This is a genomic window from Agarivorans albus (genome assembly GCF_019670105.1).
Lineage (GTDB): Bacteria > Pseudomonadota > Gammaproteobacteria > Enterobacterales > Celerinatantimonadaceae > Agarivorans > Agarivorans albus.
The window spans coordinates 3435810-3493480 of record NZ_AP023032.1 but is presented as its reverse complement, the minus strand read 5'-3'; the positions used below and the strand labels follow the sequence as shown (position 1 = coordinate 3493480).

Below are 57671 nucleotides of genomic sequence, written 5' to 3'. Positions count from 1 at the left end.
CCATGGCTAGTTTGAAGGCTAAGGTCGAGAATTTTCTCGGCTTCATCATGACGATTTATAGTTTTATAAAACGGCATAATAATTCTTACGTCTTGGCCATGTTCCTTCAGAGCCAGCGGTAAGGCTTTAGCAACGTCGGCTAAGCCACCTGTTTTAGCTAAGCTTTCTACTTCAGAAGCTACAAACAGAATCTTGACAGGATGGGCTGTCACAGAGCACTCCTTAACGATTAAGGCACCGAAGGGTGCCTTATGTGAAACAATATTAGAGTAATTGCTTATTTGTTTTCAAGGCAATTTGCAGCTTAAAAGCCTACCTTGGCGTTTTTCGGTATCACAACAATCCCTTCTGGGGATACCGTAAAGCGCTTGCGATCTTCCTCGAGGTTCTCACCAATAATGGTGCCCGGTGCAATTTCAGCGTTTTTATCGATGATAGTACGGCGGATCTGACAACCTTCACCAATTCTACAATTACCAATAAGCACCGATTCACTAACTACCGAACCTGGACGTACGTGGCTTCTAAATCCAAACACACTGCGGTTAACCTCTGAGCCCAAAATAAAGCTACCAGCAGAAATTAGTGATTGGCTAACGCTGACCTTTTTGTCGCCAACATCTTTAAATGTGGCCGGTGGTAGCGGTGGGTAGTGGGTATGTAGTGGAAACTTGGGGTTATATAGTGAGAATGGTGGTTCTTCATCTAACAAGTCCATGTGGGCTGCCCAATAAGCATCTAAGGTACCTACATCACGCCAGTAGCCACTTACCGTTTCGCCAGGAATGGTATTTTGGGTGAAGTCATAAGCAAATACTTTTCCTTTAGGGTAAAGCTTTGGAATGATGTCGTGGCCAAAATCGTGGGTTGAGCTGTCTTCTTTGGCATCGTCGTATAAGGCTTCTAATAGGGTTTTACGTTCAAATACGTAGTTACCCATAGAAGCAAGAACGTGGTCAGGGTCGCCAGGAATCGTTTTAGGGTTCACTTTAGGTTTTTCTTCAAAACCTATCATGCGGCCTTCTTCATCTACTTCAATAATGCCAAATTGATCGGCTTGTTCTTTAGGTACTTTAATCGCCGCTACAGTAAGTGCAGCCTCTTTGCGGCGGTGTTCATCTACCATTTGGCGTACGTCCATTTTGTAGATATGGTCGCTACCAAAAATACATACATGCTCAGGTTCGTTAATTTCAATGAAGCGGGCATTTTGGTAAATAGCATCCGCTGTGCCGTCGTACCAACGTTTGCCGACTCGCATCTGCGCAGGAACTGCATCAATAAAGCGATCGGTAATACCTGATAGGTGCCAAGCTTGGCGCAAGTGAATGTTTAACGATTGCGATTTAAACTGAGTTAGCACGTAGATTTTTAAGAAGTCAGAGTTAACAAAGTTATTTAAGGCAAAGTCGATCAGCCTGTAACTTCCTCCAAACGGAACCGCTGGCTTGGTGCGGCTATCGGTGAGTGGATAAAGGCGAGTACCTTCACCACCAGCGAGGATCATTGTAAGAATTCCTGCCATGAGACTTTGTACCTCTGTAATTGTGTCAGTTTCGTGAAATCGTTTTCAAAGTGGCTTGGCTTAGTTTCCAGATATTTACCTTAATGTAAATAGCAGAAACTGGGTTTTAGTAATTCCACATTAAAAAAAAGTTCTTTCTATACACAACAACGCAAAATCTTAAATTTTTTGTTGTCGAGTACACTTTCAAAGCGGGAGAAGTGCTGCTTTATTAGTGCTTCGTATTGTAAGAAACTATTGGCGACTAACCACAGTTCACCGTTGGCGTTTAAGTGCTGTTTTGCCTGAGCAAGAAACGTCTCGGTGGTTTCATATTGGGTATCAATCCCAGCATGAAAAGGCGGATTGCTTACAATAAAATCGAAGCGCTGTTTCACCTCGCTTAAACCATCCGAAGCAATTACCGTTCCAGTGAGTTGATTTTCTTGCAGAGTAGCCTTACTGCTTGCAATGGCATATGCACTCACATCGAGCAGGCTTATGTCTACATTGTGTAACAGGGCCTGGCTTGCACCAATAATGCCCGCACCACACCCAAAGTCGAGCACGCTGCCATGCAAAGTGGGCAGGTGTTCCAATAACAATTGGCTGCCTTCATCGAGTTTTCCATGATTAAATACCCCAGGAAGGGACTTTACTTTAAGTGAAGCATTAGGAAGTGCTACCTCAAAGCTGTTTTGCCATTGGCTAGCATCAAACTGTGGTGCAGCTTGATTGAGCACGCCAAAATAGAGCCCACAACGGCGTGCACTGTCGATTTTATTTACTTTAATACCAAATTCCGCCAGCAGCTTTTCGCAACTTTTTACGCCGCCGCGGTTTTCGCCCACTACAAATATCTCGGCGCCAACTTCAAGCTGCGGCAAAATGCAGGCAAATAAATAGGCAGCTTCTTGTTTGGCTTTAGGCATAAATAGCAGCAAAGCATTGCTGTTGCTGGCTAAGCTTGGCGCTGCGCTAAATTGACTGGAGAGCTTGCTGCTTGCTTGCTTCGCAAAATATTGATGGTGGCCAAAATGACTACAACATACCTGCAACGAAGCCACCTGTTCCAACAAGTTCAACGGGTAGTTATCTGCTAACTGGCCAGCCACTACAAGATGTTGTTGAGAGAACAAGTCATCATGGCGAGCAAGAACTTGGCTAGTGGCGTGTGGAGAGGTATTCATAATCTGGCTTGGTTGGGCGTGGTTGCCCGCAATAATAAAAAGTTTTAAGGGAAAAGGCTATCTCATGAGAACTTATGCGGATTTATTTTTCAGGTTACTTGACTTTTACCGCGTGCTAAGGAAACTAGCTAGCAAGAATTTTGATTGTTAAGGACAACACCTTGTTGCCATTTTCTTTAGAATTGAAGAAGTATAAACGGCCCGAATTAAAACGCGGGTGGTTAACGGCTGGGTGTAACTAAATCGAAAAAACGTTTTTGAACCCGGCCACTGTGACCGGGTTTTTTTATTTTTGAAGTAAGTGATGGAGCGGGCATGTTTAAAGGATCGATAGTAGCGTTGGTTACTCCCTTTATTGAAGGTGAAGTAGATTATGCAGCGATTCGCGAGTTAGTTGAGTGGCATATTGGCCAAGGTACTCACGGTATTGTGCCTGTAGGTACAACTGGTGAGAGCCCAACCTTAACTCACGATGAGCATATTGCTGTGGTTAAAGCAGTAGTAGAGCAGGCAAAAGGGCGAGTGCCTGTTATTGCTGGTGCTGGTTCAAACAACCCAATCGAAGCCATCGAATATACTAAGGCTGCTCAACAAGCTGGCGCCGATGCTACCTTGCATGTGGCGGGATATTACAATCGTCCAAATCAAGATGGCTTGTTCCAACACTTTAAAATGCTGCACGATGCCACCGACATCCCCATTGTTTTATACAATATTCCACCACGCGCAGTGGTAGATTTAAGCCCTAGCACTATTGCTAAGCTGGCGCAGTTACCACGCATTGTTGGTGTTAAAGATGCAACTGGTGATTTATCTCGCCCATTGTTTGAGCGCCAATTAATTGAGCAAGACTTTTGCTGGTTAAGTGGTGAAGATGCCACTGCAGTATCTTACAATGTGAGTGGTGGCCAAGGCTGTATTTCGGTTACTGCCAATGTAGCGCCAAAACTGTGTGCTCAAATGCAGCAAGCCACCCTAGACGGTGACTACGCTAAAGCCAGTGAGATTCAAGATAAGTTGATTCCTTTGCACCAAGCGATGTTTGCCGAGCCTAGCCCTGCAGGTGCTAAATACGCGATGTCTTTGTTGAGTAAATGCCAAGCAGAATGCCGTTTACCGGTGACTGAATTGTCAGAGTCAACCAAGACCCGTATCCGCAATGTGATGCAGAACTTAGAACTCATTTAGTAATAATATAATTATTGATAAGGCCGAGCTTGCTCGGCCTTTTTATTTACTTAGCGTTTATTCAACTACTGCTTTCCCTCGCTTAAGCTAAGCCCCTGATTTAACTCTGCTATACTGATAATCACGCAAACTTCAGGGACGTAGTAGTGGCAGAAATAGATCTGGTGAGTTTTTTTCATGGCATTGTAGAAGCCGATAGTGGGTATTGGTTACTGCAGCCTGATAACGGCCAAGTGTCGGTGCGCTACCCCTGGCAAGATGGTCGTTCTGAGCAGCTTAGCCTAGAGCAATGGCTGGAACGAATTGACGTACGTTGTCGAGCTGCCTTTCAACAAGCTTTACATACCAGTTTGCAAAGCCAGCAAGCCTTTTTTTGTCACTATTGCCACAGTGATGATGAGTGGTTACGGATTCACGGAATGCCGGTTGAAATTCAACAGCAGCAGTATTTATTGGCGAGTGTATTACCCTTAACCATGCCAGTGATAAACGACGAAGCTAAACTGCGTGATCCGCAAAGCGGTTTACTTTCTGCCTCGCTGTTTCGAGAACTGCTGATTCAAGCCATGCGCTTAAGCCAGCGTAATCACGAGCCCTTTGCCATTCTCACCTTGCATTACGCCAGCAATGATAGCTCTTTAGTCTGCGCTATTGTTGCTAAAGTTTTGCAAGAACAGTTACGTCGTTCAGACAGCATTGCCCAGTTTAAAGAAGGTGAATTAATCGCTTTGTTGTATGGCACCAGCAGGGGAGCGGTAAGTACCGTTGCCAGTAAGCTTAGTAGTGAGTTACAAAGACAGCTTGAGGGTGTGGCCTTAGACAGTTTAAAAATGGGCTGGGCTTATTACCCAGAGCACGGTGACAATGTTGACACGTTATTGGCCCATCGATTAGACGCAGTGGAAGCGCTGCGTCTTTCTTAGGCCAAGCTAACAATGCTCCTAGCTTTATCGCCAGTAGTAGGAGCACGTCTCTATGTTTTATTTAGCTTGCTGCACCACGGTGGTACTGCTTTTCAGCATATCTAAATAGAGGTCTTGGTAGTCATCGGGAGTGATAATGAAACCATTGGCATCACTAAAGGTGCCACCCTGACCTGTTTCTGCGATGCTTCTACTATCAAGGTATTTAGCCATAAAGTAATCTTGCTGAGTGCTTGCTAACTCGCTATCTATTAAGGCCAGTTCTAGGCCTTCAAGATCTTGAATAGATAGTTCAATAGCGCTGCTCTCTAAAAGCGGTTGCTGCGCTTTTGGCTGGGCATAAATACTTTGATAGAAGGCGCGGTTATTATTGGTTAGTACTTTTATGTGGCTGCGTTGCAGGGCAAAGTCCTCTTCAGAGAAGCTGCCAGCATTGTCGATACAGAACTTAGCGTTATCGAGTGCGGTAGGGCATTGCTGCTGAATATCTACACCGATTATTGGCGCTAACTCAGGTAAACTTACCTCTAGGTGACTATCTTGCTCGTCTATCGCCATTACGCTCTCAAATTGCCAAGAGCTATCATTGCTGATGCCTGAGAATAAACCTAACCAGTGGCTAACCTTGTTGTAGTTAGCGGCAATCGTAAACTCATCAACATCATGATAAAGGGTTTGCCATTGATAGCTTTGATTGTTGTGGATTGCCAAGATGGCGCTGCCTTCGTCAAGATCTAGGTTTGCTGCACTTTGCCAATACATTGGCATGAGATCTTGATTGCTCAAACTAGCGGCTACAATCTCATCGTAGTCTTCAGTGTCGTAAACAAAGCTAGGCTCAATAAAGCCATAATAGGCTAGGTCTGTATGTTGGTCGTTATTGCTGGTGTAAAAAGCGGTAACTAGGGTATCTCGGGCGGCGGGAAGCGGTGAGAGTACCGGAATGTGGGAGGCGATCTCTCTGCCCGACACCGCATCCGCAGAATAGCTAGTTTGGTAGTAACTTACGCCACTTTCTTGAAGTACTGTTAATGCGGCTGAATCGGCGGTATCACTGATTGAGCGGTAGTCTTTGCCCTTGTAGCACTCGCTGCCAGTTTGTGCTGAGCGTACATTTAACACCTTGTGGCTTAATAGGTCTTTTTCCACACTAAACATGTATACGTCAGGGTTACCGCTTAAATTGCTATCAACCTCTTCCAAAGATACATAGCCGTCATCTGGCACGAAGCCGCTATCTATGGTCACAATGCCGCTGCTAGGAACATCTATTGCTGGAATAGTGTGTTCTTCAATAATCGAACCATCTGCGTTGTGGAACAAAACATTGTATCCAGCATTAGCGACCGATGCGGTAATTACTCGGCTAGGATCGCTTTCTGAAGTGCCATAAATAATACAGCCGGATTTTACATCGCTCTCTTTTAGAGTATGCAATTGGATTATTTGCCAATTGTACTTAGGGGTACTCGGAGTAGAAGGTGAGCTGTCACCTCCTCCGCAGCCACTTAACACAAGGGTGGCAACCAAACTGGGTAACAAAGCTTTATTCACTTAAAAGTCCTCAAACTGCGAGTCAAAATATTGATATTGCTGTATACAAAGCAATTATCAAGCCTTTTTGTTCATCTGGTGGGTTTAAATACTGCTATTTATATATTTTTTAGAATTAGTTGCTGATTGATGGCTGCCATCTTTGGCACTTGGCTAAGCAAAAGTGTGTTGGATAAGGCATTTCTGCATGATGATTGTTTAGTGGTCCTCATGTTTATTTTATATTTACTTGATGGTTGTTTGGGGTGTGCTAGATGTTACAAACAAGGATGTATCTATGGAGCTTGGTAGTATTGTGCCCGCTGTTTACTAGTGCTAAGCAACTTATAGAGATTAAAGTTGGCGGTTACGATTATCCTCCCTATGTCATTCACGACATATCCACCAACCGTTATAGCGGCGTTACCTTAGATATATTAAGGGCGCTAAATCATCTTCAAGATGAGTATTCGTTTCGCTTTGTTTCTACCTCACGCCACCACCGCCATGCTGCGTTCTCACGGCAACGCTTTGAGCTGATCTTATTTGAAAATCTAGAGTGGGGCTGGCAGCAGCTCAATGTACAACAAAGCCTTCCTCTGGTTTTAGACAGAAATTTATTACTCACTCACCAGCAGCATGATTATGAGCAAGATGGCCTGTTTATGCCTGAGCATAATTACAGCGTGGTATTGTTTGATGAGTTACATCAGCGTGAGCATTTATCCGATGAAGGGTTCGCAGTTAGTACCTGTTCCCACGTGATGAACTGCATAAAAATGGTGTTAAAGCGCCGGGTAGATTTTGCCATGGTTAACGAAAGCTATTACCTGCCACTTACTCGCCAAAGACCTAGTTTATTAAGCTCACTTAAGTTGGTCGATAATTTTAGCCCAGTATATAGCTTGCATGCTCTCGTGCGTGATGAGTCATCGCTAACCATTGAACAGTTAAATGTGTATTTGCAGCAGTTGAGCTTGTCGGGAGAATTGCAGAAAATAATGAGTAAGTATCAGTTGGCGCTTGCCAATTAGCGCTTAGGCTCGAGCCAGTAATTGTGGGCCTCGAGTGCCTTTTTCTTCCATATATTGAAAGTACAAACGAATGTGGGTTGCCGATTGGTCCACACTGCGGCCCATTGCTTCTCGAATTGCTTTACGGTTAGCTTGTTTGGCGTCGTCACTGTCACGTAGCTGAGTGGCGGTTAACCCGGGTTGAACATCGTTGTTACCAAATACCGCAGTACCTGGATTAGTCATTTGGCGCTGCGCCGTATACTCGGTAATGGTTTGACGTGGCGCAGTGCTCTCGATGCGTTGACGAGCTTGATAGGTAGATTCTAACGAGGCGGCTTGTAGATTGTAATTAACCTGCATAACTGAGCTCTAACCCAACAATATAAATGACCATTGGACTTATATCGGCTGAATCAATACAAACTTTACTGTCATGAAGGCTGAGTAGCTAAAAATCTAGCTACAGGCCAGGTAGTGAGCAATGTGTTGATTGGCCGGCGATTGTTGCAGTTCATCAACGGTGGCAAATTGCTGGGTTTTGCCTTGTTCAATAAATGCTACTCGTTGGGCAACTCTCAATGCGTCTTGCCATTGATGCGTGACCATCAACACCGCTAGCTGGTATTGCTCAGCGAGTTGTTTAACTAGTTCTAAACACTCTAAACGTAACATCGGATCAAGCGCACTAAAGGGTTCATCTAACAACAGAATAGGGCGATGACGAATTAAGCAGCGCGCTAGCGCGGCGCGTTGTTGTTGGCCACCAGAGACTTGGTCTGGACGTTTGTCTAAGATTGCTGAGATGCCAAGGTTTTTGGCGATTTCTGTAACTTGTTTCTGCTGGCTAGGGCTTAGCCTTAGCTGTTGGCTAATACCCAAAGCAATGTTCTGCTTGAGGCTTAAGTGATGAAATAAATTATGCTGCTGAAATAGCGACGTTACCGGCCGTTGATTGATCGGCAGTGTTAACAAGTCTTCATTTTGCCAGCTTAAACTGCCCGAGCTGGCCTGAACAAATCCGGAGATAAGCTCCAACAAAGTGCTTTTTCCGCTGCCGCTGGCACCCAACAAGGCCACCACTTCACCGGGCTTTACTTCTAAAGAGTAACTAAAGTGCTGGTTATGGCGTTGGCACTGTAGCTTAGATATGTTCAGCATTGTCTCGTCCAAGGCTAATATCGAGTAAGTAAAATATAACACCGCATAGTAGTAGCATGATTAGCCCTGTAGCACTGGCTAAGGCGTATTGATAGCTACTTAGCTGTTGAAATAGCAAGAGTGGCAGGGTGGTGACATCAACACTGCCGATTAGCGCAATAACTCCCATATCCCCCAAAGATAAAACCATGCACAAGCTAATCGCCACACTTAAGGGTTTGCGCATTAAAGGCCAATAAATAAAACGGACTTGGCTAAGCGCTGGCAGGTCTAAACTTTGATTAAGTTTGGCGTATTGCTTTACGCTGTCGTTGAGGGCCGGTTTTAGGCTGCGCATATAAAACGGTAAGCTCATTAAGGCGTTAATCAACGCAACTAAGGGCACTGTATAGCGGCTAATGTCGGTGCGGCTAAGCAGTAGAAAAAACAATCCGGTGGTAATCACCATGGCTGGTGCTAATAGCATCACAGACGCTAGTAACTCTTGGCCTTTGTGTCTTTTCGCGCCTTTGTTTCGGCTTAAGTTGCTGCTGTATTGCCACAAAAGAGCGCTGCCCAGTATTAATACCCAAACTACACTTTGCAGCGCAATGTTTAACGACCACAAGCTGCTTTCTATCCACTGCTGCCAAGGTAAGGCTTGCCAGCTAAGCGCTAACAGCGGGCTAAACATGCCTAGGACAACTGAACTTATAAACAGATAATAGCTGGTAATAATTAGTCGGTGCCAGGTAAGTGACAGGGTGGAATGTTGATGAATGCTAGTTAAGCTTTGTTGGTGGCGAATACTATCTTGTTGTTCTCGCCCCAGTAATAACCAGCCAAGGCTAGTTGCTATAAGCAGTTGCAATAAGGCGCACTGAAGTGCGAATAAGGGATCAAAATCGTAGCGAAGCGCCTGATAGATCGCCACCTCAAGAGTTGTACTTTGCGGCCCACCACCTAGTGCCAGCACAATCGTAAAGCTACCAAAACACAATAAAAACACTAAGCCAAACAAACCTGCCAAGCGAGAGCGCAACATTGGCCATTCAATTAAGCGCCAATAACTAAATTGGCTGAAACCAAGTTGCTTGCCTTGGCGCCAGTAGCTGGCAGGTATGGCTTGGTATTGTAAATAACAATAGCGCGCTATAAGCGGCATGTTTAGAAAGGTGTGTGCGATTAAAATGCCAGGTAGGCCGTATATCTTCCATGAAAAGGGCGCTAAATGTTGCCAAAAACCATTTAGGCCAAAGCTACCAACGCAGCCTAGCACCACCAAAATCACCGGGCATACAAAACATAAGTTTGCCAGGCGCAATTGCCAGTTAAGGCTTTTGGGTTGCAGATAAAACCAAGCGCGAGCGATCAATATACCGCCAACACAGGCAAGCAATGCAGACAGCAAAGCTTGCCAAAGGCTAAAGCGCAGTACTCGCCATAAATATGGGTCGTTAAACGCGCTCCAGCTTAACTCCTTGGTCTGTTCTGCAAGGCCCCAAAAGGCAGCGCAAATTACCAAGGCAAGAAATGCACTGGCGGTATAACCCGCAATGGCCGCCAGTTTCTTCATCATTTATTATTGGCTAACCGTGTTACGCCATTCTTTAGTCCACGCTTTGCGCTGTTGGCTAACAGTAGCTTGGTCAAGGCTTAAGGCTTTTGGTGTTACAAGTGTTGAGAAGGCTTCTGGCAGCTCAGCTTCTGGGTTTACTGGCAGCATCCAGTTGGTGGTGGCTATAACCTGTTGAGCAGGTGCGCTAACCAAGAAAGCCAAAAATTGCTGAGCCAGCTCTACCTGTTGGCTGGTTGCACTTATTGCAGCCACTTCCACTTGGCTCATGTGCCCCTCACTAAACCCTAGCGCTTGGTAGCGGTATTCTTGCTCGGCTACCATGTGGTAAGCCGGGGAGGTCGTGTAACTTAGCACTAAATCGGCTTCGCCTTTTAAGAACATGCCGTAAGCTTCGCTCCAGCCTTTGGTTACGGTAACCGTTTTATCTTTTAACTTGCTCCAAGCTTGCTCGGTATCATCACCATATAGCGCTTTTAGCCAGAGCATTAAGCCTTGGCCCACAGTGCTAGTTCGCGGATCTTGGTAAAGAATGGTGCCATCAAACTCATTAATCAGCTCTTCCATTGAGCTAGGTTTATTTTTTAATGACTCGGTATTGTAAATAAACGCGAAGTAACCGTAGTCATAAGGCACAAAGCTGTTGTCTTGCCAGTCAATAGCCAGTTTAGGAAGGGTTAATTGGTGGGCTTGCACTGCACCAATTGCTTCCGCTTCTGGGATAAGGTTAGTGTCTAAACCTAAAATAACATCAGCTTTATTGCGTTTTCCCTCTAGCTTTAAGCGGTTCAAAATGGCTACGCCATCGTCTAAACCTACCCAGTTAATGCTACAGTTACATTCTGCTTCAAAGGCTTTGCTTAAGGCTGGGCCTGGCCCCCAGTCAGAGACAAAGCTTTGGTAGGTATAAACCGTTAGCTCGCTGTTTGCTTGGGCATTTAAGCCAAATACACTAAGAGTACAGCAAGCTAGCCATAGCAATTTTTTCATCTTACACTCCTTGATAATAGATTTAAGACCACCGCCGGACGTCACCTTGCCTAACTCTCCACTGCCAGAATCGATAGCCACGTATTTACAACAGCATTTGGGCAACATTCTAACAGTAGACCGTTTTGCGGGGGGACATCAGCATTCTTGGTTATTAACAACCGAACACGAACGCTTAGTACTGCGACTCAATCAACAACAGCCTTGTTATGGCTTGGATTATCAACGCGAAAGAGAAGTATTACAACAGCTTAAAGGACAAGCGTGGATTATTGATTTGCACCCGCTAAGTTTTAAGGGGCAGTTTCTACTCTATCGTTACCAATCTGGTGAAGTACTTAGTGACTTAAGTAGTTTTTCTGACGCGCTTTGGCAACAGCTATTGTCGATAATCATTAGCTTGCCGCGTTTAGGCGAAGGCTTACCAAAATTTGATATGGTCCACTACCTAAGCCGTTATGTGGGAGATATTACCGCAGCTCAAGCGAAGCGTTTTCGGCAACTCGCTTTGGCATGGCTCAAGGAGCAGCTTTGGCCAAGTGGTCTCGCCTTTAATCATCATGATCTACATTTAGACAACCTGCTACTTAGCCCTAAGCAGCAATTGTTTGTATTGGATTGGGAATATGCTGCCAGCTCTATGCAAGGCTGGGATGCTGCCAGTGTTGCGGTACGTTGCCCAGTAAGCAGGCAGCAGCGCCAAGATTTAGTGCTCGCCTCTCAATTAAGCGAAGCTGAATTCACGTTGTTAGAAGCAGCTGTTGAGCTACTAGATCTGGCTTGGTACTGGCAATATCAACCCAGTTTAGCTGGGTTAAATCAGCGCTCAGAGCGCTGGTTACTCGCTCACGTTTAACGCTTTAACTTATTAAAATAATCTTGCCAGCTGATGTGTTCTCTACCTGCTGCTTGCGCATAATGACTAGGATTATCCGATTTTCCTTCGGCGATGCCTTGATAGATGCCTGCAATAACGGTTCCGATAAAATCGCCGAGTTCTTCAATGCGGTCTTTCCGGTAGTCTTCAACGTTCATTGGCTGATAGTTTAAATCGGTATCAAAGGCTTGGTTTAAATAATCGGCCAGCTGGTACTGCGTTAGCGATTGTCCGTGTAAATTGTAAGTTTGCCCACTATGTTTGTCTTCGCTTAGCATTTTTGCGTAGGCGTAACCTAGCTCGCCACGGCTTGTGTAACCACATTTTCCATCGCCTGCGCAGTTAGTTATTGTGCCAGCCTTTTTGTAATTCTCGATGTATTCAATATCTGGTTCTATGTAGATGCCGTTGCGCCCAATAACCCATGCTAAGCCACTGTCTTTTAGGTCTTGCTCGGTTTGGCGGTTGCTTTGAATTACAGGAGAAAACGCGGTGTTTTCTTCAGCGCCTTGCACACTGGTATAGACAATTTTTTGCACGCCCGCTTTTTTTGCAGCATTAATTACATTGCGGTGTTGGCCAATGCGTTTATCCGGGGCGTCCATGCCAGACACCAACAGTAATACGTCTACAGATTGCAGAGATTGCTCCAGTTGTTCAGGTTGATTGTAGTCTCCTGCGCGAACCTCTACGCCTAAATGCTCAGCTTTGCTTGGGGTGCGTGCCAGGGCAATCACATCTTGCTTGGATGTTAAAGCTACAGTGGCTTTTACAATGGCGGCTCCAAGTTGTCCGCTGGCTGCTGTTACGGCTATTTTCATGGTTTGTCTCTCTGTAGGCTATGGCTCGACGCTTAGAAAAATTCTAGATGAGAATTTAAAAGCTGCTGGTTTAACTCGCGCAACCAAAAGATATTTATAGTTTAACGAGATTTCCGCTAGGCAATGGCTAATGGCAACTAGTGAGCATTATTGGCTTGTTTTACCGTTGATTTAAGTTGCTGCATAAAGGTTTTAAAGTGTGGAAAAAACTCAGCGAATAGAGAGTGTTTTCGGTTTTGCATCAATAACGGACCTAATAAACGCAACGATACTGCCAGTCTTTTCGCATCATTATTTGCCAGCGAGCTACCTTTAGTTATTTGCTCTACCGCCTTGAATAAGTCTTCTCGGTCTAGGTAGTTAAACTGCAAGGTTCTAGCGGTTTGTTGATCGCTAGCTAATTCTTCAATAGTGATTTGGTAGTGTTTATCTTTTCTTAATGTAGACATCATATTGTTTCCTATTTTGTTAGTTTAGCTTGTTCAAATAGCGGTCTGCGGATGGCAACCGGAGTCTGGCTGTTAGCTTTTTAAAAAGCGTTCCACTCTTGGTTTTATGGTTAATGAAACGGTGATAATTAACACCAGTGCAAAGGGCAATGCTGTTAATAGTGTTTGTAACCAACTCGCTAAAAAGTCAGCGCCATTACTTACACCTAGGTTGTTTAGCGTGGTGCTAAAGGCCAGCCCTGACTCCATAATTACAGCCATTACCACACCCACCACAATATTGCGTTGCTGTATTTGCATCTTAGGTAAGCATTTCTCAGCAGCTTTGTTGCTTGCAGCCATCAGCAGGAAACCGATAGGCATAATCGTGCTAGCGGCTAACAGAAACGCTGATAGCCATTGGCCAAAAAATAACGGGCTATAACCTAGGTTTAGGTAAGTCATTACGCCAGTTAACGAGTCTCCCATCGCTGTCATCATTGCCATTACTAGCAATACCTTTTGAAACAAAGGAGGGCTTTTGGGTTGAAGTTCTGCAGTTAGCGCAGGATTCATATGTGCATTCAAGGCTTTTTCCAGAGTAAAGTTAGTTGAATATATCAACTATATTTAAAGTGGTTGATTTTGTCAACCATTGGTTGGGCTTAATTTGTATGGCTTAGCAACAAAGGGTCATTCAGCAGGAGGTATTGGCCCAGAGTGGGACTTAGAAGTTTAGGCGGTTTTAGAGGGTTATGGTTAACGGTAGCTGCACAAGAAGCGACAGGTTGAGCACTTAAGTCATAGCTTCATGCATAAATAAGTGTAAAGAGCACAGTGGCTTGGTTGTTTCACGAATTGAATAAACTATTTTAGGGTTTTAATCCTAATCGACGGTTCAGCTCTTTATATTCTTCTTGTTGCAATTCATCTCTTATGGTCGTGCGGACGATCCCTATCCACGAAATTCGAGTTTCACGTTTTAGGTGGTCGTAACTGAGCCACATATATATGCCTGTCATTAAGGAGCAGTCCAAAAGGCTAAAGTCGGGTTGTACAGTTTGAAATAAGGTGCCGCAGAAAAAAGCCGCAACATGATACGCTTGATATAAGAGCTTTGATTTTGATTTTCTCGCACACCATACAAGTAATAGGCTAAGTGTCAGAAGTGTGGCAGCTGAATAAGGTGAGAGTCCGAAGATCGACGAAAGCAACATGCCAAAAGTAGGAAGGCTAGCTTTAAGTCCCCAATACCTAAAAACTGCTTGAGTATTTCTTCTTCCAGCTTTTAAGGCCTGATCCTTAATGTCTCTTGATATATTCTTCAAAAATCAATTCCACGGCTTTATACAATTGCACTAGGTAAAAAGATAATTTAGGTTCAGAAAACTGTCGCAAAGTGCGCCAGTTGGATGTGTTAGCTTACTCTTCTACCAGTACTTCGGCGCGCCAATTACCTTCGCCTTCTTCGCCTAAGGTTTCTGCTAAATAGGGCAGTACTTCTTGCATTTCTTTCATCAAGGTCCACGGTGGGTTAATGACGATCATGCCGCTGGCGGTCATGCCAAACTCTTCACTGTCGTGGCGAATACCTAATTCAAACAATTGAATATTGCTAATGCCGCTGTTGATCAGCTGCTTTTCTAGTTTGTCGATGCGGTGGCGGTCTACCACTGGATACCAAAGTGCATAAGTACCAGAGGCAAAGCGTTTATGAGCCTCTTTTAAGGTTTTAACCACCGTTTGGTATTCGTCTTTAACTTCGTAAGATGGATCAATTAATACTAAGCCACGGCGCTCTTTGGGTGGCATTAATCCGATAAGGCTTTGATGACCATTTTCTTGTCTAATTTTGGCGCGGCGGTCACGCTGGAATAAACTGTTTAACGGCGCTTGTTCACTTGGGTGCAACTCGTGCAAAAATAAGCGATCTTCACGGCGTAGCATCATTTTGGCTATCCACGGTGAACCGGGGTAGTGCTGACGAGTTTTTTCTGGATGAATTTGATTAACTAGTTTTAGGTAGTTTTTAACTAACTCGGGCAAGTCTTCAGCATCCCAAAGTTTACCTACGCCGTTTTCGTACTCACTCTTTTTCTTAGCTTCTGGGCTATTAAGGCTATACGCCCCAGCGCCTGCGTGGGTGTCGATGTAACACAAGGGTTTATCTTTTTGAGTAAGGTAAGAAATGATGCGTTGCTGCACTAAGTGTTTAAGTACATCGGCAAAGTTGCCTGCATGATAAGAGTGGCGATAGCTTAACAAAGTGTTGTCTCGACATTGAAGAAATATGAGGGCTCAGCCAAGGCTGGCAATATTGCGCTAGTCTAGGTAGAGACTAGCGCAGATGCAAGTTTATCGGTGTTTAGTCGCTTAGAATAGTTGCCGTTTGGGCTCGGGTGTGGCTTTGAGCAGTTTAGCTAAAATTGCTAAGCCTTGATCGAGCTGTTGATTTGATTCTGCTTGTCCTAAAGATAAACGCACTGCGTTAGGGCTAGCTTGATTATCTACCACAAAATGCTCTGCAGAAGCGACCTCTACACCGTGTTGCTGTGCTGCAGCAACAAACTGGCTGCAGCGCCAGTTAGCGGGTAAGCGCAGCCAGCAATGTAAACCGCCTTCTTGGTAACTATAATCCATACCTGCCATATGGTGGTGAAGTAGCTGGGCCCGTTGGCCAATTAAGCGCCGTTGCTCTATTAGGGCTTTATCGGCAAAACCGGCTTGTATCCACTGAATTGCCACATCAACCAGTAAAGGACTAATATTCCAAACACTGCCCCTTATGGCGCTATTAAAGGCGGTTTGCAAGTGAGCCGGCGTGTGTAAGTAGGCAAACCTAAGCCCTTTAAAAGCACCTTTAGAGAAACTGTTTAAGTAAATAACTTGTTGCGGCGCCATTTCAACCATGGCTGGTGGCCGTTGGTCGGGCAGTAAGCCACATACATCATCTTCAATAATAATCACCTGATGCGCACGACAAATATCGATTATTTGCTGACGTCGGGCTTCAGACATTATTGCGGTAGTCGGATTTTGCAGGGTTGGCGTAAGGTATAAAGCTTTGGGATGATACTTTTCGATATGGCTTAGCAGGCTATCTGGGCAAATGCCTTGTTCATCTAAAGCAACACCTTTTAGCTCTATCTTTAATTGTTTAGCAAGGGTGATTAAGCCGGGATAACACAAGGCCTCGCAAATTACCCGTTCACCGACTAACTCAAGGGCGATTAAACATAGATTTAATCCATGCTGGGCACCATAACTAAAAAAAAGTTGTTCAGGTTTAAAGCAACTGCTGCTCTGATTAAGCCAAGCACACACCGATTCGCGCTGCGCCACTAAGTTTTGGCTGTGGTCATTGTCTAATAACTGATCGAGCTGCTCTCCAGCTTGAGCATAGCTTTGCAGCAAGGGCACCAACTGCTGCGCCCGCGCTTGGGTAAAGGCGGTGTTTTGCCAAAGCTCAATATGCTGATTATTGCCCTTTAAGCTTCCCCATTGCTGCTGATAATTGGTTGGGCTTTTTACATAACTGCCACTGCCGGTTTTCGATTCAATTAAACCTTGCAGTTCTGCTTGGGCGTAGGCGCGGCTAATTGTACCTACTGTAACAGCGAGGCGCTCTGCCAGTTGTCGCTGAGGCGGTAATTTCTCGCCAGGTTTAAGTTGCTGTTGCTCAATATGAAGGCGGATCTGTTCAACAATTTGAGTCGCTTTGTTATTGCTACTATCTAAGTCTTGCCAAATTGTCATCATGACAATAAACCTTTTGATCTCTTGTTACCGCTATATTAGCGTGACTAATGAGAGTTAACTACGATTTTTTAATCATTTAGGTTGATTGTATCGATACAATTTTGATTTGGGAGGACGGTATGGATATCGCGTTGTTTTCATCGATGGTGTTATTTGCTTTTGTAATGGCAGGTACTCCTGGGCCCAACAATATGCTGTTAACATTTTCGGGTGCTAATTTTGGCTATAAGCGCAGTGTGCCGCAAATGGCAGGTATACCCACTGGCATTGCCACGATGATCTTATTAATGGGTTTAGGGCTTAGCTGGGTATTTCAGCAGTATCCAAGCTTGCAATGGACCTTAAAAATATTAGGAAGTGCTTATTTGCTGTATTTGGCTTTGCGTATTTTGCGTCAAAGTCAGCTAGCTAAGCAGCAGATGGCAAAACCGCTGAGTTTTTTTGAGTCACTTGGTTTTCAATACTTAAACCCTAAAGCGTGGATGATGACCTCTTCGGCCGTGGCAAGTTTTGCCTTACCGGGAGAAGCTTACTGGGAGTCTATTTGGGCTTTAGTTCTTACGTTTTTCTTGGTGAATCCGGTTACTGGTTCAATTTGGGTGAGCTTTGGAAAGTTTATTGCCCGTTGGTTAAGTGCACCTATTGCTCGGCAGCGTTTTAATATCACCATGTCATTTTTAACGGCTGGCTGTGTTGTGTTGCTGTGGGTGTAAGTTATTAAGCGGTGCTTAGCTTATTGCTTAGAACTGCCTTTATTCCTTGTTGTTTGATTCAGATAAGTATTATTGATCTTGATTAATAATAATTATGTAAATAGTTGATATGGTTTTTATCTATAAGCCAACAATGGTGCATAGCAATTAGGCACTAATTAACTAAGTCGAAGAGTTAGTGCCTAGGCATAAGCTTTCGAACAACAAGGAAGTTACGATGAAATGTTTGTTTGGGCTGTTAATGCTGCTTGTTGTAGCACCAATACAGGCGGGTGTATTGCATTACGATGAAGCTATTGATGGTCATTTTAGCTTACAGAACCCCACTAGTTTAACGCTAAAAAAGGGCTTAAATACCATAAAAGGCACGTTTACCACCTCACCTCTTAGAAAACTGGATGCAGCCTATGATGATTATTTAGAATTTATTGGTTACGGTAGATTGCGCCCAGAGGGGTTTGACTATGCCAGCCTCGCTTATGACGATAGCGATATCTTAGATCTGTGGTTGGAGCTTCAAGAACAGCACAAAATTCAATCGGTAAGCTTTTCCATTTTAGCCAGTGAAGCCTTAGTTTATGGGCATACTCATTTTGTTTCTCGATTCACAATTGATGACATTTGGGTGGACATATTTGATGTGCGACAAGCTGAGTTGAGTGATTTAAGTTTGGTTACGGTTAACGACCAAGCTCTACATCTTACTGCCAGTGGTAAAACCGCAATGGTGTTTCCTGGCTGGCACGAATACATAGGCCAAGAAAGAGTAAGTTACGAGCTCACGTTTAATGTGATTAAAGTGTCTGAACCATTAAGTTTAGGGCTGTTAAGCTGTTGTATGTTTATGCTGTTGTATTCACGAAATAAATCTTGCCGACTAAGGCTTGAACAACTAACCGCATAGTGTGAGGAAAGGTGCTTACACTAAAACGCCTCAAAAAAATCGCCAGTGGTAACACCGCTGAGGTATTTGCCTTATCAAACAAACAGGTACTAAAACTGTATTTTGATGGCTATCCACCAGACGAAGCCGAAAATGAGTTTAACAAGGCCAAGTTTGCTTATCTACTAGGGATACCCACTCCTAAGCCCATCGATTTGCTAGGGTTAGGCACGCGCCAAGGGCTTGTATTTGAGCGTTGTGAAGGGCCAAGTTTGGCCGCTTATTTACAGCAACATCCTAAAGAAGCTCCTCATTTGGCCTGCGAGTTTGCGAGCCTACATGCCACTATTCATCAATACGATGCTAGTCCATTGCCGCTAAGCCAGCAGCGCCTTAGCGATAAAATAAACCGCGCAAATGTTGATCATGGTTTGCGACAACAGGCTTTGGTGAAACTAGAAACTTACCCGCAGGAAAACATGCTCTGCCATGGCGATCTTCACCCTGCTAACGTCATTCTATCTGATCAGGGCTTGATGGTGATTGATTGGGTAGATGCCACTCAAGGTCCTGCTCTAGCTGATGTCGCCCGTACTGAGTTGCTAATTGCTACCAGTCTGATCACGGCAGATAGCTTTGAGCAACAGGCTTATGTTGAACTAAAGCAGCAATTTGTAGCGGCTTACAAACGGCATTATTTTCAGCTAAGCAAGCGTGATGAACTGCAGCTAGCGCTTTGGCTCCCGTTAGTTGCTATAGGCCGATTATCAGAGAAGCTGGCTGGATCTAGCTTCGAGCAAACCTTGGCAATTGCGCAGCAAGGTTTAATTTAGCCCTTAAGCTGGGCTAAGTTATTGGAAAAGTTCCTCTTTGAACGATTGCTTCCTCCCCTTATTTTAAGCACGCCTTAGACTAGTTTGGGCAAAGTGCGGGGCTTGTGCGCTTATTAATCATATTGTTGGTGTAAAGTAGCGCTAACAGGTGATGAAAACCAGATGTTAGTAAGTTGTTGATTTGCATGTGCGATTTCTGGACACTTTATTTTTTTAATTGTTAATAACATGGACGTGTTAATGCGAAGTCTAATTAGTATTGCTTTGCTTTTGTCATTGTTTGCTTGTGGTGGCGGGGGCTCAGAGTCCGGACCGGCAGAGCCTCAAGAGCCCAATGTAGAAGTAGAGCTAACTGAAACCGCCCGCAAGGGGCAACCTGTAAGCCTAAGAGCGAAAGCAACTGGTTTAGGCACCATTAGTAAAGTTGAATGGCGCCAAGTATCAGGCCCTAGCATTAACTTTGTTCAAAGCGATAGCTTAGAGTTGGAAATTGTTCCAGATAACAACTCCAGCCTTAGCGCTGATACTTACACTTTTGAAGTTGCTATTACTAACGACCAAGATCAAGTGACTCGCCAGCGTTTGAGTTTTGAGGTGCAAAATGCAATGAGCAGCTCTCAAGCCGCGCGATTGCTGCATCAAGCTACTTTAGGACCTAAAGGTAGCGAAATTGACGAGGCAACAGGTATTAGCGAGCAAGAGTGGTTAGCAGAGCAAATGCAGTTGCCAATAACCAAGCACTTACCTCTAGTGGCTAATTACCCAGACCGTGAAGAGCCAAACCAAATTAACCGAATTGATGCATGGTGGAAGGCCTCTCTTAATGCTCCTGACCAGCTGCGACAGCGGGTAGCTTTTGCTTTAAGTGAGATTTTTGTTGTGTCTGATAGCAACAATGCCCTGCGCGGCGAGCCCGAAGGCATGGCACATTATCAAGATATTTTGCTGACCCATGCCTTTGGTAATTTTCGTGAGCTGTTGGAAGACGTAACCTTATCACCAGTAATGGGCACTTATTTAAGCCATTTAGGCAACGAAAAAGCTGACGAAGAACTTAATATTCGCCCAGATGAAAACTACGCCCGAGAAGTGATGCAGTTATTTACCATTGGTTTAGCTGAGCTGAATCAAGATGGTAGCGTTAAACGTGATGGTGAAGGCAATACCATTGCCACTTATGGGCAAGAGGAAATTGAAGGTTTTGCGAGAGTTTTCACCGGTTGGACCTTTGGTGCAAGCGCCCGTTGGAAGCGACCAAGCCGCAATTTCACTATCCCTATGGAAGCTTACCCAGATTATCATTCACAAAAAGACAAAACCTTGTTAAATGGTGTGGTGCTAGCAGGTGGGCAAACCGCTGAAGATGACATGCATGATGCACTAGATAATCTTTTTGAGCACCCTAATGTTGCGCCATTTATCTCTAAGCAGCTTATTCAACGTTTAGTGACCTCTAACCCAACGCCACAATACGTAGAGCGTGTAGCCAATGTATTTGATGACAATGGCAGTGGAGAGCGCGGTGATTTAGCGGCTGTAGTAAGCGCTATTTTGCTTGATGATGAAGCCAGGCAAAACTCAGGTGTAATAAGTTACTACGGAAAAATTCGCGAGCCTTTATTACGAACCGTTCAGTTCTGGCGTGAACTAGATGCCGCTAGCCCTGCTAATTGGTACTTCACTTGGTCGCTAAACGATAGCCACGGACAAACCCCGCTGGGATCGCCATCGGTATTCAATTTCTTTAGACCAGATTATCAACCCGCCGATTTGTTGGAGCTAGATATTGTTGCACCGGAGTTACAAATCGCTAATGACGCGGCATTAATTGGTCAGTTCAATAACCAGTACAGCGGCTTTCTATGGAACATAAAAGAGCTGATTTCTGAGCCAAGTGATAAACGCATTATGCTGAGCCTGCAAGCTCACGTGGATATTCTTGAGCAACAGGGTTTAGACGCGTTGCTCGATTACTACGATACTTTGTTTTATAGCGGCAGCATGAGCAGTGACCAGCGCCAAACTCTGCGCGAAGTGCAAGATATTTGGTCGAGTTGGACCCCTTATCAGCAAGTTGCGTTTTTGTTGTTTACCGTGTCGGTGTCTCCCGACTACATAGTTCAGCTTTAGGAGCCTGAGATGACTTATAAAAACAGGCGAGAGTTTTTATCGCTGTGCTTAAAAGGTGGGGTGTCGATGGCGGCGCTCAGTAGTATGCAATTAAAAGCGATGACAAGTTTGGCGACACCCGCGGCCAGCGCCGATGGATTTAAAGCCTTAGTATGTATTTTTTTGAAAGGCGGCAACGACTCTTTCAATATGCTAATTCCTCAGCAAGGTGATCCTTTAGCGGCTTACTTAAACAGTCGCCAAAACCTGGCGGTGAGTGATGCGATTGCAATTGACCCGGTTACCGCGGTAGATGGGGGAATTGGTTTAAACCCTGCGTTATCACCCATTGCACCTTTGTTTAACAATCAAAAACTTGCTGTAGTTTCTGGCGTAGGGAGTTTAGTTGCTCCTATTACCCTGGAGCAGTACAAAGCCAAAAGTGCTGCTATACCTAACAACCTGTTTTCACATAACGACCAGCAAGCTACGTGGATGCAAGGTCGAGAAAAAGAAAGCATTAATTATGGTTGGGGCGGGCGCATTTTAGAGCTGCTCAATCAACATGACAGCTTTGGTTCAAACATATCTTTATCTGGAAATAACCTGTGGCAAACTGGCCCAAATGCGATTCCTTTTGCCATGAATAAATCGGGTATTACCCGAGTGAATGCTTACAACAGTACTTCGCAACGTACTCAAGATTTTAGGCAACAGCTAGAGCAAATGTTTAGCCGCGCTAGCCACCCCTTGGCAAAAAGCTACAGTGATAAATTAGACACCTCGATTAGCAATACCGAACAGCTAAACGAAGCGCTTGGCAGTGCTGAGGAGTTCACCGATGTATTTGGTGATAGCAATTTGTCTAAGCAATTACTTGCCGTTGCCAAAACCTTATCTGTGCAATCGCAGTTTGGGGTAGGGCGACAAGTTTATTTTGTAGGCATGGGCGGTTTTGATACTCACGATGATCAAAATGTTAATCACCCGGCTTTATTGCAGCAGCTTTCTCAAGCCATGGCTGAGTTTGACAGCGCGATGACGAGCTTAGGTTTATCTAATCAAGTGACTACTTTCACCATGTCAGATTTTGGCAGAACCCTAAGTTCTAATGGCGACGGCACTGATCATGGCTGGGCTGGCAATCAACTTGTGATGGGCGGCGCGGTAAATGGTGGCGAGATTTATGGCTCGGTTATCGAGCAAGCCTTAGACAGCGCTTATGATGTGGGCGGCGGTCGAATGATCCCACAAGTGGCCAATGAGCAATATTTTGCCAGTTTAGCCCGTTGGTTTGGTTTAAGTGATAGTGAGGTGCTTGAGTTATTCCCAAGCCTTAGCAACTTTAACCAAAGCCATTTATCGATGTTTAGCTAAGGGTTTAAATAAGTAACTAAAAGGCCAGCTTAAAGCTGGCCTTTTAGTTTGTGTGTGAGCTTATTTAGCCTCTGTTGCTTTCTCTTCTTGAGGTAATACCAAGTTAAGAATAATAGCTACAATGCCACATAGCCCAACACCTTTAAGGGTGAACTCGCCTACGCCAACGGCCATGCCGCCAATACCAAATACCAGGGTTACAGATACAATCACCAAGTTGCGTGGAATAGAGAGATCAACTTGTTTGCTAATTAAGGTATTTAAACCAATGGCAGCAATAGCACCAAATAACAAACACATAATGCCGCCCATTACCGGTACCGGAATCGACAATAACAAGGCACCGGTTTTACCCACAAAAGCTAGGCCAATGGCAAATACTGCAGCCCAAGTCATAATCACTGGGTTGTAGGTTTTAAGTAGGCTCACCGCGCCAGTCACTTCGCCGTAACTTACTACTGGCGGCGCACCAAAGCTGGCAGCTGTCATAGTGGCTAAACCGTCACCCAATAATGAGCGGTGAATACCAGGCTTTTCTACGAAGTTTTTGCCAGTCACATTGGAGATTGCCAGTATGTCACCAAAGTGCTCAATGGTAACAATTAAGCCGATTGGAGCGATGAATAAGATGGCCTGCCAGTTAAACTCTGGTGTTACAAACTCTGGAATCGCAAACCAAGCGGCTTGGCTTACAGAAGTAAAATCTACTAAGCCAAAGAATAAGCTCAGAACATAACCTACCACCACGCCGCTAATAATTGGCATGAGTTTAAGCATGCCTTTGGCAAAAATAGATACCACAATGGTGGTGAACAAGGCCGCTAAAGAGATAAGCAATGCGATGTCTTGTTCTACCAAAACCGCTGAGCCATCACCAGTTTTACCCAGTGCCATGTTTACCGCAACTGGCGCTAAACCTAAGCCAATTACCATAATTACAGGGCCAACCACTACCGGAGGTAAAAAGCGCTCAATCACTTTAACGCCACGTACTTTTACCACGGCACTAATAATAATGAACATTAAGCCTGCAGCCATTAGGCCACTTAAAGTAGCGGGTAAGCCAAATTGTTGGGTGCCCAAAATAATTGGACCAATAAAGGCGAATGAACTTCCTAGGAAAATAGGAATTTGTCGCTTGGTGCAAAACTGAAAGATTAAGGTACCAATGCCCGCACCCAACAGCGCAAGGTTGGGGCTTATTCCGGTTAATAGTGGTACTAAGGTGGTAGCGCCAAATGCAACAAGTAACATTTGTGCCCCAAGTAGTGGGGTGTTCATCCGTCATTCTCCCTGAACAAAAAAATTTGCTTAGTGTAATCCGAAGGCTGTTATAAAAAAATGATCAAGGTAGTTACTCTTTAAAAAAGTCTTTGTTTTATTATAGTTGCGTGTTCTTTTAGACTTATGTAGCGGGATAGTTCAAAGTAATACTCTACGCTAGGAGGTAATGTGGCAAAGCAGCAGAAACAAAAAATCTCAGATGAAACGGTAGCAACGGCAGATGCGATAACAAAAGCTAATCAGCGGCCGGGTCAAACTAAAGAGCAAACCAAATTAATATCGGCAGGTATTCAAAAAGGAATTGAGCAATACAAAAAGCAGCATAAAGCTAAAATGCGCGAAGCCGATAAAGCACGTAAAAAACAAGCTCGCCAGCAAAGTGATAAGCAAGTTGATGCACAGGAAAGCCAACAATCTGCAGGCTCGAACAAGCCGCAGTATTTGCCTTGGGTACTGCTAGGTTTGTCGTGGATAGGTTTTGCAGCCTATGTTTATAGTAATTCGCCAGCCTAGGAGCTAAACATGCGAGGCAAGCACGTACTTATTCGCCCTTATCTACCAAGCGATGCTGTTGCCCATGCCGCGGCGGTTCGCGAAACGGCTATTAGCGGGTGTCGTTGGCTAGATTGGATGGAAGAAGATTACCCAGAAGAGGAAAGCCGCTCTTGGTTAGCGCTAAGCCAAGCTGCGATTGCCAAGAACATTGCCTTTGATATGGGCATATTTGCTAGCCAAGGTGGGGAGTTTTTGGGCGCTATTGCCATTAATCGTATTGAATGGAATTACCGCGCCGCCAACTTGGGTTATTGGATAAAAGACAGCGCCAGCGGAAAAGGCATCGCCACCGAAGCCGTGCGTTTAATGGCTGATTATGCCTTTAATGCTTTGCAGCTAAACCGACTAGAGTTGGTTATCGCTGAAGAAAATTTTGCTAGCCGCCGCGTTGCTGAAAAGGCCGGCGCTCAGTTTGAATGCTTAGCACGTGCACGAGTATTGGATTACGGCAAGCCTTGCCATGCGGCAATTTACTCACTGATTGGCGATGACCTACTACAACCTCAAAGTTAGCTATCTACGCTTTTAAGTGATGTGCGACCACGTTGGTTAATAAACTTCAGCATCGATTTCCCCAGCAGCCAGGGGAGATCTTGATTCACGGCCTGATAACCTAAATGGCTAGCCACATGGTTAGTAAACTGATTCCATCCAACGTTCGCTAAACGCCACGCCACACTTTTTTGCTGAGATGCATCAATAAACAAATGCACAATCGCCCGAAAACGTGGAGACTCCAAACTGTCTAACCAAGTGAGGCGCAAGCTTTCTCGGCTACTTAAATCTAGGTGTTGAATAAAGTTTTGAGTCAGTCGGCTATTTACCGCCGAAGTTATCGATTGCAAGTTAGGAAAGCAGTCGTTAAGTTCTGCGTCGCTAATACCGCATTGGCTGGCGATGTTCTTCATCTCAATTTGCTGCCAATCACCCTCTAATAGAAAGGCCAATACCTGATCGAGAATGCGTTCTTTAAGTTGCTGCTGAGGTGACAAGTTTGCTGGCGTCATGGCTCGCTTCCTGCGAATTAAGTATGCAAACTTTTCACACACTAGGGACTATAAAAATCGCTCAGGAAAGTCACTAATAACCATATCCAACCATGGTAACAATGCGGTGATTTCGGTGGGCTCATTTACAGTGTATGTAGACAAACGATAACCCGCCAGTTTGATTTGTTTAGCTTGGGCGACACTCAGCTTTTGATAATTACAATGGCAAGCAACGGCATCAATGTCTGCGAGTTGTTGTCGCCAGTTTTCTGGAGGGGCTTCATAAAGCTGGGCGAGCTCTAATTGCTTGGCATGTTTATGTAAAAACAACAAAATTTGGTGATCGAAGCTGGATATCAGCAAATCGCTTAAGGGAAAATTACAGTGCTCAATCTCCTCTAGCACCGCTTCGGCAAGCTGTTGGCGGGGCTGTTGGTGATACTTAAGCTCTAAATTTAGCTTCAAACCTAATTGTTTGGCGTGTATTAAATATTGGCGCAAGCTTGGGATTTGTTGGCCAATAAACTCTGGCGCAAACTTAACCCCTGCATCGATGCTTAGCAACTGATCTAAGCTGTGCTCAGCCACTTTGCCGCTGCTGTGGGTGCAGCGGTCTAAGTTTTCATCGTGGAATACTATAGCTTGGTGGTCGCTTGCCAAAAAGGTATCAAATTCAACCCAGCTTAAACCTAGCTCTGCAGCTCGGTCTAAACCTGCTAAAGTGTTTTCTGGTGCGCTGCCTGCTGCGCCGCGATGCCCTACTATTATTGCCATAAACTTGCCTGTTCGGTATTCTTTTAAGGTTTTGCTAGTTCAGTGTAGCCTAGTAGGATAATTGGCAAACAATACAAATTTATGATTCCTCTAACAGACTCGCGCCACAGTGTTTACAGTAATCTGCATCATGGTCGTGACCCGCGCGCTCACAATGTAAACAACGATGTTCGCGCTGCTCTCTGCGCATCTCGTTTACTAGCTCTGCACCTACAATGCCGGTTGGTACGGTGATAATGGCAAAGCCGGTTATCATGACTAAGGCCGCCAGCGCTTGCCCTAATGGTGTGGCAGGGGAGATATCGCCATAACCCACGGTGGTAATGGTAACAATTGCCCAATAGATGCTCTTTGGAATACTGGTAAAGCCGTTTTCGGGCCCTTCAATAGCGTACATTAAGGCACCATAAATGGTGGTAATTAAGCAGATACAGAATAAGAACACCAAAATCTTGCGCCTTGCCAGCATTAAGGCGCGCAGTAGCACGTTGGCTTCACTCATATAGCGCACTAACTTAAGCACTCGCAAAATTCGCAATATACGCAGTAAACGAAATAGCAGCATAACTTGGGCAGCAGGGTAAAGCAGCGCTAAATAGGTAGGTAGAATAGCCAGTAAATCAACAATGCCATAAAAGCTTTTGGCGTACTCTTTAGGCTGGGGAGAACAGTACAAGCGAGCGATATATTCAAGGGTGAAAAACAAGGTAAATACCACCTCTAAGGCGATAAACCAAGTATGGTAGAGCTGCTCGAACTCACTGACAGAATCTAAGATAACCACGCTTACGCTGGAGATAATAGCGACGACTAACAGCAGATCAAAACGTTTACCGGCTTTTGAGTTATAACCAAAAATTATCTCATAAAGCCGCTGCTGCATTGGGCTTTGTTTGCTTGTTTCGTTAGACACACATTCATCCTTGATTAAGTTTCTGGCTTAAGTATATCGGTAAAAATTCGCAATGGTAGTTGCTGGGTTTTCTGGTTTTTTGGTTATGCCTCGGCCAGTTTGCAGTTCTCTAATACAAAATCTTTGAACCGTTGGTTGGCACGGGACATATAGGCGTCGCGACGCCAAGCTAAGCCTAGTTCAAGAAAAAACGGCGGATTAAAGCTTAATGAGTGCAGCGAGTCGCCCGGTTGCACCACCATGCTAAGCAGGGTGGTGATGCCAAAATCTCGCGCCACTATCGATTTAATCAAAGGTATTAAGTTGGTTTGAAAAGAGACCTGTGGCACTCGCTGCTGCTCACGACTTATTTGCTCAATCACCTTGTGGTGAAAGTAACCCTCTCTAAATAGCACCAACTCATGGTCTAAAAATTCTTGGTGGCTAATACTGTCTTGTTGGCTTAGCGGGTTATCTTGGCTACAACAAGCTAGCAGTTCTCCTTTGTAAATTGGTTCGCAATGTAGCTCAGCTGGTACATCGTGGGTGACTACAATGCCTAAATCTAATTCGCCACTCAGTAGTTTTTTTCTCACCAATTCGGTACCTGCATCTATCACCGACAAATTTAGTTGTGGGTAGAGGCTTTTAAAGCCCATGAGTAACGGCGGGAAGAAGTAAGAACCCATCATGCTAGGAATGCCAATGGTTACCGTGCCGCTTTCTAAGCCTACTAAGGATTGCATGGCTTGTTCGGCGTCTTCGGCTTGTTTAAGCAATTGTATTGCGTGCTGGTAAAGAATTTGGCCTTCGGCGCTTAAGCTTACTTTACGCTCATTGCGTTGTAGTAATTGAATGGAGAGCTGCTGTTCCAACTTTTTTATGGCAGCGCTAATGGCTGGCTGAGCAATACCCAAGTGTTTAGCCGCGGCGGTAAAACTAGCTAACTCTACTACCGTTACAAATTGTCGCAGTTGTCGCAGTTCCATTTGCACTTCCATAAATATAAGTTATCACAGTGATAATACTAATATATTTTATTTATTGGTAGCGCAGGCTTAGCATTAACTTAACGCTATTGATTGAGTTATCTATGCAGTATCAGCAAAACAGTAAGGGCTTTTGGAAAGTAACCGCAGCAGTGTCTGCGGCTTCATTGGTCACCTTTTTTAACCTTTACTTGGTGCAACCGTTGTTGCCTATGTTTGCCAGCGAGTATCAGGTATCGGCGTTGGCCGCCAGTGCTATGTTATCGGCAGCCATGTTAGGCATGGCTTTGGGTTTACTGTTGTTAGCCTCCTTATCTGATGCTGTGGGGCGGCGCAAGATCCTGCTGTTCTCTATCGCTTTAGTCCCTTGTTTAAGTTTATTAATAGGCTTGGCGCATCCCCAATCGTTTTATGCCATTGTAGCTTTGCGTTTTCTGCAGGGTGTTTGTTTGGCTGGCGTTCCTGCGGTAGTGATTGCTTACTTAGCAGAGCAATTAGATCCGCAAGCCTTGATTAAAGCGGTGGGTATTTTTATCGCGGCCAACTCTTTAGGTGGAATTGGAGGGCGTTTACTTGGGGGCTGGAGTGCCGATTTGCTGGGCTCTTGGCAGATGTCGTTTATGGTAGTTGCCTTGCTTAGCTTGTTTATGGCGTTAGCAGTAGTAATGCTACTGCCAGCAGAACAAGCTAAAACCTTAGGTCGCTGGCGCTTGTGTCAAAGTCTCGCTAATTATAAACGGCATATGCGCAACCCACAGTTAGTATGTGCTTACTTAGTGGGAGGCATTGGTTTTGGCGTGTTTATAAACCAGTTCTCTTACCTCACTTTTATTTTGGCCGAAGCGCCATTTTCGCTGCCTGCTAGCCTTACGTCGTTATTGTTTCTTAGTTACCTAGGCGGCACATTTACTGCCAGCTCGGCTGGGCGAATTGCGCAACGTTACGGCGGTAAAAGTTGCATAGTGCTGGGTTTATTGGTGATGACTATCGCCAGTTTATTAAGTCTGTTTGGTGAGCTATGGATGTTGTTATTGGCAATGGTGGTCTCTTCAATGGGCTTCTTTTTCTGCCATGCTCAAGCCAGCGCGTGGGTAAACCAACATGCCACTCAAGCTAAGGCCAGCGCATCAGCTCTTTATACGATTAGTTATTATATTGGTGCGGCAAGTGGCGGCGCATTAATGCAACCCTTCTTTGCCGCTTGGGGCTGGCAGGGCATTGTGTTGGTAAGTGTTTGCTCACTGTCGGCGGTGGCATTTATGGCGCAGCGTTACCTGCATGCTGACGAAGGCGAATTAAAGATTGCTAAGGTGTAAGGCTATCGCTGTTCATCCACTTTATTAAACCTTGCCTGGTGTGGCCGTTTCTATTTGTTAGCGCCAATATTTAGTTTTTGAAGTCTAAATTTCTTCATTAATTCTGCGACAACAAAAGTGTTTAATCACTCAGCTTAAGGCAAATTTAGAGCTTTAACTTCAAAAAACTGTCACTGAGTTGTCACATTTTGTTCGTCTTTTTTATGTTTTTTTGTCATTAAGTTTCGTCAGGCTAGACCAGTTAATGGCGCCGCTGTGTGCGGCAATCTTATGGTCTCAGGGACGAGTAATATGAACCCCAGAAATTTTATGTTAGTGGGCCTATGTGCCTTAGGTACTAGCGCGCAAGCGAATGTACTAATTAGTGAATATATAGAAGGTAGTAGCTTTAATAAGGCAATTGAAATTGCGAACTATGGTGATCAAACAGTCGATCTAAGCGCTGGTGATTATCAGCTGCGCTTGTTTTCCAACGGCGCAAACACTGCCACCAATACCCAAGCGTTAAGTGGCAGTTTAGCGCCAGGCGAAACCTTAGTATTTGTGAACAGCAATGCGGTGATTGGCAATAACGATAATGCCCTAATTCCCCCGGGTGTGGGCATTGAGTCAAGCGTAGTTAACTTTAATGGTGATGATGCAGTTGGCTTGTTTGCCAACGATGTATTGCTTGATCGCGTTGGTCAAATTGGCGTGCGTCAAACCTGGACCGATGGCGGCGCTTCAACGCAAAATCAAACCTTGCGTCGCCTTGATGAAAGCAGCCCTGATAACGACAACAGCCAAGAATTTGTGATTTCTTCTCGCTGGTTCAACTACGCAACAAACACCGTCGATGGCCTAGGCTGCATTGGCCAAGATGCTTGTGATAATGATGGCGGGCCAATTGATCCTCCAATCTCAGAAATTGGCCAATGTGGTGATACAAGCACTGCAATTAATAGCATTCGCTCAGCCAATTTATTAGACCAAGAGGTGGTGGTTGAAGCTGTTGTAGTGGGTGACTTCCAAGGCGATGCTAATAACAATCAATTATCTGGCTTTTTTATACAGCATGCCGATGCTAACTGGGATGCAGACCCTGAAACTTCTGAAGGGATTTTTGTTTACCACTACGCAGATGAGGTTTCGCTAGGCCAACGAGTACGCGTAAAAGCAACTGTAGCCACTTATAGTGGTGGTAATCAGCTTAAAGATGTAAGCGGCTTAATTGTGTGTGGCGAAGAAGCGCTGCCTAGCGCAACCAGCTTAAACTTACCCTTGGTGGATGCGGATCTATATCACCTAGAAGGCATGCGTGTGGTGCTGCCACAAACCTTGCACGCCACGCCTGCCTACACCTTTAATCGTTATGGCGAAACAGTGTTGTCCTTGGGTAAGCGCTTTAAGTCTACCCAGGTTTACCCAGCCAACACGCCAGAAGCCGAAGCTTTAAGCCTGGCTAACCAGCTTAACCGCTTGGTATTGGATGATGGTTTAAGTTCGCAAAATCCCGATGATATAGCCTACTTCCCCAACTTCTCGGCCTTAAACAGCCTGCGCGCTGGTTCGCAAGTGAGCAATGTTGAAGGCGTTATTAATTACAGCTTCGGCCAGTTTCGGGTGCAGCCTACGGTAGTACCTAACTTTATCGATGCAAACCCAAGAACCACCGAGCCGGAACTAGACGAGCTGGGCAACTTAACTGTTGCAAGCTTTAACGTGCTTAACTTTTTTACCGATTTAGACATCGACAACGCTACTGATTTTCGTGGTGCGGATACTGCTGAAGAGTTTGATCGTCAGCGGGCTAAATTGGTGTCGGCCTTAGTCGCTATGAATGCCAACGTTGTAGGCTTAATGGAGCTGCAAAATAACGGTTTTGATGAGGCTAGCGCAATTCAAAACTTAGTTGATGCGGTTAATGTTCAGCTGCCCGAGCAACAACATTACGCCGTAGTGAAGCCTTTAAGTGAACGTATTGGCAACGATATGATCACGGTAGGTTTAATCTACCAGCCAAGTGTTGTGCAAGTTTATGGTGATGCGCAGTTAATTAATGCCTATCCCTTTGACGACGTTACTGCTAAGCACCGTGTTCCTTTAGTGCAGCAATTCAGCATGGTAGATGGCGGCGAACGTTTTTATGTTGCAGTTAACCATTTTAAGTCTAAAGGCAGTAACTGTAATGCCCTAGGCGACCCAGACATGGGAGATGGACAGGGCAATTGTAATGGTCAGCGCACTTTAGCGGCGCAAACACTGAGCCAGTTTTTTGCCGAAAAACAACAGGTATTGTTGTTGGGAGACTTTAACGCCTATGCCAAAGAAGATCCAATGCTAGCCTTTGAAACTGCTGGCTTTACTAACCTAGTACCACTGTTCGAAGCAAACAGTTACTCCTACTACTACGATGAAGAAGCAGGCAGTTTAGACCACGCCTTGGCCGATTCAGCCTTAGCATCGAGAGTGCTAGATGCCACCGATTGGCATATTAATGCCGACGAACCAACCGGTTTAGATTACAACACCGAGTATAAGTCTGATGCGCAAATTACTAACTTTTATGCGCCACATGCTTACCGCGCATCGGATCATGATCCAGTCATCATTGCTTTAGATATGCGCAGCGCGGGCACTATTAGCACAGCGACTGAACTCACCATTACCGAAGGCAGTAATGGCTCGTTAACGATAGAGCGTTTAGCCGGTGATTTTGGCGATGTAGAGCTTAAATACCAAGTAGTTGTGGGTTCTGCCAATGAGCAAGATTTAGCATTGCTAAGTGGCGAACTAACTTGGCTTGACGGTGATATGAGCAGCCGAGAGCTAAACATCGCTGCGCACACCGACGAGCTAGTAGAGGGAACAGAGCGCGCCTATTTGCAGTTAAGCATAGAGCAAGGCGCGGCCAGTTTAGCCTCGCCGCAAGTTGAGCTGATTATTGAAGACAACACGCCATTAAGTGTTGCCATGCAGTTTGAGCAAGTGAACGTTGCTGAGTCTGCTGGCAACATTACCATCCCGCTGGTGTTAAATGGTGAAGCCAGCACTACTGTTAGTGCGTGGGTATTGGTATTGCCATCGTCTGCTAATTGGTTTGACTACCGCGCGCCGTTTTTCCAACGTGTACAATGGAGTGAAGGTGAAAGTGGCGTTAAAACGGTGAGCGCAAAAATCGTTGATGATAAGCGCAAAGAAGGTGACGAACGCTTTAAGGTTTACTTATTCTCGGCTCGTCCTGCCCAACTAGGTAATATTACCAGCACTTGGGTAAACATTAGCGACAACGATTAAAAGCCAACATTGTAATAAAAAAGGCGAGCTGCATGGCTCGCCTTTGTTGTTTTTAATACTTAACCTGAACTCGGGATAAGGAAGTGACGATAACTCTGCTAGCCAGTACTTAATCTAGCTTCATGTTTCTGGCGAGATAGTTTTACTTAGTTCAAGACGAAGCTGCGCGCCAATAGCTAGTCTATTGCAAGTAGCTTCAACACCGAAATAAGTAAAAATAGCCGTTAGAAACCAGTTTATTATCCTGAGCTTAGGTTACTTACTTTTTGCTGGCAACAATGGCGTAAACAAGTGGCGAGTTATAGTGCTCGTGTTCATAAACAAACTCGCCGGCAGCGCGCTCGGTTAAATCTTCAAAACAATTATATGGGCTGTAATCGTATTCGTTTAGCAGCTCAATGTTTAAGCCAGCGTGAATCAGTGCATTTACTACATCAGATAAGGGATGCCCCCAGGTTAGCATTGGGCTCTCTTCGCCATCGTCGTTTTCGGTATAAGTGCCTTCTTCATCTAAATCTGCTTCATCACGGTGAAAGTAACCATAACCACTGACTAAATCATGAACCGGATGAAACTCAGCTAAACAAAGCTTGCCGCCGGGTTTTAAGCTGTTTGCAATTACTTGAGCCCAGCGAGTGATGTCGGGTAGCCAACATAGCGCGCCGTAAGATACAAATACCCAGTCATAAGTGGTTTGATTAGTGTCGCCAAAAGCATATACATCGCTACAAATAAACTCGGCCTTTAAGCCTGTTTTTTCTGCCAGTTCTTCAGCGCGCTTAATCGCCTCACTAGAAAGATCAACAGCGGTAACCTCGGCGCCCAAGCGCGCCCAAGATAAGCTATCTAAGCCAAAATGGCATTGCAGGTGTAACAGCTTTTTACCATTAATATCGCCCATGAGCTCGCGCTCTATAGACTTGAGCGAACTGTTCCCAGCGAGAAATCCATTTACATCATAAAAATCAGAATCTACGTGAAGCTCGGTACGTTTGTCCCAAGCGGCTTTGTTTAGCGCTAAATAGTCCATGTTGGCCACTGCTCAATTATCATTACTAGGCTAAAAGTTTACCGCAAAGCGTGTGCTTAAAGCAGTACTCGCTGACAAAACTAGACGTTTTAGTGGCTGCTTTGGTGCTCGCGGTGTTTTAGCAACATGTCTTCCAACAATATTAAACCTAAACACACGCCGTTGGGGCCGGTTACTGCTACTACGGTGTAGGGTTGATTAACAAATTGCTCAAACAGCTGATCGAATGAAGTCTCTAAACTTACTTGCAGAAAATCTTTACTCATTACCTGATGGACGCGTTTATTTAAGGTCATTAGGTCGCGGTTTTGTTCACCTTTGGTATTGAGATACGGGCTAATGGCGGCGCTTACATCACTTTGTTGCAGCACACCTAAGCAGTGGCTTTGTTCGATCACCAATAAATGTCTGGTTTGATGCCGTTCAAATTTTTCTAGTGCCACGCTGAGCTTTTGGTCGGGGCCAATTTTGGGAAAGTCACGACGCATTATGGTTTGCGCGTTCACAATATTGTCGTGATATAAGTGCTGTGACAGCGGCATATAAACCGGGTCGTTATGGCAGCTTAAGGTTTGTTCTAGGCTACGTGGTTTACTAAAAATATAACCTTGCAGCATATCGACATTTAACTTGGATAATAGGTAGAGCTCTTGTTGGGTTTCTACTCCTTCGGCGATAACCTTACCTCCCATTTTGTGGGTAAGTTTGCACAACATGTCGATCATCGAAAATTCGTTAGATTCCTCGGTTAAACCAGATACAAACGAGCGATCAATTTTCACAATGTTTACCGGAATTTGCCGCAGATAAGAGAACGACGAATAGCCTGTGCCAAAATCATCTAAGGCAATGGCAATGTTATGTGCTTTAAGCTTATCTAACCATTCAGAGTGGTAATAAGAGTCGTCAAAATAAGCCGATTCGGTAAGCTCTAAAGTGATTAGGCTTAAATCAATATCACTGGCTTCAAAAATATTTAAGGTATCTGCCAAGCAACAATGGGAAACCCTATCATTAACTACCGAGCGATTAATCGACATGCCAATATTGTTGTCGTGGTAGTGGCGTTGCAGCAGTGGTAAATCGTGTAAGGCTTGTTTGGTAACCGCGGCGTCTATTTGATCAATCCAGTTATATTCTTCTGCTATTTCGATTAGCTCTTGCACACTGTAGGGGAGTTTAGTGTCTAACTTTACTCGGCATAGCGCTTCAAATTTAACTATTTTTAGCTCAGGTAATGCAACAATGGGTTGGTAATAGGCTTCTACTTGATTGGCTGCTAGGGCTTGTCTTAGCAAGGTGGCCAAGGTGGCTTTTCGGTTAAAGCGCTTAGACAAGCGCCGGTCATAATAATACAAGGAAGAATCGTTGCCTTGGCTGTTAGCAATTAGCGCTTGGCTAGCATGCGCTAACATTTGCGAAGGAGAAGATGCATCTATCTGTAACACCGAGGCTCCGCCATGTACGGTAGCCGACAGGCCAATATCTTCATAACTATTGTGGCCTTCTAGCGCAGCTAGGGCGCTTTTTAAGGTTTGTTCAATGTCTTCCATTTGCTTGGGCACAACCCAATAAGCCGCAAACATTTTTTCATTAAGTATGCCTAAATGCCCTCGTTGGCTTAGCTGACTAAAGCGCTGCGCCACCAACCATTGGCGGGTTATTGTGCTGGTGGCTTGTGCAAGGCTAACGCTAAATACTAAGCCAACTATGGTTACTTCATTGCTAAGCTGCTTGTAGTCGGCATTTAGCTTTTTATTAAATGCGTTTTTGTCTGGTACATGCACTTTTGAGTTGGCGTTAGGATCGTCTTCGTCCCATAAATCGGTAGAGGTATCTAAGCGGTGGCTAGATGAGACATAAACATGGTCTTCATTAGGTAGATCAATACGTTGAATGCGCGCTTCGTGAGCGTATACCTCACCTTGTTTGGTTTTTGCTAATAGTTCGCCGGTCCAAATTTTTTTCTCGTCTACGTGGCCCCACAGTTTTTGATAAAACGGTTTGGTATAGCGCCCACTTTTAAGTATCGATGCGGGTTGGCCTAGCAATTCATGTTCTGGGTAGCCCGTGTTATTACACATTGCCTCGTTCACCATCAATATGGTGTGATTGATATCGGCAATCATTAAGCCTTCATGAGCTTGAGCAAAAACCCGTTTTAAAAATGCGAGTTCTTGCTGTTTGGTAAGAAAATACTGTTTTAACTCAATGGTACCAGTAATCACCTTGTCATTTTTGGGTAGGGGATTAATTACAATCTCAGCAATGTAGCGATGTTGGTAGGCATTTAATATAGCGGTTTGAATAATTGGCTTACCCGTATCGATGACTTGGCGAATATGCTTTTTAAGTAAAGATAATTGGGTTTTCTCAAAGGCTGCAAATAGCTGCGAAAGGGTGAGCACCGATTGGCTAGGGTAACCCAGCATCGCAATAAGTTGATGAGGGCATGTAAAGTCGTTGTTTTGTAAGTTAATAGACCAAGCCTGTGGGGCAAAATCTTTAACTTTTTGGAATGAAGATTCATCAACGACCATTATTCGCCCCTAGCGACTGGTTACTTGTCATTACCAACAACAATTAAATTACTCATTTAAACTTTAGCAAACACTGAGAAAGGCTACTGACAAATTACTACCTTATTTTTGATGCATTGCTTTAGCTCAATTTTTGAGCTTGATTACTCCCCAAGTGTTCATTCTCTCACCTTAATGAGCTGTAAGTAATACTGAAAGGTGCTAGTTAAAGCTTTTTTGATTTTAGCTTTAATCTACACACATCAACGCAACAGATACTGATTAAGAAAGGTGAACATTATGAACAAGACTCTTATCGCACTTACTATCGCAGCTTCTACTTTCGGCATTATGCAAACTGCTCAGGCATGCACAACAGCTGCTTACCACAATGGCGAAGCACAAGTTACCATGCGCACCATGGACTGGAACGGTTACGACAACGCCACTGTCGTGGGCAAAGGTCGCGGCATAGAAAATAGCTACAGCAAAACCGACGGCGTAAGCAGCAAAGCAAAATATGCAGCCATTAAAATTGAATCATTTACTCATGGAACTGTTGCCGAAGGCATCAATGAAAAAGGCTTAGAAGCGCGCATTTTGTATTTAGGTACGGCAGCCGGAACGCAGTTTCAAGACGACACAGCCGAACTACCTAACGTAGATGCAGGGCAAGTACCAAACTACGTATTAGATAACTTCGCTACGGTAGCCGAAGCGCTAGAAGGCTTAAAAGCAGTAGAGGTAATTCCTACCGGTATTACCGGTATTCCAGGCCATGAAGACGAAGCTATTTACCCGCCAGTTCATTTTCAGTTGGTAGACGCATCGGGCGATGTAGCGGTTGTAGAGTATATTGGCGGCGAAATGAAGGTATATAACGAGCATGGTGCTAGCTACATGAGCAACGATCCAGCCTTTGACTTTCACTTAAACCTAGATAAAGAACAGGTAGAACCTAATGCCACTATTCGTGCTGCCGACCGTCGCTTGCGCGCCAAACTAAGCACCGAAGATTTATATCAACGTAATATTACCGATAGCCAGCAAGCGCTTATCTCAATGAAAGCCACCCAAGCGGCAGCGTTCTCTGGCTACAACCAGCAAGACCCATATGCCGATAACGCAACTTTCCCAACGCTTTGGACTGTATTCACCGACCGCACTAACAAAACTATGATGTTAGATCGCGCTCATACCTTTGCGGTAGAAAGCTACAGCTTTGATATGTTTGATACCGGTGTAGCCAAGCGAGTAGTGCTAGGTGAGAACCCAATGCCAAACGCAACTTTTACCAATGAGTTAAGCAATTAAGTGTTGTGAAACAGGGGTTAACTTATAACGGGCTGCGGCCCGTTTTTTGTTGGTTTCGTTTGTCTGTAAAGAGTAGGTTTCGCCTGTCGGCGACGTCATAGCTTTGTTCAGCTAAAGCTTACGAAGCAAAAGAAAAGCTGCCCCGCATTATCTTATTTCCTCGTTACTCAGTGCCAAGCGCGCCTGCGCAACTCGCTACGCTCAAACACTCGGCTTAATCGCTTGGCACTTGCGTGACTCGGCGATAATGAAAGGGAGAGAAGAGCAAACATGAGAAAACTCAATTATTGAGTTTGTTGTTATTTTTGTAAGTGTTGTTAGGGTATGATTGTTTTAGATTTTTGAAGGTTGCTAGCTCTTATTTTTATAGTGCCCAGATTGCTAAATTTGCAAGGTAACAATAATAAAGTGTTAAGTTCAAAGGAAGAAGGGATGCTTAGAAAATTGTTTAACGGAATAGTTTTTGGTACGGGATTTGGTATAGCTTTCGTGGCTATCTGGGTTATCGCTATATATTTCATTCTACCTAGCGTTTTGGAAAGTAGGTTTGAAAAAGAAATTGTAGAATCAAATAAACATATAGTTGATGAAGCCCCTTTACTAAGCAACTCAGGAAGGTTTCTAGGCTCTAGTGGATCCTATTCAGGTGGTTTTTTAGATAACAAAAGTGGGGAGCTATCTAGCGGGCAAGGAGTTATTGAAGGGGAGGCTTTGGTAAATGGTCAGCCACTTAAAGGTTTTAAGTTACGCTTGGCATTAAACGGCAGTGTCTTGAGTCAATGGGCTGTTACGGATGAGAATGGCATTTATCGTGTAAGCGTTCCTTATGGAGAATATCGAATTGATGGTTACGAGCTAGATTATTTTGTAGCTAATAAAGTACTTCCTAACAAAATAGAACATCCAGAAAACAGGAATTCCACAAACCAATTTCAGGTTGTCGAAGGTCAAAAAGGTAGCGGGCTTAAATTCAGGTTTGTTGATCCAATTGTCAAAAAATCAGATAAAAGCCAATACTCCAAAAATGAAAAAGTGACTCTAAAATGGGAACCTTATCCAGAAGCCGCCGAGTATACGGTGCAAGTATATGAAAAGGCTGATGCTAATTCTTGGAAAAGTTCAAACTTATTCGTTTGGCCAATGAGGCCTAAAGTTGCCTTAACGGAATTGGATTTGAGTCAGTATGAGATTGAGCTAAAGCCTGGCTATTTCTATGCATTTGAAGTTGAGGCTAGAAATAGCAAAGGAAGTCTCCTTTCTAATACAAACAGAGAACACTTTGAGTTTGATTTCGAAATTGTTGAGTAAAAGTGTGTCTATAAAATAAGGTGTCGCGCAGCCGAGACCTTATTCGGGTGTTGATCAAGCCTGCCGCGCCTCCTATTGTAATTATCGGCGTAGATGTTGAAGGAGCCATGGTTTAGTTTTTAGGGTGGCTCATGCCTGAATTCAGTGTTTTATCCTAAGGATAGTTTGTGCGATTAGCAGCCATATCAGATATTCACAGCAATGTTTATGCATTGGATGCCGTTTTAGCCGATATTCGAAAGCGGGGCGCAGATGTCGTTGTTAATCTCGGTGATATTCTCTATGGACCAATAGCTCCCAGATCTACCTTTGAGCTTCTTATGGAGAACGATCTTGTTACTGTACGTGGCAACCAAGATCGGCAGATATATGAAGCCAGCTCAGTTGAGGTCGCGTCAAACCCTACAATGCAGTTCATCCTTGCTGAACTTGGTGTTGAGCCGCTTAAATGGATGAGGAATTTGCCTTTCAATCTGCAACTCAATGAGCATGTTTTTCTTTGCCATGGCACGCCCAATGATGACTTAACTTACCTTTTAGAGAACATTGATAGTGGTCGGGCAATTGTTCGTTCGGATAACGAAATAGTTAGCTTACTCGGCACCATTCAATCTGACGTTGTTATTTGTGGTCATACCCATACACCTAGGGCCGTTAAAACCAGTACAAAACAGCTTATTGTAAACCCTGGGAGTGTTGGCCTACCTGCTTATACCGACGATGAACCGGTTGTTCATTCAATGGAAAGTTTCTCCCCTCATGCGACTTATGCGATCGTTGAAAATAATAAAGAAGGCTGGTCGGTGCAGCACATAAAAGTTGATTACGCATATGATAAGGCTGCTCGTGAAGCCAAGAAAAGAAATAGGCTGGATTGGGTGCATTTCTTAACCACGGGGCGGGGCTTATAACCCACAAGTTATAAACGCCCCAAGCATGCAAATGCATGCTTTTATCTTGCTTGTTGGCAGTGCCACGCTAATCACAAAGCATATCGCAACTCGCTACGCTCAAACATTGCTCGGCTTAATCGCTTGGTACTTGCGTGACTCGGCGATAATGAAAGGGAGAGAAGAGCAAGCATGAGAAAACTCAATTATTGAGTTTGTTGTTATTTTTGTAAGTGTTGTTAGGGTATGATTGTTCTGAATTTTTTAATGCTTGTTGGCTTTTCTATATATAGTAATCTAGCTACTTTACAAGGTAGCCAAGCTTTCAAGGTCGCAATAATATAATGTTATATGTCACAAGGGAATCAGGTAATGAAACACCTTAGAAAAATAATACCGCTCTTTCTAGCACTATTCTCATTCCAGTGTATTGCGGAAGCCTCTGAAAAAAATAATGAAATCTTTAGTAACAAGTATTTTTATGTTGAAATGCCTGCGGGTTGGAAAATAGATGAGTCACAGGATAGGCTATCACTTATTTCTGAAGATGGAACCAAATCATTAATAATAGTGATATTCAATGTAAAAAAACCTACACAAGTAACTTCATTTTCAAAAGAGAGAAAGAACTTTACAACTCTCCGTGATGAACATTATAACCATGAATCAAATGGATATGCTTTTTGCGAGGGTTTTTTCAGGGATGGTAATATCGAATACAAAGCTGCTGACTTCATACTCTTAAATAATGATGTTCAAGTGTACTTATCACTTGGTGATTATAACTGCAATGATGAGTCATGTTCTTTAGATGATATTGACACTATTATTGCGACTTTTTATTCCATTGATTCATCTGGAAAGAAACTAAAATTTAGTGAATTTAGAGAGTCGCAGAATAATTTATGACAATAGCATGACGCGCAGGTCATAAAGCTTTTGTTGATGTTGTTTTTTCTGGTAGCTACAAGGTATTAGTTGCATGATTGAATCAAGGGTTTGGAAAGATGACTTAGCTCGATACGCGAAAAGCTTTAAGCCTCTTGCTAATCCTCCGTATTACTCTGAAAAGCGACAAGTTAACTTTGAAAAGGATGTTATCATTTCGTTGTTTATGGTGAGGAAACTAGGAGAGTCCCTAAAATTATCATCTAAGACATTAAAAAGAAACTTTAAGGTATATTCTTCTTTATGCCAGAAACAAGCGAACAATATGAATTTTTGGGATGTTGGTGAGTTATATGATTTGGAGGGTGAAACTAAAGAGAAAAAGGATGTTAAATTCATTTCAAATCAACTAATTCATGGGCAAGCAATTTATGCTTATCGTGATGAGACTAGAAATTGGGCTGGAGTATATACTTGCTCTGACTTTGAAAGGAATAAGAAAATCTATAAAATTCCTATATCAACAATCATCGAAATACTCGTGATAGCGAGCGAAGATTACCCTACAAAAATTGATTACGAATACTGTAGTAAAAAACAAGATTATTTAGTCTCTACCGATTAAATAAACAGCTAACAATTCACTCTATTTCATTCCTCTGTCCGTCACATACTCGTCGCTTATTATTTGAGCCTTAGAGTCCAAATTCTTAATTATTGAGTTACTAGATGTGCTTAACTAGTCCCTCGTTTCCTTTTGGCAGCGCTACACTAATCACACAGCATATCGCTAACATCGCAAAACTCACCCATAAACAGGCAGCAAGTCCGGCCATTTGAAATACTACGCCCGACAATACTGTACCCACTAATCTACCCATAGCGTTGGCCATGTAGTAAAAGCCTACGTCCATGGATACGCCGTCTTCGCTGGCGTAACTCACCACTAAGTAAGAGTGCAGTGAGGAGTTAATGGCAAAGGCGATGCCAAATAGCATTAAACCGACGATTATGGTGGCCTGTGGCTGCCAGCCAAGTTGCACTAAGTAGGCGAGGATGCCGGTAATAATGCTAAGCAATAGTGCCCAGATTAAGGCTGCGCCTCGTCCTGGCACTTTGCCCGATTGGCTGCCAGTTATTTTGGGAGCCAAGCCTTGCACTACGCCATAGGCGATGACCCACGCGGCCATAAAGGTGCCGGTTTCGATGTGCGACCAGTTTAAGCTGGCACCTAAATATACTGGCAGGGCAACGACAAACCATACGTCGCGGGCAGCAAACAAGAATAAGCGGGCTGCTGCCAAAATATTGATTTGTGGGCTTTTAGAAAATATTTGCGAGAACTTAGGTTTGCTCTTAGCTTTGCCCAAGTCTTTTTCTAGCAGCTTTAAGCTTAATAGCAGCACCACAAACAATACCGCCGCCATAGCCAGCATCGATAGCTGAAAGCCAATTAGGTTAAGTAGCGCACCACCTAGAAAAAAGCCAAAGCCTTTTAGGGCGTTTTTTGAGCCGGTAAGAATGGCCACCCATTTGTACAAGCTATGTTGTTGGTCACCGCTCACCAAACCCTTAATCGAGCTTTTAGCGCTCATTTTATTTAGATCTTTAGCTATGCCCGACAAGGCTTGCGCTGCCATAACTAAGGGAATAGATAAAAACTCAGAGGGCAAACCCAATGCCAACAAGGCAACAATTTGCATGGCCAAGCCAATGTTCATGGTGTGGTTAAGACCAATACGCGCCCCTAACCAGCCACCAATTAAATTGGTCACTACCCCAAAAAACTCGTAAAACAAGAACAGCATGGCAATCGCAATCGCCGAGTAACCTAGCTGGTGAAAATACAGCACCACTAACATGCGCAATGCACCGTCGGTAATGGTGAAGTTCCAATAGTTAAAAGTAACTAATAGGTATTGTTTAAGTTGTTGAGGTAGTGCTTTTATCATGTTTGCCTAGGGCCTGTTGATCTTTGGTGTTGAAATTTTGTTCGCTTATCTGAACCCTTCGGGCAGCATTTGTTAGCCATTTATTCAGCGTTAGTGAGTGATTATTAAGCCCACTTAACTTCACACTCACTGCCTAGCCTAAATGGCGAATAAATTGCTGCAAAAACCATCAGCAAAGTTCTACAGGTCCTAGCCTTTATCTGTTAAACCAACTTTGCGAATAAGCTCGCTGGTGCGGGTTGCATAGCCCATCTCATTGTCGTACCAGGCGTACACTTTAAGCATGCGTTTGCCCACCATCATGGTGGATTGTGCATCTACAATGCTAGAGCGTTGGTCACCTTTATAGTCAATAGAAACAAGCGGTTTTTCTTCGTAACCCAAAATACCTTTTAGCTCGCCTTCGGCTGCTTGTTTAAATAAGCTGTTTACTTCTTCAGCGCTAGTATCACGCTCTAGAGTGAATACCATGTCGGTAAGAGACGCATTGGCTAAGGGTACGCGCACAGCGTGGCCGTTTAGCTTGCCGTCTAGCTCTGGGAAAATGTCGCAAATTGCTTTAGCGCTGCCGGTAGTGGTAGGTATTAACGACATGCCACAAGCGCGGGCGCGGCGTAAGTCTTTATGCGGTGCATCCAAAATGGTTTGGGTATTGGTTAAATCATGGATGGTGGTCATGCAGCCAGACTCAATACCCAAGTGCTGTTGAATCACTTTAATTACTGGTGCCAAACAGTTAGTAGTGCAAGATGCGGCGGTAACAATTTGGTGTTGGCTAGCATCAAAAATATCGTCGTTCACACCCACAACAATGTTGGCTACACCGTCTTCTTTAACCGGCGCAGATACCACAACACGTTTCACGCCTTGGGTGAGGTAAGGTGCTAATTTGGCTTTAGAGCGGTGAACACCGGTAGACTCGAGTACCACATCACAGCCCGACCAATCTACTTTGCTTAAGTCTTTTTCTTGGTAGCACTTAATGGTTTTGTTGTTGATAACAATGCCATCGGCGTTGTGCTCAACACCGTGGTGCCAGCGCCCCTGTACAGAATCAAACTCGAGCAAGTGGCCTAGTGTTTCGGCATTGCCGGCCACATCGTTAATCATTACAAACTCTAACTCTGGCCAGTCGTAAGCTGCGCGTAGAGCAAGGCGGCCAATACGGCCAAAGCCGTTAATTCCTACTTTAATGGTCATTGCTAAGTCTCTTATTTGGCAAATTGTTGAATGTAAGTTTGTTGAGCAGGCACGCTGAACGCGTTAGGGCGCACTGCCTTAATTTTGGAAATGGCATCGTCTAGATCAAAACCTAGCGCTAGCATAATGCGAGCAGCTAGCAAGCCAGTGCGGCCGCTGCCACCTTTACAATGAATGGTTAAGTTCATGCCATTGTTTAGTAGCTGTAAAAAACGCGGCAGCACGCTTTGAAATTGCTCTTCCCAAGCTTCGTCTGGCACAGTGTCGTCTGCTAAAGGCAGGTGGAACCACTGCATGTCGTGAGTGACAGACGTTTTCGGTAAATCACTTAGGTCGTTATCGGCCAGCTCTTGCTCGGTCATTAAGGTGATGAGTGCCGGGCTATTTTTGTAGCAAAGCTGTTGTAGTGAGGTAGAAAGATCTACCCCTTTAGTGCCTGGGCAAGGAGTTAACAGTAGTTGCGCTGTGTCGCTAACATCAACGGCAAAAATAGGATGTGAAGACATAAAAATACCTTAATCTTGATTAACTAATTGGGGATTAGCCTGCTGCCTAATGCGTGCTAGCGGCTGGTTTATATAACTGGGGTTGGCTACTCGCGTAGTTGATAGCGTTTGCGCCACCCATTCTGGTAATAGAGGGTTTAGGTGATAAAACACCTGCTGGCCTTGGCGCGTGGTAGACAGCAACTGACATTCGCGCAGTAAGGCTAGGTGGCGCGATACCTTTGGTTGACTTACTTCTAGAGCAGTACAAAGCTGATTAACGCTCAAGCGCTGCTCATCTTCTATCAGCATCAAAATTTGTAAGCGAGTATTGTCGCTAAACTGCTTAAATACATTGATAGCTTCGATTTGCAGTGCGGCTTGTGGGTTGTGATTAAAACGCACAAATTCGGCTAAACGTAGTTCTAATTCGCTAAATACCTGTTCGAATAAGGCCATGCCTTGTTCGCTAGCGGGATCGGGCAAATTCCAATGCAAAATCGCTTCGCCATTTGGCAGTAAGGCGCATTCTTGTTTAGCGCTGTCACACAGCGTAATGATGAAATTAAATAAAGCAGGGCGCTGAGTTTGTTGTTGAATATCTTGCTCAAGCTCTGTAATGGTTTTGCTGCGTAGGCCGCTGCTAGATAGACCTTGAGCCTGTAAATGTTTAATGGTGCGAGGGTCGATACCCTTAGGCTGAGTGCCCGCACTATAAGCCACAAAGTGCTCGGCGTAACGCTGGTTAACCAAGGCTTCGGCTAACTGAGAGCGAGCAGCATTTGCGGTACATAAAAACAACACAGATAACATTACAGTAACCAGGTATATGGAAAATCATATATACGATATTTAATATATTAAGTTTGGGCAAGTAAATTTTTCATCATGAGAAAAATTTAGTTTAACTGACAAATTAACACGGTGTTTTACAAGGGATTTGCTAAGTTTTAAGAACTAGCCAAATTTGGCTAAGGCTGAAACAACATATCGGGTTTAAATGGGAAGGAGTTTTTATGTTAGGTGAAGATCATTCTTTGGCAAAAGAGTTTCCAGAACTGCTAGATAAGATCACTGCCTTAACGGGCAGCGATGAGAAGTTTGCCGCAGACACCAAGCGCTACAATGCCTTAGATAAAGAAATTCGTGTATTGGAGTTGCGTGGCGGCCCGATAGATGACGAGGCGATGCACCAGTTAAAACATGATAGGGCAGAGCTTAAAGACTCCCTGTATCACCGCCTTAAGTAAACACATTTTAGTTTGTCTCACAGCAACTTATTCGTTGAAATTTAGAAGGCCGCTTTTGCGGCCTTTCTGCTATTTAGTCAAGTAAACCCACTAAGCGCTTGGCTTGCTCCGATTTTAACGAGAAGTCGCTGCCCGCAAATTGCTGTCCTTCTGGTCCACACAAAAACGCTACTGCTTTGGCAGCCCATTGGGCTGGAATATGGCTATTCCAATCGAGTTTACTCACCGCGTTAATTTGTGAATCACGGATGCTTGCCATCATGTCGGTAGCGACTGTACCTGGTGACAAACCCACTATACGGATGTGGTGTTCAGCCACTTCTAGTTGTGCCACTTCGGTGAGTTTTTGACTGGCGGCTTTGCTCGAACAGTAGTGGCTCCAGCCCCAGAGGGCGCTATTTGCTGCGCCAGAACTAAGATTAACAATGACTCCAGATTTAGCCTTAATCATGTGTGGCAATACTGCTCGCATGCCGTGATAAACCCCTTTGTAGTTTATGTCGGCTGCTAAGCCCCATAAACTAGGATCGCTTTCTACTAGTGTTGTTAAAGGCTCTATCACCCCGGCATTGTTAATTAGAAAGTCGATTTGTCCATGCAGTGACAAACAGTAGTCGACCGCATTAAGCACCGAGCTATATTGGCTTACATCACAGGTGATGGCGTCGGCAATTTCGCCCTGTTGCTTAATGAGTAGCGCTTGTTTTCCGATTTCTTGCTCATTGCGTGCTGCCAGCACCACTTTGGCACCAAGGCTTGCGAGTACTTGAGCTGTCGCAAGGCCTATGCCACGGCTCGCACCCATGATGAGGGCGGTTTTTCCTGAAAAGTGTGTAGTGTTTTGCATCAACCAATCTCCTTAAGCTTTTAGTTAGTGAGATTAAGTTGATCTAAATGCACAATAAACTAGGCTGTATGCAAATCATTAATGCGGATTTTGCACCAATGGACATTACTAAGCTGAAGATTTTTGTGGCGGTTTATCGGGCTAAAAGCTTTGCTGTAGTGGCTAAGCAGCGCAATGTAGCAGCGTCTTCTATTTCTCGCACTATTGCCGGTTTAGAAGAGGAATTGGGCTTGCGTTTGTTCCAACGAACCACTCGAACACTTAATCCAACCCAAGCCGCTGAGCGCTATTATTTGCGTATGGAACCTTTGTTAGAAGAGTTTGATTTAGCTCAGCAAGAGGCCTTAGGCGAAACTTTGCAGCCCTCGGGGTTACTGCGAGTGAGCGCGTCCAGCTCCTTTGGTCAATTGGTATTAGCACCTCTATTGGGTAAGTTTCAGCAAGCCTACCCCAAGATACAATTGGAGTTGGATTTATCCGACTCCAGAGTTGATCTTATTGCTCAGCAATTTGATCTGGTGTTGCGCCACGGGGCACTAAATGATAGTAGCTTGGTGGCTCGTAAACTACTGGATGTGGATTATTTACTGGTGGCGAGCTCGGCTTACCTCAAGCGGAGCGCTAAGATTCAACAACCTTTCGATGTTACTGACCATAACCTTGTAGGTTTTACTTATCGCGAGCTAAATAAGCAGTGGTTATTTAGCCAAGGTAAAACTAGCCAAAAGATTGCAATTACCCCTTCGCTTAGTTTGTCGAGTGCTGCCGCAATCAAAGAGTGTGTGAACCATGACATGGGCTTAGCGTTGTTGGCCGATTGGACGGTTCGCGAGGATCTTAAATCTGGCAAATTAGTTCAGGTACTTAGCGATTGGCAAGTGACAGGAGCGAATAGCGATAGTGCAATATGGTTGCTTTATCCATCTCGTACTTTTATGCCAAACAAGGTGGCGGTATTTAGTCAGTTTTTGCTAGATAACTTGCAATCAGTTTGAGTTAAGTATTCGCGCTTAGATAAATTCTAAGTTTCCCTTCGTGTTCAGCCGCTTGCTTGGTTATATTAGCCAGCAAATAAGTAAGAGAATCAAACATGGCTAAAAAGTACTACGTGGTATGGCAAGGGCGAGACACCGGCATTTTTAACGATTGGCCCACCTGTAAGCGCAGCATTGATAAGTTTGCTGGTGCGCGTTACAAGTCTTTCCCTACTTTAGCTGAGGCTGAAGCTGCTTTTGGCGGTAAGGCCAGTGCTAGCGTAAAAGCTTCCGGTGCAGCGCCAGCGCGTAAACGAGCGTCGGGGCAAACGGTGAAAACCTATACTGCTGCGGAGATCAATAAATTAGCCGCAGAAGTGAAAATTTATACAGACGGTGGCTGCGAGCCAAACCCAGGAGAGGCTGGCTCGGGCTTAGCCTTGTATCGCAACGAAGAGTTGGCCGAGCTTTGGTATGGCCTATATAACCCCATGGGCACTAACAATACCGCAGAGCTAAACGCCCTTAATCAAGCAATGATTATGGCCCAGCAAGAGCTGGCTAAAGGTTTGCGAGTGGCAATTTTGTGTGACTCTAAATACTCCATTCAATGTATTACTCAATGGGCTGCAGGGTGGCAGAAGAAGGGGTGGAAGAAATCTGGTGGTGAGATTAAGAATCTGGAGTTAATTCAGGAAATGTTTGAACGCTACCAACAGCTTAAAGATAAACTGCAAATATTGCATGTAAATGGCCATGTTGGGGTAGAGGGCAACGAGCTAGCTGATCGGATGTCGATTGTGGCTATCGCTGAGAAAGAGCAAGCTTTTGTTGCTTACAGCAAGGCCTTAAATATTCCCGCTATTTTGGCGCTACGGGCAGGTTAGTAAATGGAAAATCAAACCGCAGAAAATAGCCCAAGTGAACAGCGCTTAATAAAATTGTCTGATATGGCGAACGCTGCTCATTTAAGAATTCAGCAAGATTTTGCGCAAATCGATCCGGTGATAGGCATTAGTCGTAACATGCGTAAAAATGGCGTGCCGGCTGATGTGATGACCATCGATTGCTTAAAAACCAGCAAGCGAATTATTGTGATTTTACATGATCAAAATCCAGAGCAAGTGCTGTATAAATTTGCTTTTAAAGAGCAAGACCCTGCGGGTGATTTTAGCCAAATCGCTTTTGCCGAGTTTAACCAACAAGTACTTTACGATTGGATAAAATCTTACTTTTCTCCAGCTGTAAACTAAGCATAGAAACCAGAGCTAAGGCTCTGGTTTTGTGTTTTATATCTTGTTAGCCATTGTTGTAAATAAGGCGGTTGGTTTAATTGCTTCCCCATTTCGCGCTTTGCATCTGTTCGTTTAAGAATTGAGGTTTAAACAGCTGGAAAGAGATGCTTGCTGCTATTCCAATAAAGCCCAATTTCGGGACATCTTGCACCATGCTTGTGCGCTATTTTGTTTCAGCACTCAAAATTCGGCTTTTTCTGCCAATTTATCGATTTTTTATACTCCTTAAGTAATAGGTTTTTGCGGGATTTTATTGGTTCGCCTTTTGCTTTGTATCTAAGCATAAATGCGGGCAATAAAAGCCCAGCAAAGAATAAGGTGAGGAGTTTACGTGGTGTCTCAACAACAATGGATTAAGACCACCTGCCCATATTGTGGAACGGGCTGTGGCGTTGAAGCAAAAGTAGCAAGTAATGGAGCGGTAGAAGTGCGCGGTGATGCGAGCCATCCGGCCAACCGAGGCTTGTTATGTTCTAAAGGCTCTGCACTGGGTGAAACGGTGATTAAACAAGGCCGTTTAGAGCATGCCTATATTAAAGGCCATCAAGAATCTTTAGATAAAGCATTAAGTTATGTAGCCTCTCGCTTCAGTCAAACCATTGCTGAACATGGCCCTGAGTCGGTGGCATTTTATGTGTCTGGACAGCTGTTAACTGAAGACTACTACGTTGCTAATAAACTGATTAAAGGCTTTATTGGTTGTTCAAACATCGATTCGAATTCTCGTTTATGTATGTCGTCAGCGGTTGCTGGCCATAAACGCGCCTTTGGTGAAGACATTGTACCGGGTAGCTATGAAGATTTAGAACATGCCCAGCTGGTGACCTTGGTAGGGTCTAACCTGGCGTGGTGTCACCCAATTGTTTACCAACGTTTAAAGCGCGCTAAGCAAGCTAATCCAAACTTAAAAGTTGTAGTGATTGACCCACGTAGAACAGATAGCTGCGATATTGCAGATTTACACCTGCCACTAAATGGCGGTAGCGATGTAGCCTTATTCAATGGTTTATTAGCTTATCTAAGTGAGCATGGAAAATTAGATAGTGATTACATCGCCCAGTTTACCGAGGGCTTTGAAGCTGCAGTGGCAAGCGCTGTAGAAGACGCTGGTGATTTAGCTGCCTTAGCCACAACCTGTGGCTTAGAGCCTGAAGCGCTACTTCGTTTCTTCCAGTTGTTTGCTAATAACGAGCGTTGTGTGACCGTGTTTAGCCAAGGCGTAAATCAAAGCAGCCAAGGTGTAGACAAGGTTAATGCGATTATTAACAGCCACTTAGCTACAGGTAAGTTAGGTAAGCTTGGTGCTAGCGCATTTTCTATTACCGGTCAGCCTAATGCTATGGGTGGGCGCGAAGTGGGCGCTTTATCTAACCTATTAGCCGGCCACTTAGACTACAAACCGGAGCATTTAGAAGCCTTATCGGGCTTTTGGAATACTTCCAACTTAAGTCAAAAGCCTGGGCATAAAGCCGTTGATTTATTTGATAAAGTTGCCAAAGGCGAGATTAAAGCTATTTGGATTATGGGCACGAATCCGGCGGTAAGTTTGCCTGAGTCTGCAAAAATACGCGAAGCGCTGTTGTCGTGCCCAATGGTAGTGGTGTCAGACTGTATTGCCGAAACTGATACCACCCGTTATGCCGATGTACTGTTACCGGCAGCTGGCTGGGGAGAGCGTGATGGCACAGTGACTAACTCGGAGCGAATGTTATCTCGCCAGCGCGCCTTTGTAGAGGCACAAGGTGATACTAAGCCTGATTGGTACTTATTAAGCCAAGTAGCGCAAAAAATGGGGTTTGCTGAAGCATTCTCTTACACCAGCTCAGCCGATATATTTAGTGAACACGCAGCGTTATCTGGCTTGCTAGCAGAAAGTGGTGAGCGCTTATTTAACATTAGTGAGTTGTCGGGCAAAGACCAGCAAGCCTTTGATGCTATTGAGCCGCAGCGCTGGCCGGTAAGCAAACAGGGTAGCGATAATCGTAGTTTGTTCAGTGATGGTCGTTTCTCTACCACCTCTGGTAAGGCACAACTTATTGCGGTGACTAACCAAGCAACTAAGCAAGGTACTAGCGATGCTTTTCCTTTGGTATTAAACACTGGTCGTATGCGAGACCAGTGGCACACCATGACACGCACCGGTTTGGCTGCGCAGTTAACAAGTCATAGCTCAGAGCCTTTGTTAGAAGTGAATTCACAAGATGCAGCTAACCAAGGTTTGTGTGATAACAGCATAGTGAGCTTATCTAGCAATGTTGGTCAGCTAAAAGTGCGAATTCAAGTAAGTGAAGGACAAAAAGCCGGCCACGTATTTATGCCTATTCATTGGACCGAACAATATTCAAGTGATGGCTTAGTGAGCCAAGTGGTTGATAGCTCTGTGGATCCTCTTTCTGGTCAGCCTGAGTCAAAGTATACGCCGGTTAAATTGGCGGCTTGGGAATATGCCAGTGAGGCGGTTTTGCTTACAGCTAAGCCTTTAACTAAAGCGCAGTGCCAAGCCTTACCTGCGGATTATTGGGTGAAACAAGGTTTGGCCGATGGCTTTTTATATCGCTTGGCCGATGGCAGCACTCCAGTTGAACTAGCAGCCAAGCTAAAGGGCTTTTTAATGTCGCAAACCAAGCTACAAAGCTTAGATTTTGCGGATCCTATCAAACAGAACTTCCGCAGCGCTTTGGTGATTGAGGGCGAGCTGTTCTCTAGCTTTAGCGTGGCGGCTAAAGGTGAGCTTAATGCAAGCTCTTGGTTGGAGTCGTTGTTGCAGCAACCAATGTCTGACAACATTCGCCGTGGCGTGCTGGCTGGCACCAGCCCAGCTCCTGACCTAGGCAAAATAGTCTGTTCTTGTCATCAGGTTCGGGAGCAGACCATTAGTGATGTGATTAGCGAACATGCTTGCGAAAGTGCAGAACAAGTAGGCAAGCACTGTAAAGCCGGAACCAACTGTGGATCTTGTGTTCCTGAGATAAAACGGATGATTAAAACTGTAACCATGGAGTAGCTAAGGTTTTTATGGCGTACTTTGTGCATTAACCTAGTGATTAATTTTAGGCTATGTACTGGTAGTATTGATATGGACAACACAAGCGTTGACTAAGAACCCTTCAAAAGTGGTGAGCTTACATCAAGCTTTACTGGCAGCTAAGCGGACACAACTTAACCCGCTTAGCTACTTTCCACATTATCAACCGATTGTTTATTTGCCTACTGGGGAAATAGCCGGTTACGAAGCTTTGGCGCGCCGAAATAATCCCGCTGGAGAGCCTACCAGCGCAGGAGAGCTGTTTGCCGATCATCAGTATTCTTTGAGCAATCGTCGACAAGTAGATCGCTATGTTAGACAGCAGGCTTTAGAGCAGTTTGCAAAATCTCAGCAAGAGGGTTTTCTTACCTTAAACATTGTGCCCGATTGGGTCGACATGCTACCTGAAGATATTTGCACCCCCACCATTTCGATGATCGAAAAAATAGGCATTGACCCTAGCAGGGTAGTGATGGAAATCACCGAGGCCAGCGGCAATATCGATAATTTGCAGCGAGTGGTGAAAGAGTACCATCAAGCTGGCTTAAAAGTAGCGATTGACGACTTTGGCGCTGGGGCTTCACAAATCGATCGAATTATCGCACTCGAACCAGATATCATTAAGTTAGATATGCGTTTGTTTAAAGACGCCACCAAAGGAGGCTTGCCCGCAGATGTGGTCTTGTCCATTTCTGAACTGGTACAGCGTGCGGGCTGTGAATTGATTTGTGAAGGCGTGGAAACTGAGCAAGAGTTTCACTTTGGTGTAGAGTGCGGAGCGCGATACATGCAGGGCTGGTTGTTTTATAAAGCTGAGAAGGAGTTTCTATCTGCTCAATCTAGCCAAGCTAAAGTTAAAACCCTATTAGCCAGTTATTTAAAGCGTAAGAGTCAGCGCTCTTTAGCAACGGTAAAACACAATGTTTCGGTAAAAACCACGGTGCTGGCACTTAAACACCAATTGCAAAATGGTGGCAATGCCTTAAGCCTGGAGCAGCAGCTAGCGAGTGTGGGCATATTGCGATACTTTTTGTGCCGTATTGATGGCACTCAAGTCTCTCCTAACTTTGAAGTGACCGGCTTAGGTATCGAAGAAGATGACAACTTTGTCGGCTTTAACTGGAGCTTTAGACCCTATTTTCACGCCTTAATAGCCTTGGATTCGGTAAAGCCACAACAACTAATTTTGTCGAAAATCTATCGAGATTCTAGCAGCAAAGAAATGTGTAAAACCTTTAGTACTTACTTAACTAAAGACTTGGTGTTGTTAGTGGATTGTAAGGTGGCAGACGATACTTTGTTGGTCGAATAAAGGGCTAGCAAGCTAGCCCCTTTTTGAATTAACTTAGCATTTCACAAGAGACTAAAATAACGCCGCCGGCCGAGACGGTAAAACGGCGCTTATCTTCGGCTTCATCATAGCCAATTACGGTGCCATCTGGCACGACACAGTCTTCAGCAATAATTGCCTTTCGAATCTTACATTTTTTGCCAATACTGCAGCCATTAAGCGCAATTACCTGCTCTAGCTCAGAGTGCTCTTCGACCCGCACATCTAAAGATAATAACGAACGATGCACTTTAGCCCCCGATACTATGGTGCCTGCTGAAAGCAAAGAGTCGGTGGCATAGCCTCTGCGGTTTTCTTCATTAAATACAAACTTAGCGCCGGGGCGTTGTTTTTGATCGGTAATAATTGGCCAATCACGATCGTATAAGTCTAGCTCTGGGTTAGGGTCAACCAAGTCCATGTTTGCTGCAAAGTACTCATCAATATCACCCACATCACGCCAGTAAGCGGTACGTCCTGGGTGGCCTTTGTCAGCAAATACATAGCCGTAAACCTTGCGGTTTTTTAGCATGCTAGGAATAACATTGTGGCCAAAGTCGTGAGAGTATCCTGGTTTTAATAAACCCTTACGCAGCTCATCGTCTAATACGTCCATGTTGAAGATGTATATGCCCATAGACACCAGTGCTTTTTCAGGGTTGTTGGGGTCAGATTTAGGGTGGTCAGGTTTTTCTTCAAAGTCGACGATTCTACCTTGATCATCCAAGCCCATTACGCCAAAAGAGGAGGCTTGAGATAAGGGTTTACGAATACAAGCTACGGTAACATCGGCATCGTTCTCTGCATGGAAGTTAATCATGCGAGAGTAGTCCATTTTGTAGATATGGTCGCCACCTAGAATCAGTACCCGGTCATAATGCTCATGATCAATAATATCGAGGTTTTGATATACCGCGTCAGCCGTTCCACGATACCAGTTTTCGCCGGTTCGTTGTTGAGCAGGAATAATTGATACTCGCTCGTTTAAGGCGGGGTTAAGAATTTGCCAGCCTGACTGTAGGTGCATGATCAAATCATGCGCCATGTATTGCGTAAGTACCCCAATGTTTCGCACCCCTGAATTGATACAGTTTGATAGGGTGAAATCAATAATTCTATATTTGCCACCAAAAGAAACAGCTGGCTTGGCAACCTTGTTGGTTAACTCTTTTAAACGAGTGCCTTTTCCTCCAGCAAGAACCAAAGCAACTGAACGTCTCACTAAGCGATTACTGGAAGTGTGGGAATAGCGGTTTTCGGACATATCGAAAATTTCCTCGTGGGCGTAATAGAAAGTCTATGATAGCGTTTTCATGCTGAATGTAACTGTCATTTATGACAGTTTTGGCTTAAATCTTTTATTCGCTAAGTAAAAAAAAGATGATTTTTCTAAAAAGTGATCTTAAACAGCTAGTAGGCCTGAATAAGTGGGCATTGCTACTATTTTAAAGCTGCTCAATTAGTGGGCTGTTAAATTTTTGTTATCAGTGTTAAGCCCGATTATTCTTGTAAAAACTATCGAAAATAGCTGCTTGATCTAATTTGTAACACAAAATGGCTGTTTTCACTGGTTTAGCCAGTTGGTTCATTCTGAATGCTTTACTTTTTGATCGTTCAATTGCTTCAGACCTGCGTTAAATTTGTCGCGAAGCTCTGGGTCATGAAAGCCCAATAGCCGCGGTGATTCTGGAAAAATAAGGTGCTTGGTCACTGGCGCTGTAGGACGTTGCTTGGCAATAAGTTGCTGATTTAAATAGTGGAATATCCGCTTGTCTAAAACAATCACATCCACTTGTCCGCGGTATAAACGCTCTAATTGGGCACTTTGATTAGCTACTTCGGTATAGAATTTAGCTTGCTCAGTTGCTTTGGCGAAGCGTTCACCAAGATACTTTTTGGCATTTTGAAAAGCCATTAAGCGAAACTTAGTTAAGTCATCAATGGATTGGATGTTTAGCTGACGAACAGACAGGCTAATAGCAACATTTTGATAGAAGATTACAGGTTCTGAGAGGTGAGCGTGTGTGCCGTTGTTAGGGGCATTTACAATGGCGTCTACGGCATTTTGTTCTAGCATCCTTTCTGCGCGTAAATTAGAAGTGAAAATAACCTGCTTTACTTGATAGCCTGCATTGCTAAAAGCCTGCTTGATAATATCTAGCTGAATGCCAGACTGCTGATCTTTGATGATGTAAGGCGGAATGGATTTGCTGGTAGCCAAGGTAATGGTTTGGGCTTGGGTGAAGCCCATGTAGCTGACAAAGAGAATTAATAAAGCGGTAAGCCAAATAGGCTTTGGGTGTTTATTCATTGGTATACCAAGTCGCCGTTCTATCTAAATTATGGCAGATAGAACGACTTTTTGATTACCCACTAGCGGATATTTTATCGCTTATAGATTTCCAGCAAAGCAAGACATTTAGCTTAGCACTGGAGATTCTTGCTTTTTAGTCGACAGTAGTTGCTTCCAGTGAGCTACCCGCATCGGTAACTCTGGAGAAGGATGGTCATGATCCACCAACGACAGTAGCTCGCTCATTGGCACTGGCTTTTTACCTTTTAAAAATACTCCGCGCACTAAGATAGTGGCGTACAACGTATTGTTGCCAATAAAGCGGTGTTCAAAATACCAATACTTCTCATCCCAGCCTAATAGCTTGCTGTGAAGCTCCACCTTGGCCATAGGCTTAATCGGGCGAATATAAGTCACCGACTGTGCATTCACTACGCCTAACCAGCGCTTTTTAAGTGCCACCGAGCCCAGTTTGGTTTTTAACATCATATCGATGCGCCCTAAATCACCAAAGCTAAAATAGCGAGAGTTAGTAAGGTGCATGTTGGCGTCGCAATCAAAGGGTAAGGCACGTAGCTTAATAACAAAATCTCCCGTGGGATCTAAGTGAGTTTTGGCACTAAACCAATGGCGGATAAACATGCTTAATAGGCGAAAGTAGTGATTCATAATTTACTTTGTGGTTTTTTACAAGTTTTTAACATGAGAGGTCGGATGAGTAAAGGGTAGAAAAACAAAAGTCCTCAAAGCAGTTACTTTGAAGACTTTATATTTAATAGTAAAGGTCTTATTCGATTACTATCCGCTTGTGGGTTAAGCCTTGGTGGCAGTCTACGCAGGTTTCTCCGCGGGCGGCTATTTGCTGGTGATTTAATCGCGCGCGCTGTGGTTGTTTGCTTAAATCAAAGTTGTCACCTTGGTGGCAGTGTCGGCAGTTGGCTGAGTCATTGGCTTGCATATCACGCCAAACGGTTTCAGCAAGGGCTGGCCGGTGCTCTTCGAAATTTTCCTTGGTTATGGTGCCTACCATCATGTGATAAATATCGGCGGTGGCGGCAATTTTTACCTGTAGCATTTCAAAGTATGGGTGTGGTACGTGGCAGTCGGCACAGGTGGCGGCGATGTTGCTGCCGTCTCCGTAGTGACTCGATGCCTTGTACTCTTGCACAATAGTGTCCATTTTAAGGTGGCAACTAAAACAAAACTCGTTAGTACTGGATAGTACTAAGCTGCCTTGCACAGTTGCCAAACCTAACACTAATACAAATACACCAATGGGTATCCCAACAATGAGTGGCTTTTTAAGCCAAGCCCATAGCTTCTGCCACCGAGTCTTCTGCTGGTTATTTGTCATATCAGCATCCTCTTTTAAAAGAGGGGAGCATTACTGCTCCCATCGGTGGCTATTTGCTTTCGCTTAAGTAACGGGCTTTAAAGGCCGCTTGTGCTTCTTTTCTGGCTTTTTTCACTTCTTCCGGTTCGTTGCCACTAAACCAGGCGTGCTCTGGGCGATCGAGTATTTCGGCAAGAACAGCCCGGGCTTTTTCTGCACCTTCGGTATTGCCCTTGTGTTCGGCTTTTTCTACCACTTCTAGGAACTGTGGAACTAACTCTATGTAGAAGCGTTCTGCGACTTCATACATGCCGTGCCATTGCACGTAGTCTGGTGCTTGCATGGCAGCGCCGTGACGGGCTCTGCGTCCTTCGTGGTGCCATAAGTAGAACCAGGTCCATTCTATCTCTTCATCAAAGCCTGTTTCGGTTAGCATTTTTTCACTCTTCAACACATCCATTAAGTCTTTACCTGGACGGGCGAATTTGTCGTTGTATAAAACAACCAGTGAATCAAATTGCTGGTAGAAATTGTCGATCATCGACTTAGTATGGCAAGACTCACAGACGTTCTTCATGTCGTCGCGACGCGCTTCCCAAGACTTAACTTCTTTACCTTGAGCCTTCGCTTTAGCATCAATTTTTTCCGAGATTGCTGGGCGCAATGTCCATGAAATACGGTTGCCAACATCATGGGTTACAGGCAGTTCGCGAGTAGCTGACATATGACAAGTGGCGCAGGTTGGCGCGGCGTCGTAATCTTCGCCAACAATCCACTTGGCCGAGTCGAGGTTCATCCGATCAACG

General features: G+C 44.5%; 55 protein-coding genes (2 of these 55 cut by a window edge). 24 read left to right on the top strand and 31 right to left on the bottom strand.

From position 1 onward, the window contains the following. From glgA to rsmC, 3 genes are all read right to left on the bottom strand, one after another. Positions 1–212, bottom strand: partial view of a glycogen synthase GlgA gene (gene glgA, locus K5620_RS15825; protein WP_016402923.1) — the 5' portion only. It extends 1267 nt beyond the left edge of the window; the window shows 212 of its 1479 coding nt (coding positions 1–212); it begins with the start codon at positions 210–212; its stop codon lies off the left edge, out of view. 92 nt (positions 213–304) lie between these two features. Then, positions 305–1546, bottom strand: coding sequence for a glucose-1-phosphate adenylyltransferase (gene glgC, locus K5620_RS15820; protein WP_256471422.1), 1242 nt, complete (start codon positions 1544–1546; stop codon positions 305–307). Between the two features lie 116 nt (positions 1547–1662). Next, complete coding sequence (rsmC, locus tag K5620_RS15815) at positions 1663–2694, bottom strand: 16S rRNA (guanine(1207)-N(2))-methyltransferase RsmC (protein WP_016402921.1); 1032 nt, start codon at positions 2692–2694, stop codon at positions 1663–1665. 315 nt (positions 2695–3009) lie between these two features. On the opposite strand from rsmC, the gene dapA reads away from it, so the two are divergent. Both dapA and K5620_RS15805 read left to right on the top strand, forming a co-directional pair. Further along, positions 3010–3882, top strand: coding sequence for a 4-hydroxy-tetrahydrodipicolinate synthase (gene dapA, locus K5620_RS15810; protein WP_016402920.1), 873 nt, complete (start codon positions 3010–3012; stop codon positions 3880–3882). A 146-nt stretch (positions 3883–4028) separates the two neighbouring features. After that, positions 4029–4805, top strand: a complete 777-nt coding sequence (locus tag K5620_RS15805; protein ID WP_016402919.1) for a GGDEF domain-containing protein — start codon at positions 4029–4031, stop codon at positions 4803–4805. A 57-nt stretch (positions 4806–4862) separates the two neighbouring features. On the opposite strand, the gene K5620_RS15800 is transcribed toward K5620_RS15805, so the two are convergent. Next, positions 4863–6359: a hypothetical protein gene (locus K5620_RS15800; protein WP_040307449.1), complete on the bottom strand. Its 1497-nt coding sequence runs from the start codon at positions 6357–6359 to the stop codon at positions 4863–4865. A gap of 254 nt (positions 6360–6613) precedes the next feature. On the opposite strand from K5620_RS15800, the gene K5620_RS15795 reads away from it, so the two are divergent. Further along, positions 6614–7372, top strand: coding sequence for a transporter substrate-binding domain-containing protein (locus K5620_RS15795; RefSeq protein ID WP_215426458.1), 759 nt, complete (start codon positions 6614–6616; stop codon positions 7370–7372). Between the two features lie 3 nt (positions 7373–7375). Here the strand turns inward: K5620_RS15795 and K5620_RS15790 are convergent, their stop codons facing one another. The 4 genes from K5620_RS15790 to thiB all read right to left on the bottom strand — a co-directional run bounded on the left by K5620_RS15790 (position 7376) and on the right by thiB (position 11057). Further along, positions 7376–7714, bottom strand: a complete 339-nt coding sequence (locus tag K5620_RS15790) for a hypothetical protein (protein WP_016402916.1) — start codon at positions 7712–7714, stop codon at positions 7376–7378. A gap of 96 nt (positions 7715–7810) precedes the next feature. Further along, positions 7811–8512 carry a thiamine ABC transporter ATP-binding protein gene (gene thiQ / locus K5620_RS15785; RefSeq protein ID WP_221077400.1) on the bottom strand — a complete coding sequence of 234 codons (702 nt, stop codon included), beginning with the start codon at positions 8510–8512 and terminating at the stop codon, positions 7811–7813. Then, positions 8496–10070, bottom strand: coding sequence for an ABC transporter permease family protein (locus K5620_RS15780; RefSeq protein ID WP_016404076.1), 1575 nt, complete (start codon positions 10068–10070; stop codon positions 8496–8498). The genes thiQ and K5620_RS15780 overlap by 17 nt, the downstream gene beginning before the upstream one ends. A gap of 3 nt (positions 10071–10073) precedes the next feature. Next, entirely contained in the window at positions 10074–11057 is a 984-nt protein-coding gene (thiB, locus tag K5620_RS15775) for a thiamine ABC transporter substrate binding subunit (RefSeq protein WP_016404075.1), read from the bottom strand. Positions 11058–11103: 46 nt separating this feature from the next. Here thiB and K5620_RS15770 point away from each other — a divergent pair, with 46 nt between their 5' ends. Then, positions 11104–11913, top strand: coding sequence for a phosphotransferase (locus K5620_RS15770; protein WP_016404074.1), 810 nt, complete (start codon positions 11104–11106; stop codon positions 11911–11913). On the opposite strand, the gene K5620_RS15765 is transcribed toward K5620_RS15770, so the two are convergent. The 6 genes from K5620_RS15765 to K5620_RS15740 form a co-directional block, all read right to left on the bottom strand. Further along, positions 11910–12755 carry an SDR family oxidoreductase gene (locus tag K5620_RS15765; protein ID WP_016404073.1) on the bottom strand — a complete coding sequence of 282 codons (846 nt, stop codon included), beginning with the start codon at positions 12753–12755 and terminating at the stop codon, positions 11910–11912. The genes K5620_RS15770 and K5620_RS15765 overlap by 4 nt on opposite strands. A 137-nt stretch (positions 12756–12892) precedes the next feature. Next, positions 12893–13207, bottom strand: coding sequence for a DUF3861 domain-containing protein (locus tag K5620_RS15760; protein ID WP_016404072.1), 315 nt, complete (start codon positions 13205–13207; stop codon positions 12893–12895). A 69-nt stretch (positions 13208–13276) separates the two neighbouring features. After that, positions 13277–13771 (bottom strand): DUF2798 domain-containing protein, encoded by a 495-nt coding sequence (locus K5620_RS15755; protein WP_221077399.1) that lies wholly within the window; start codon positions 13769–13771, stop codon positions 13277–13279. 284 nt (positions 13772–14055) lie between these two features. Next, positions 14056–14511, bottom strand: a complete 456-nt coding sequence (locus K5620_RS15750) for a hypothetical protein (protein ID WP_040307658.1) — start codon at positions 14509–14511, stop codon at positions 14056–14058. A 94-nt stretch (positions 14512–14605) separates the two neighbouring features. Beyond that, positions 14606–15448, bottom strand: a complete 843-nt coding sequence (locus K5620_RS15745) for a 23S rRNA (adenine(2030)-N(6))-methyltransferase RlmJ (protein WP_016403823.1) — start codon at positions 15446–15448, stop codon at positions 14606–14608. A gap of 108 nt (positions 15449–15556) precedes the next feature. Beyond that, positions 15557–16942 (bottom strand): aminotransferase-like domain-containing protein, encoded by a 1386-nt coding sequence (locus K5620_RS15740; protein WP_221077398.1) that lies wholly within the window; start codon positions 16940–16942, stop codon positions 15557–15559. Positions 16943–17061: 119 nt separating this feature from the next. On the opposite strand from K5620_RS15740, the gene K5620_RS15735 reads away from it, so the two are divergent. From K5620_RS15735 to K5620_RS15715, 5 genes are all read left to right on the top strand, one after another. Next, a complete protein-coding gene (locus K5620_RS15735) occupies positions 17062–17655 on the top strand; it encodes a LysE family translocator (protein ID WP_016403820.1) in 594 nt (197 codons plus the stop codon). Positions 17656–17872: 217 nt separating this feature from the next. Beyond that, the gene (locus K5620_RS15730) at positions 17873–18559 is read left to right on the top strand and encodes a hypothetical protein (RefSeq protein WP_016403819.1); all 687 of its coding nucleotides are present in this window, start codon (positions 17873–17875) and stop codon (positions 18557–18559) included. Between the two features lie 11 nt (positions 18560–18570). Continuing rightward, complete coding sequence (locus K5620_RS15725; RefSeq protein WP_016403818.1) at positions 18571–19371, top strand: aminoglycoside phosphotransferase family protein; 801 nt, start codon at positions 18571–18573, stop codon at positions 19369–19371. Positions 19372–19611: 240 nt separating this feature from the next. Further along, the gene (locus K5620_RS15720) at positions 19612–21501 is read left to right on the top strand and encodes a DUF1800 domain-containing protein (protein WP_246612294.1); all 1890 of its coding nucleotides are present in this window, start codon (positions 19612–19614) and stop codon (positions 21499–21501) included. A gap of 9 nt (positions 21502–21510) precedes the next feature. Further along, positions 21511–22857: a DUF1501 domain-containing protein gene (locus K5620_RS15715; protein WP_016403815.1), complete on the top strand. Its 1347-nt coding sequence runs from the start codon at positions 21511–21513 to the stop codon at positions 22855–22857. A 60-nt stretch (positions 22858–22917) separates the two neighbouring features. On the opposite strand, the gene K5620_RS15710 is transcribed toward K5620_RS15715, so the two are convergent. Further along, positions 22918–24138, bottom strand: coding sequence for a uracil-xanthine permease family protein (locus K5620_RS15710; protein WP_152781891.1), 1221 nt, complete (start codon positions 24136–24138; stop codon positions 22918–22920). A 171-nt stretch (positions 24139–24309) separates the two neighbouring features. Between K5620_RS15710 and K5620_RS15705 the strand changes: the two genes are divergently transcribed. Both K5620_RS15705 and K5620_RS15700 read left to right on the top strand, forming a co-directional pair. Further along, entirely contained in the window at positions 24310–24654 is a 345-nt protein-coding gene (locus tag K5620_RS15705; protein ID WP_016403812.1) for a DUF2956 domain-containing protein, read from the top strand. A 9-nt stretch (positions 24655–24663) separates the two neighbouring features. Beyond that, positions 24664–25209 carry a GNAT family N-acetyltransferase gene (locus tag K5620_RS15700; RefSeq protein ID WP_016403811.1) on the top strand — a complete coding sequence of 182 codons (546 nt, stop codon included), beginning with the start codon at positions 24664–24666 and terminating at the stop codon, positions 25207–25209. Here the strand turns inward: K5620_RS15700 and K5620_RS15695 are convergent. The 4 genes from K5620_RS15695 to K5620_RS15680 all read right to left on the bottom strand — a co-directional run bounded on the left by K5620_RS15695 (position 25206) and on the right by K5620_RS15680 (position 28340). Then, on the bottom strand, positions 25206–25703 hold the full coding sequence (locus K5620_RS15695; RefSeq protein ID WP_016403810.1) for a TetR/AcrR family transcriptional regulator: 498 nt from the start codon (positions 25701–25703) through the stop codon (positions 25206–25208). The genes K5620_RS15700 and K5620_RS15695 overlap by 4 nt on opposite strands. Positions 25704–25751: 48 nt before the next feature. Further along, on the bottom strand, positions 25752–26459 hold the full coding sequence (locus K5620_RS15690; RefSeq protein ID WP_016403809.1) for a glycerophosphodiester phosphodiesterase family protein: 708 nt from the start codon (positions 26457–26459) through the stop codon (positions 25752–25754). 79 nt (positions 26460–26538) lie between these two features. Continuing rightward, on the bottom strand, positions 26539–27372 hold the full coding sequence (locus tag K5620_RS15685; RefSeq protein ID WP_016403808.1) for an ion transporter: 834 nt from the start codon (positions 27370–27372) through the stop codon (positions 26539–26541). An 83-nt stretch (positions 27373–27455) separates the two neighbouring features. Further along, a complete protein-coding gene (locus K5620_RS15680) occupies positions 27456–28340 on the bottom strand; it encodes a LysR family transcriptional regulator (RefSeq protein ID WP_016403807.1) in 885 nt (294 codons plus the stop codon). A 104-nt stretch (positions 28341–28444) separates the two neighbouring features. On the opposite strand from K5620_RS15680, the gene K5620_RS15675 reads away from it, so the two are divergent. Both K5620_RS15675 and K5620_RS15670 read left to right on the top strand, forming a co-directional pair. Beyond that, complete coding sequence (locus K5620_RS15675; RefSeq protein ID WP_016403806.1) at positions 28445–29656, top strand: MFS transporter; 1212 nt, start codon at positions 28445–28447, stop codon at positions 29654–29656. Between the two features lie 291 nt (positions 29657–29947). Then, a complete protein-coding gene (locus tag K5620_RS15670) occupies positions 29948–32932 on the top strand; it encodes an ExeM/NucH family extracellular endonuclease (RefSeq protein ID WP_016403805.1) in 2985 nt (994 codons plus the stop codon). Positions 32933–33191: 259 nt separating this feature from the next. Here the strand turns inward: K5620_RS15670 and K5620_RS15665 are convergent, their stop codons facing one another. Both K5620_RS15665 and K5620_RS15660 read right to left on the bottom strand, forming a co-directional pair. Next, entirely contained in the window at positions 33192–33962 is a 771-nt protein-coding gene (locus K5620_RS15665; RefSeq protein WP_016403804.1) for a class I SAM-dependent methyltransferase, read from the bottom strand. Between the two features lie 89 nt (positions 33963–34051). Further along, entirely contained in the window at positions 34052–36502 is a 2451-nt protein-coding gene (locus K5620_RS15660) for an EAL domain-containing protein (RefSeq protein WP_016403803.1), read from the bottom strand. A 279-nt stretch (positions 36503–36781) separates the two neighbouring features. Here K5620_RS15660 and K5620_RS15655 point away from each other — a divergent pair, with 279 nt between their 5' ends. The 5 genes from K5620_RS15655 (at position 36782) to K5620_RS15635 (ending at position 41506) form a co-directional block, all read left to right on the top strand. Next, a complete protein-coding gene (locus tag K5620_RS15655; RefSeq protein WP_016403802.1) occupies positions 36782–37795 on the top strand; it encodes a linear amide C-N hydrolase in 1014 nt (337 codons plus the stop codon). 432 nt (positions 37796–38227) lie between these two features. After that, complete coding sequence (locus K5620_RS15650; RefSeq protein WP_016403801.1) at positions 38228–39103, top strand: carboxypeptidase-like regulatory domain-containing protein; 876 nt, start codon at positions 38228–38230, stop codon at positions 39101–39103. A gap of 167 nt (positions 39104–39270) precedes the next feature. Continuing rightward, the gene (locus tag K5620_RS15645) at positions 39271–40014 is read left to right on the top strand and encodes a metallophosphoesterase family protein (RefSeq protein ID WP_016403800.1); all 744 of its coding nucleotides are present in this window, start codon (positions 39271–39273) and stop codon (positions 40012–40014) included. A gap of 351 nt (positions 40015–40365) precedes the next feature. Further along, positions 40366–40902 (top strand): hypothetical protein, encoded by a 537-nt coding sequence (locus tag K5620_RS15640; RefSeq protein WP_040307657.1) that lies wholly within the window; start codon positions 40366–40368, stop codon positions 40900–40902. A gap of 73 nt (positions 40903–40975) precedes the next feature. After that, entirely contained in the window at positions 40976–41506 is a 531-nt protein-coding gene (locus K5620_RS15635; RefSeq protein WP_040307656.1) for a hypothetical protein, read from the top strand. A 100-nt stretch (positions 41507–41606) separates the two neighbouring features. Here K5620_RS15635 and arsJ read toward each other — a convergent pair whose 3' ends face one another. The 4 genes from arsJ to K5620_RS15615 all read right to left on the bottom strand — a co-directional run bounded on the left by arsJ (position 41607) and on the right by K5620_RS15615 (position 45331). Next, positions 41607–42833 carry an organoarsenical effux MFS transporter ArsJ gene (gene arsJ / locus K5620_RS15630; protein ID WP_016403798.1) on the bottom strand — a complete coding sequence of 409 codons (1227 nt, stop codon included), beginning with the start codon at positions 42831–42833 and terminating at the stop codon, positions 41607–41609. A 189-nt stretch (positions 42834–43022) separates the two neighbouring features. Beyond that, positions 43023–44033, bottom strand: a complete 1011-nt coding sequence (locus K5620_RS15625) for an ArsJ-associated glyceraldehyde-3-phosphate dehydrogenase (protein ID WP_016403797.1) — start codon at positions 44031–44033, stop codon at positions 43023–43025. 11 nt (positions 44034–44044) lie between these two features. Continuing rightward, complete coding sequence (locus K5620_RS15620; RefSeq protein WP_016403796.1) at positions 44045–44539, bottom strand: phosphatase domain-containing protein; 495 nt, start codon at positions 44537–44539, stop codon at positions 44045–44047. Positions 44540–44548: 9 nt separating this feature from the next. Further along, entirely contained in the window at positions 44549–45331 is a 783-nt protein-coding gene (locus tag K5620_RS15615) for a metalloregulator ArsR/SmtB family transcription factor (protein ID WP_016403795.1), read from the bottom strand. 203 nt (positions 45332–45534) lie between these two features. Between K5620_RS15615 and K5620_RS15610 the strand changes: the two genes are divergently transcribed. Then, positions 45535–45768, top strand: coding sequence for an HP1242/YdcH family protein (locus K5620_RS15610; protein ID WP_016403794.1), 234 nt, complete (start codon positions 45535–45537; stop codon positions 45766–45768). A gap of 73 nt (positions 45769–45841) precedes the next feature. On the opposite strand, the gene K5620_RS15605 is transcribed toward K5620_RS15610, so the two are convergent. Next, on the bottom strand, positions 45842–46615 hold the full coding sequence (locus K5620_RS15605; RefSeq protein ID WP_221077396.1) for an SDR family oxidoreductase: 774 nt from the start codon (positions 46613–46615) through the stop codon (positions 45842–45844). Between the two features lie 47 nt (positions 46616–46662). Between K5620_RS15605 and K5620_RS15600 the strand changes: the two genes are divergently transcribed. From K5620_RS15600 to K5620_RS15580, 5 genes are all read left to right on the top strand, one after another. Then, on the top strand, positions 46663–47610 hold the full coding sequence (locus K5620_RS15600) for a LysR family transcriptional regulator (protein ID WP_084681923.1): 948 nt from the start codon (positions 46663–46665) through the stop codon (positions 47608–47610). Between the two features lie 95 nt (positions 47611–47705). Beyond that, positions 47706–48476, top strand: coding sequence for a ribonuclease H family protein (locus K5620_RS15595; protein ID WP_016402639.1), 771 nt, complete (start codon positions 47706–47708; stop codon positions 48474–48476). Between the two features lie 3 nt (positions 48477–48479). Beyond that, positions 48480–48842 carry a hypothetical protein gene (locus K5620_RS15590; protein ID WP_016402640.1) on the top strand — a complete coding sequence of 121 codons (363 nt, stop codon included), beginning with the start codon at positions 48480–48482 and terminating at the stop codon, positions 48840–48842. Positions 48843–49218: 376 nt separating this feature from the next. Next, positions 49219–51888 carry a nitrate reductase gene (locus K5620_RS15585; protein WP_016402641.1) on the top strand — a complete coding sequence of 890 codons (2670 nt, stop codon included), beginning with the start codon at positions 49219–49221 and terminating at the stop codon, positions 51886–51888. A gap of 88 nt (positions 51889–51976) precedes the next feature. Beyond that, complete coding sequence (locus K5620_RS15580) at positions 51977–53221, top strand: EAL domain-containing protein (protein WP_016402642.1); 1245 nt, start codon at positions 51977–51979, stop codon at positions 53219–53221. 28 nt (positions 53222–53249) lie between these two features. On the opposite strand, the gene glgC (K5620_RS15575) is transcribed toward K5620_RS15580, so the two are convergent. The 5 genes from glgC (K5620_RS15575) to K5620_RS15555 all read right to left on the bottom strand — a co-directional run. Next, positions 53250–54503: a glucose-1-phosphate adenylyltransferase gene (gene glgC / locus K5620_RS15575; RefSeq protein WP_016402643.1), complete on the bottom strand. Its 1254-nt coding sequence runs from the start codon at positions 54501–54503 to the stop codon at positions 53250–53252. A gap of 321 nt (positions 54504–54824) precedes the next feature. Continuing rightward, the gene (locus K5620_RS15570; RefSeq protein ID WP_016402644.1) at positions 54825–55550 is read right to left on the bottom strand and encodes a substrate-binding periplasmic protein; all 726 of its coding nucleotides are present in this window, start codon (positions 55548–55550) and stop codon (positions 54825–54827) included. Between the two features lie 108 nt (positions 55551–55658). Next, positions 55659–56201, bottom strand: coding sequence for an acyl-CoA thioesterase (locus K5620_RS15565; protein WP_016402645.1), 543 nt, complete (start codon positions 56199–56201; stop codon positions 55659–55661). A gap of 118 nt (positions 56202–56319) precedes the next feature. After that, a complete protein-coding gene (locus K5620_RS15560; protein WP_016402646.1) occupies positions 56320–56886 on the bottom strand; it encodes a NapC/NirT family cytochrome c in 567 nt (188 codons plus the stop codon). Between the two features lie 49 nt (positions 56887–56935). Next, positions 56936–57671, bottom strand: partial view of a multiheme c-type cytochrome gene (locus K5620_RS15555; RefSeq protein ID WP_016402647.1) — the 3' portion only. Its footprint extends 731 nt past the window's final position; only the last 736 of its 1467 coding nucleotides appear in the window; its start codon lies off the right edge, out of view; it ends in the stop codon at positions 56936–56938.

Coding starts and splice junctions, on each gene's coding strand:
- K5620_RS15795 (WP_215426458.1), top strand. CDS start 6,614: ATGTTACAAACAAGGATGTATCTATGGAGCTTGGTAGTATTGTGCCCG.
- rsmC (WP_016402921.1), bottom strand. CDS start 2,694: ATGAATACCTCTCCACACGCCACTAGCCAAGTTCTTGCTCGCCATGAT.
- glgC (WP_016402643.1), bottom strand. CDS start 54,503: ATGTCCGAAAACCGCTATTCCCACACTTCCAGTAATCGCTTAGTGAGA.
- K5620_RS15710 (WP_152781891.1), bottom strand. CDS start 24,138: ATGAACACCCCACTACTTGGGGCACAAATGTTACTTGTTGCATTTGGC.
- K5620_RS15790 (WP_016402916.1), bottom strand. CDS start 7,714: ATGCAGGTTAATTACAATCTACAAGCCGCCTCGTTAGAATCTACCTAT.
- K5620_RS15615 (WP_016403795.1), bottom strand. CDS start 45,331: ATGTTATCTGTGTTGTTTTTATGTACCGCAAATGCTGCTCGCTCTCAG.
- K5620_RS15590 (WP_016402640.1), top strand. CDS start 48,480: ATGGAAAATCAAACCGCAGAAAATAGCCCAAGTGAACAGCGCTTAATA.
- K5620_RS15675 (WP_016403806.1), top strand. CDS start 28,445: ATGCAGTATCAGCAAAACAGTAAGGGCTTTTGGAAAGTAACCGCAGCA.
- K5620_RS15595 (WP_016402639.1), top strand. CDS start 47,706: ATGGCTAAAAAGTACTACGTGGTATGGCAAGGGCGAGACACCGGCATT.
- K5620_RS15720 (WP_246612294.1), top strand. CDS start 19,612: ATGCGAAGTCTAATTAGTATTGCTTTGCTTTTGTCATTGTTTGCTTGT.
- K5620_RS15605 (WP_221077396.1), bottom strand. CDS start 46,615: ATGCAAAACACTACACACTTTTCAGGAAAAACCGCCCTCATCATGGGT.
- K5620_RS15700 (WP_016403811.1), top strand. CDS start 24,664: ATGCGAGGCAAGCACGTACTTATTCGCCCTTATCTACCAAGCGATGCT.
- K5620_RS15640 (WP_040307657.1), top strand. CDS start 40,366: ATGAAACACCTTAGAAAAATAATACCGCTCTTTCTAGCACTATTCTCA.
- K5620_RS15665 (WP_016403804.1), bottom strand. CDS start 33,962: ATGGACTATTTAGCGCTAAACAAAGCCGCTTGGGACAAACGTACCGAG.
- K5620_RS15570 (WP_016402644.1), bottom strand. CDS start 55,550: ATGAATAAACACCCAAAGCCTATTTGGCTTACCGCTTTATTAATTCTC.
- K5620_RS15735 (WP_016403820.1), top strand. CDS start 17,062: ATGGATATCGCGTTGTTTTCATCGATGGTGTTATTTGCTTTTGTAATG.
- K5620_RS15635 (WP_040307656.1), top strand. CDS start 40,976: ATGATTGAATCAAGGGTTTGGAAAGATGACTTAGCTCGATACGCGAAA.
- K5620_RS15565 (WP_016402645.1), bottom strand. CDS start 56,201: ATGAATCACTACTTTCGCCTATTAAGCATGTTTATCCGCCATTGGTTT.
- K5620_RS15660 (WP_016403803.1), bottom strand. CDS start 36,502: ATGGTCGTTGATGAATCTTCATTCCAAAAAGTTAAAGATTTTGCCCCA.
- K5620_RS15680 (WP_016403807.1), bottom strand. CDS start 28,340: ATGGAACTGCGACAACTGCGACAATTTGTAACGGTAGTAGAGTTAGCT.
- K5620_RS15650 (WP_016403801.1), top strand. CDS start 38,228: ATGCTTAGAAAATTGTTTAACGGAATAGTTTTTGGTACGGGATTTGGT.
- K5620_RS15740 (WP_221077398.1), bottom strand. CDS start 16,942: ATGATGACAATTTGGCAAGACTTAGATAGTAGCAATAACAAAGCGACT.
- K5620_RS15765 (WP_016404073.1), bottom strand. CDS start 12,755: ATGAAAATAGCCGTAACAGCAGCCAGCGGACAACTTGGAGCCGCCATT.
- K5620_RS15670 (WP_016403805.1), top strand. CDS start 29,948: ATGAACCCCAGAAATTTTATGTTAGTGGGCCTATGTGCCTTAGGTACT.
- K5620_RS15730 (WP_016403819.1), top strand. CDS start 17,873: ATGAAATGTTTGTTTGGGCTGTTAATGCTGCTTGTTGTAGCACCAATA.
- K5620_RS15690 (WP_016403809.1), bottom strand. CDS start 26,459: ATGGCAATAATAGTAGGGCATCGCGGCGCAGCAGGCAGCGCACCAGAA.
- K5620_RS15560 (WP_016402646.1), bottom strand. CDS start 56,886: ATGACAAATAACCAGCAGAAGACTCGGTGGCAGAAGCTATGGGCTTGG.
- thiQ (WP_221077400.1), bottom strand. CDS start 8,512: ATGCTGAACATATCTAAGCTACAGTGCCAACGCCATAACCAGCACTTT.
- K5620_RS15610 (WP_016403794.1), top strand. CDS start 45,535: ATGTTAGGTGAAGATCATTCTTTGGCAAAAGAGTTTCCAGAACTGCTA.
- K5620_RS15620 (WP_016403796.1), bottom strand. CDS start 44,539: ATGTCTTCACATCCTATTTTTGCCGTTGATGTTAGCGACACAGCGCAA.
- K5620_RS15600 (WP_084681923.1), top strand. CDS start 46,663: ATGCACAATAAACTAGGCTGTATGCAAATCATTAATGCGGATTTTGCA.
- thiB (WP_016404075.1), bottom strand. CDS start 11,057: ATGAAAAAATTGCTATGGCTAGCTTGCTGTACTCTTAGTGTATTTGGC.
- K5620_RS15780 (WP_016404076.1), bottom strand. CDS start 10,070: ATGATGAAGAAACTGGCGGCCATTGCGGGTTATACCGCCAGTGCATTT.
- K5620_RS15655 (WP_016403802.1), top strand. CDS start 36,782: ATGAACAAGACTCTTATCGCACTTACTATCGCAGCTTCTACTTTCGGC.
- K5620_RS15625 (WP_016403797.1), bottom strand. CDS start 44,033: ATGACCATTAAAGTAGGAATTAACGGCTTTGGCCGTATTGGCCGCCTT.
- arsJ (WP_016403798.1), bottom strand. CDS start 42,833: ATGATAAAAGCACTACCTCAACAACTTAAACAATACCTATTAGTTACT.
- dapA (WP_016402920.1), top strand. CDS start 3,010: ATGTTTAAAGGATCGATAGTAGCGTTGGTTACTCCCTTTATTGAAGGT.
- K5620_RS15715 (WP_016403815.1), top strand. CDS start 21,511: ATGACTTATAAAAACAGGCGAGAGTTTTTATCGCTGTGCTTAAAAGGT.
- K5620_RS15760 (WP_016404072.1), bottom strand. CDS start 13,207: ATGATGTCTACATTAAGAAAAGATAAACACTACCAAATCACTATTGAA.
- K5620_RS15695 (WP_016403810.1), bottom strand. CDS start 25,703: ATGACGCCAGCAAACTTGTCACCTCAGCAGCAACTTAAAGAACGCATT.